The sequence below is a fragment of the Mycobacterium sp. NTMscope_Eco_3 genome (assembly GCF_976985685.1).
Genome location: NZ_CDRJYZ010000002.1, coordinates 1 through 57,671, shown reverse-complemented (window position 1 = coordinate 57,671; position 57,671 = coordinate 1). Strand labels below are relative to the sequence as shown.

The window sequence follows — 57,671 nt, the reverse complement described above, 5'->3', positions numbered from 1 at the left end:
TGATGCGAACACCCACTCCGCCGCGCGAATCATCGCCGGCCAGCACCATAGGGCCGTTGTCGCGCAGCACCTGCACCACGGCCTGCCTGTCGGCTTTCCCGTCGGTGTGGTCGGCTAGGGCCTGCTTGAGCCGCTCGTTGTTGCCGTTGCGCAACGCGAAATCAATCTCGGGGGCTGACAGGGCACATGTGGGCCCGGCCGGATCAATGTAGAGCCATGCGTTGCCCTGGCTTCGGGCCAGCTCCAGCGCCCCGATGGCCGGCTGAACCAGTGACGCGGTGGTCGCACCGGGCGGGTGCAGGCGGGCGATTTCCTCGTTGCGGGTGTAGCAGAACAGCGCCGAACCGCCATTGGGGCCAGTGCCGCCCCGGAATTGCAAGTGCGAGCCCGTGGCGAACGGTTCACCGGTCAATGCGTCAGAGCCGGTGATGTCCAACAGCACCTCCCCGTACATGCACAACCGCAGCACCTCAACCGCGCCGCGTTGGTTGGGCTGGGCGGCGAACGCTGCCACGGCTCGCCGCAGCACCACGTTGTCCACCAGTCTGGCGCGATCGGGGTAGCCTGCAGGTGTCATGTCGTGTGAAAGCCCCTGACCTATCTCGGATAACGACCAGCGATGGTTCCCCCGCCTCAGACGATATCGCCCCGCCGCCCGGCTTTCGGAGTTTTACCGCGCCGCCTCGAGGTAGTGACGAGCGCGGCGGTCTACACGTACGCCAGAAGCCGCAGTGAGCGGACTGGCGATGTGCAGATCGTTTACCTGACCGTGCTGGGGCGAGTGCCCAGCCCGCTCAGGTGTGTCACCAACCCATATCGCGGACCACTTCGGCCTGGGCTGCCGCGATCTCTTCGGCAGTTGCCGCGGTCACGTCCTCGTCGGCAGCCCATTCAAATCGGCTCAAAAGATCTGCCAGCGCCTGCTTTTGCGCCGGATGGGTGACCGGTACCGTGTTCAGATCAGTATGGGCCAGCCAGTCGGCCAAGACGATCGCGTCGGCACGCCACAACCGCACGCTGACAGTGGGCACCTTCTCATCCATGACTGTTATCGTGCCACCGCCACGTCAGCGGTTGTGGCCAGCCGATGGGGACCGCGGAATCCGGAACAGTCTCAGCGCAGTTCGCGTATTCGGTCTGCGTCGCATGACTCAGGACGACTGGCCGTTTCGCCATCGAGCCAGCACGGGGCAGTCAGTGTCTATCGAAGGCATCCTCGCGACTAGCTGGTCAGAAAGGTCCGCGGCGGAGCTGCGCCACAGTAGCCGTCCACACGGTGTCTGCGGCTTCCTGTAGCCGTTTCTTTGATCCCCCGAACAGACCGGCTTCTAGGGGTGGCCATTGGTCGCCCGCGCTTCGCGCGTCCATCAACATGTGCGCCACCTCGGTCTCCTCGAAGGGGTAGCTCTCGGCCGCGTGCTTGACGAACAGCCCCAGCCAGGGTTGGTCGAGGAGGCCTGGGTTACGTTGAGCCGCCAGATCGCTGACAACAAGGGCGAAAAGGAGCTCGGCGGCATCGAACAGCCGGATGTACTGGGAATCGGTGCGGTCGGGAAAGTACGACCGCAGCGCATCGAACAAGAAATCCGAGACTGGGTAGACCGGTCGGCGCGGAAGTCGACCCGCTGCGAGGTCCTCCAGCAGCTGTTTGGTGAGTGCGCCTGTCTGGGCGGCACGTAGGGCAAGTCCGAGATGCCGCTCGTGGCCGACAATCTCCCAGGGGCCAGCCTTATCGAGGACCGCCACCTTGCGGTTCGTGAAAAGGGACCAATCGACGGTGGCATCGACGGTCAGAGTGCGGACGGCGCGATAGTTCTCGTGTTCAACTGCCGCGATCGTGCCGGCGTACATCGTGAGCGTGGCTGGCAGCATTGCCAACGCTTCCAGCTGTTGGTTTCGGACACTCGTGATGAGCGAACCGCTCTGTTGGGCAAGCGGTCTCGGCTCGGCGAGCGCCGTGATGAGCTGTCGATATTCGACTTCAAGGAAAGCGCTTTCGACGCGACAGCCTTCGATGACGAGAGGAAGCAAAGGCGCTGCGGCCGTGCGGTAGCCATCAGCGATCTCGACGTATTGGATGATCTGCTCCGTCGGCACACGACTAGCGAAGCCGGGTGGGAATCGTTCAGGGTCGCTGCATGCGTCGATCACACCACGGGCGGCGCTGCGGAGCAGCCGGCCGGTCAAACGGTAGTTGCCGCTGCTGATTGCCTCGTCGAACGCGTCGCTGTCAGAGACCGGGGGGTCTTGCAGGAGCCGGTTCTGCAGTTCGTTGAGCTCTCGATGGGTTGCCGGCTCGGAGCCGGAAATGCCGCGGCGGAACACAGTTCCGGACTTGTAGCTCTCGTAGTCCTTGACCAGGGAGTGGATCCGGTCGCCGGGCTGCGGTGGTGCGACCGTGATGATCAGGACGTGTTGCCCGCGGAACTCGACGTAGTCGACGTCCCAGTGTGGTCCGTCGACGTAGGTTCGCAGCATCGCGGCGAGGTCGGCCGCGTCGTGTACCGCGACGCCGTCGAGCACGCCGACAGGTGAAACGCCCACGACGAGGTACGCTTCGCCCCCGCACTCGCGGGCCGCGTTCACCGGGTCGCGATTGGCGAAAGCGATGATCGCTTTGGCGGCGCTGACCTTGTCCTTGGCCTTGGAGAAATCCAGGGTGCTTTTCCACTCGACCCAATGGGTCTCGGGTGTGGTGGTCGAGGAGGCGTGAAAAATCGCCTCGACGAGTTTGTCCAAGCGGTGGCTGCGTCGAAACGACGCCCTCGTATCTAGGTTGAGACCCATAGCGGTCGAGCATATTCCCGCCACCACGGTGCGTCGCGCAGTTGCGGTCGGTCGAAAAGTCAAACCAGATCTCTGGAACCGAACATCGCCCAGCGATACGGTCGCGCCGCGCGAGAGATGCCCGCATGTGTGATCGATTCTCAGGCGCCGGCGCCGACCGTTGTTCAACAATGAGCATCGAGATACCGACGAACGTCGAGTCCCATATTGTTCCACTAGCGCTTAGTGCACCGTCGCCAGCGATCTGCGCCCGGCCTAGTTGCCGTTGAGCAGGTTGATCACCATTCCGCTGTTCTTCAGGATGTGGTCGCTCAGCGGCAGTGTCGGCGCGCCATAGCTGAGGAGGTACAGCTGCAAAGACGCCATGCCGTATTTCGAAGCTGCGGTGCGCCATTTCGCGATCAGATCCATCATGTTGGGGTTCTTGCCGCCCTTCGCCCCGATGTTTGCCATACCCTCCAGCAGTTGGAGGTCTGAGAGCGGAACGATGCCGGGTGCGTACACCTGCGGCTGAAGATGCTTGAACGCCCTCACGCTTCGGATATTGATGTCGAACTGAGCCAACAGTCCGTTGGTAACGCCGGCGTCGGGCACGATGACCAGCGGGGCGTACATCGTTTTGTTGTCGACCTTGTGGCCTTCCCAGCCGCGGTGCTTCTGGACGAGGTCGATGGTGGATAGCAGCTGACTGTACTTGCCGTGGTCGGTATCCATGAATATCTTCTCGACGTCGGCGCTGTAGGCTTCCCACGTCGCTAGCCCTTGCGCCGCATCCTCTTTCACCGCGTGATTTGTCGCGTCGATCACCACGCAGTGATCCTTGCCGAGAATCAACCAGTCGCACACCGACGGCTCTACGCCCTTCTTCTGCGTCCATGCGGCCTGCATGTCGGGCTCGTCGGCAATCGCGAGTAGATGAGGGCACTTGTCGACGATGCGGTGGAGAATGCCCGCGACGAACTGTTCGAAGGCGTCGTTCATCGCGGTCTTGAACCGATGTCGGGCCGATCCGGGGAGGCTGGCCCACGCTTCGAAGTAGAGCTGGCCGCCGCAGAGGCGGTCGAGGGCCCACTGGTGGCGGATGGTGACGAATGCGTTGTCGTTGATGGCGAGGAACGGGTACCGCGTGAGGGTGTATCGCTGGTGGCCGATTTCCCCGGCGTTGCGATCCTCCTGCAGCTTCGTCTTGAAATCGTCCAGCTTCAGCGCCATGTTAGTGAAGAGGTAGTCGATCGCCGCCTCGGAGGCGCCGTCGGCGAGCAGTTCATCGCGGCTGAACCGAACCTGTTGATTCTTGGTGCTGCGCTTGATGATACGGAGCCCCAGCCGCATGATGTCGATCAGTTCGACCTCGGTGGCGATCTTGAAGGCCTCGGCGGGCGTCGCGCCCAATCCCGTGGTCTTAGATCTCGGTGCCCACTTGGTGAACCACAGATCGTAGGTGTTTGAAAGTACGATCTCGAGCCTCAGCGGTGCGTTGAAGAGTGCCGACGCGATTTCGCCCTGGATAAGGGGTTTCGCGTATTCATGCAGCTCTTCGAGGCCCATCTTCGGCAGCTTGTGCTGAAGCTTCGCGATTTCATCCGTGGTGGGCACGTCGCCCGCGAACTCAGAGTTGAGATTTTGCTCCGTCGTGATCGACAGCAGCAGCTGCGTCAGGGTATTGCGATCGATCGCCGGCGCGGCGTGATCCGTCGACGCGTATTCGATGATTTCGCGCTGCAGCTGTGCTGTCGCGCGGGGCGAGATGAGCATGTCGCCATAGATGATGATTCGTTTGAGGACCTTCTCGGACAGGCCACCCTCGCCCCCGCCGGCGAGGAAGTCGCCCTCAACGTCACGCACGCCCCGGGTGGTCGAGTAGGCCACGTCCCACTGCGCCTGCACGCAGGCGACGGTCTCGAGGGAGTGGTAAAGGCTGACCCCGCCAAGCAGTTCGCGACGTTCGTCGTATGTAATTGGGTCCAGCCCAAAGAGGCCGCACACGATCAGCTGCGGCTGTGAGCTCACGAACGACATGACCTTTGAGATCGGATCTTCGGACGGCCAGCCCCCAGCCAGCCCGAACGGCGGCATCTTTCCCGACGGCGGCCATGGCGGCGGCTGATTTCCCGTCGGCTTTGGGTTGGACTTCCCGCCCTTCAACTGCGCAGGTTCGTGGTCGCGCTTCTCGGCGCGCTCCTTTCGGATTCGGGCGCCTTTACCCATCGGCGGCAAATCCTCTCTCGTTCTAGCAGCTCTTCGATCTGGCGGGTCGACGGATCACCGCCCTGGTCGCGGATCGATCGGCGCACAGCGACGAGCCACGTCAGCGCGGCGTCGATGTCTGGCGAGTGCGCAAGCATCAAGGGTAGAAGTGCCGCCCGACAAGTCGTGGCGGAATCGAGCGGCGGCCGGCGGGGAGCGTGGTGACGACCGCCGACGACATATGTAGTTGATCAGCGGAGCTGACCACGGGGCATGGTCTTGGGCCGTGAAGCAGGATCAGGACTCAGCACTGACGGTGTGTTCTGAACCGTCAGTGGCTTTAGGACCGTTCGGGCCGCCCAATGGGTCGAGCCCGGCGATCCATTGGCGGCGAGACTGATGAAGAAGGCGGCTTCGACTAGGCCCACGGTCAAAGAGACAGCCATCGAAGACTGAACCAACCTGGTCTAGTTCATTTCAGGTACCGCAGCAGTTCGCGCACGGATGGCGTCACGCCTTAACGTGTTTGCCAGTTCGGGTTGATCGGTGAGGTCAGCCACCGTGGTGAAGATGCGTGCGATGCGGAGAAACATAGCCGGGGGAGCAGACACATCGCCCTGCGAGCTCTCGGACTGCATAAGCCCAGCAACGGACAGCAGCTCGGTGATCTCGAGTCGGCGAGCCGCGCGTTCGTCGTCTTCAAGCGCCGCGGTGCGCTCACACGCGAGCAGACTTTCGGCCAGACCGGCAATAAGCCGGCCGAGCCCGGAAACGCTGATCTGTGCGGTGCGGGGAAGGGAAAACAGGTCACCGCCAGGTTCCTCAGTAGCGAACGTTGCCACTAACCGGTCGGCAAAAGCGTCTAGGGCGGATACGTCGAAACTGCGCTGCGCCTGGTGCCAGCTGATGCCAAGACGGTCCGCGATGCGCGAAAGCCTCTCTCGTAAAAGGGATTCCGCAGCGGCGACAGAGATCGTCATCCCGCGATCGTCCGCGAGCGCCGCCAACCTGGTCGCAGCCTGCCGAAGCCACCCGCCGGGCTCACCTTCGCCTCGATCGCGGGCCTTACCCACCGCGTCGTGCACCGGTTGGGTAGATGTGCGCGGCCAGATCCGGATCACTCACCACCGTGATCCATTCCCTCACGCCGACGTAACGCTTCCGCTCGGAGTGCGATGCCGACATTGTTAAGTCGGAACTCGTACTCACCGGAGGCCACGAGAAACCAGTCACCAGTGCCGAAGTCACCCCGGTCCATCACCAAGCGCATGGCGCTTCTGATGGCGTCAGTGCTATCACCTCTGAAGCTCGCCAGATGCCCGGCATGGTCGTCGTACATGTGCCATTCGGGCTGCCCACTCAGCCGCTGCCGCAATGGGCCATCCTCGAAACTGGCTCTGAACCCTTGCAGCAGCCGGTACGTCGTGGGGCAACTGCTGCCTGTAGGGCTATGGTCACTCATGAGATGCCTCTCGCACACGTTGTGCCCATCTCTCATGAGCGGATTGCGCCGACATGCCAGCTGCTGCACCAATTCTCGCCCACGACATCTGTCGACCGCGTGCGTGCAGGACGGCCCGATCCAATTGTCGTTCGCCAGAACGAATCACCGCGAGTGCGGCTGCGATCTCAGCTTCGGCGTCGATGTCGCTGATGTGCTCGTTCCACCACACGGCGTGGCCCGCCTCATCCGCATCACCGCCACTGACTACATCCAGGACGTCGTCGTCTGCTGCGAAAATACGAAAGGCAGCGGGATCGTGTCGCACCGGGGAGGGAACGCGCGTCCAAAGCTCTTGACTGACCCAGCGTTTCCTGGGCATTACGTCACCAGGCGCGTAGCAGTTGCAGATAACGCGCCAGCCAACGACGTCGCCGGCGGGCCTGGTCACAAACGCGGCGTCACCGCCGTGTCGGCGCACCGCCTCCTGGCCCCATGTACCGTCGCCATACTGGTCGACGGCAAGGTGTCCTGGTGGGATTCCGGTGCCGAGAATTCCCAGCGCGCCGCGGCCATCGTCGAACTCGGCGGCCATGAACCCCTCGTGCCATTCGCTGCCACGGTCGCCAAGCGAATGCTCCCATCCCATGGATGGGAGTCTAGTCGGTGCGTCAAGATATCCTGATGCAACTGAGCTGGTTCATCAGGACTACCTGACGTAACGTAGAATCTTGCAGAAAGACTGGGGAGCTTTATGGTTCCCGAGCGGTTTCGATCAGCCCATACAGCGGGTTTTGCGCAGCGGCTGCACGGTTCTCCACGCCGGCTCCGTCAACGTAGCGTTGCGAGGTCACCATCGAGTCGTGTCCAAGAAGCTTCATCAGCGCGTACACGCTGACGTTCCCGTTGGCGAGTTCGGTGGCGAAGGTGTGGCGGAAACCGTGTACCAAGACTCCGGCGGCGCGTTGACTGTTCAGCCCCGCTTTCTTGAACGCGCGTAGTACCCGGTACTGGAGCGTGCCCCGTGTCATCCGCTTACCGTCGCTGCCGACGAATAGTGGAGCGGTGGCCGCCCAGGCGGCAAGCCCGGTTTCGGCGGACCGCCGCTTTGTCGTGCCTGGAAAGCGAGCTGCTCGGGATCCCAGATACGCCTCGAGTTCGCGAATGAGGGCGTGTTCTATCGGTATTCGGCGATCTTTGTTTCCCTTGCCGTGGACGTGGATGACGCCTCCCCCATCGGTGGGTCGAATATCGCCGACGTCGGCACGCACCAGTTCGTCTGCCCGCAGTCCGGCGAGCACAGCCGTCAGGACGATAGCCCGGTCCCGCTCGGACCAGTCGGAACGGCGCCTTGAACCTTGGTCCAGATCGATCGCCGCCAGCAGCCCGGAAACCGTCTCGGCGCCAAGGCCTTTCGGGAGCGTCTTAGCGACTTTGGGTCGGCCGATCAGTGACATCGGATTAGCTGCGATAACGTCGCGGCTATAGAGGTAGTCGCACAACGTGTTCCAGTTCGACCAGCATCGCCGAATCGATGCGGCCGAGTGGGTCTGCGCGTAAGTGGCGAAGGCGGTCCGCAGCGCGTCCTTGATCAGGACATCGGGCCTCAAATCAACGACCTGCTCGGGGATGTCGGCAAGCAGAGTGGCGATGGCGTCGAAATCTTGGCGGTATGCCCTCATCGTATGGGGTGACGGCTTGCGTATCGCACGATCGGCGAGGAATTCCAAAAACCATGGCGGGTAACTGGATTCCCTATTATTGTGGCCGGGACGCGGCGGTGTCATGAAGCAATGGTCGCACGATTTGATGGATAACGGCAATTATCCATGATTGACGCGTGTTGCCCGATACCAGCGGGGATTGCGCATAGGCAACGCCGCCATGGAGTTCTTCTGTGCCCGGATACGGGTCGAGCTGCTCAACACCCGGGCTGGGAGACCAGCATGGAATTGGCCGGTGCGATAGCCGACTACTTCGACAACTTCTATAACGTTGAACGCCGCCACAGCTATCTTGGCAACATCAGTCCGGCAGCCGTATGAGACGCTCTGGGTATCCACCAATTGTGCACCCAACGCGCATGACCACGGCTCCAACCGATGGGGACAGTCACTGGGAAACAAAACCTGCGACGGTTCTATCGTGGGCACTGTGTCCCAGATCGCCGATCGTCCCGCGGACTCCTCACAGTGGTCGCCGCGGGAGGCCGAGGTGCTTGCGGTGACGTTAAGCCTGCTGCAGCAACACGGGTATGACCGGTTGACGGTGGACGCGGTGGCGGCCGCCGCCCGCGCCAGCAAGGCGACGGTGTACCGGCGATGGCCGTCGAAAGCCGAATTGGTGCTGACCGCGTTCATCGAGGGGATCCGCCAGGTCGTGGTCCCGCCCGATACCGGCACACTGCGGGGAGATTTGCTGGAACTTGGGGAGTTGGTGAGCCAACAGGCCCGCCAGCACGCCAGCACCATCCGCGCGGTGCTTGTCGAGGTGTCGCGTAACGCCGCGCTCAACGAAGCGATACGGCATCAGTTCCTCGAGCAGTGGAAAGCCTCGGTCCAGCACATCCTGAGGCAGGCCGTCGACCGCGGTGATATCGCCGGCGCCGCCATTAACGACGAACTTTGGGACCTACTGCCCGGCTACCTAATATTCCGGTCCATCATCCCTAGCCGACCCCCCACCGGTCGCACCGTGCAAGCGCTCGTCGTTGAGTTCATCATTCCCAGCCTCACCCGACCCACTGGGCAAGGCGGTTCAGCCCCCTGATTGCCTTCGGCGACGCCTCGCAGGCGTGAAAATGTGGTCGGGTTGCCCACCGACGCCATTTCACTCTGGTTTGTGAGCCTGTGGTTTAGCCTGGCGCCGGGCCCGACCTGGGAGGGTCACGCACTGGCGCTTCGAGCAGGCTGGTCAACGTCCGCGACGTGAAGCACGACAAGTTGGACGCGGTGTGGCTGGCAAGTTCACCGAGAACGGCATGCTGCGGCCATCGTTCGTGCCGCCGGCACCGGGGCGGCGGCTGCACGATTACACACGGCTGCGGGTCGACCTGACCGGCGGACGCGCCCGCTACTGGCGGCAGCTGGAGAAGCTGCTCGAGGACGCGTTGATTAAGCTGCTCGAGGACGCGTTGATTAAAGTGCCGGCGGTGGCGCGTTGAAACTAGTCACCGTCTCGGTTCGCGACATGCTTGAGGCGTTGATCGCTGGCGAGCGCGACGCCGGACAACTCGCTGACCTGGCCCGCGGCCGGATGCGGGTCAAACACGGCGCCTTGTCGAGGCCTTGACCGGCCGATTTCGACGACCACCACGCGGAGCGAAGCCGGATGCTTGCTCACCTGATTGACACCCTAAGCGCGCGGATCGAACCCTAACCATTCGCATCGACGAGCAACTGAGCGCCCTGACCGACGTGGCAGCCACAGCGGCGACACCAACGCGAGCGCGGCCGGCGGCGGGCCAGGCCAGATCATCGTCGACGACACCATGGCCGCCCGACAGACGCTTCCGGAGATCGAGCGTCTCGACGAGATCGCCGGCGCCGGAACGGCTCGGCGTACAGCTGATCCTGGCCGAGATCGCGCCGATATGACCCCAATTCCCGACCGCCGCGCACCTGGTGCAAACGGCAGTCGCTACCGGATTAGTTCGCGGTCAGCCCGCGTTCAGTACGCGTTTCCGCACAGCGGCGGGACGCAGGTGCGTGGCGGCCACCCGTCCAGGTCGCCTCCGGAACTATCTGTCGTTGCCGATCTCGTGGTCGGCAATTGGCCACACTCGGGTAGCCGGAGCGGCTGCTGCGGGAAGCTGGTTTGCGGAGGGGGCCTGCGTTGCGGGCTCATCGGCGTGGCGGCGGTGCGCGGCAAGGAAGTCATCGACGATGCGCTCACAGTCTTGACGATCGATGGCACGCATGCCGGTGAGTCGAGCGAACGCGAGTGGCCCCACAAGTTGACACAGGATCAGCTGCGGGTCGAATTCATCGAGGTCGGCGCGGGCTTTGGGGCTTTGCAAAAGGCGATCGAACGGCTGGCGATATTGGTCGACGATTCGTGTCCGCAGCGCGTGCCGATCGTAGGTTTCCTGGGCGCTGCTATTTGATGCTGGGCCAAGCGCGACCCAAGCCAGTGTGGTGACGTGTAGCGGTGCCTCCTGGAACAGCGTGGCTTGTCGGCTCAACAGTTCGATGAGTTGGTCGCGCAACGGACCCGTCCCCGGCGGTGGATGGACCTGCGGCAGCAGCCGTTCAAACGTGGCGGCCAGCAGCTGAGTGGAGCTGCTGAAGTGGCGATACAGGGTCGTGCGCGCGACTTTGGAGACTTTGGTGACCGCGTCAACGGTGACGGCTTCGATGCCGCCGGCGCTGAGGAGCGTGGTGGCAGCATCCAATAGCCGGGTCCTTGAGCGTAGCCGGCGTGGGTCGACGTCGTCATCGTCGTCAACGGGGAATTCAAGGGCGTCGCGCTCCATGTGTTTCTCCTATGTCAAGCCGCTGCCGTTTGGCAAGGCTGGGTCCGGTTGTGGTGATCGGTGTGGAGACGGCTGAACACGATGCGGGATAGGCGTCGTTTGATGCAGCGCAAGGCTTCGTGTTTGGAGTCGCCGGTGGCGACGCGTTTGCGGTAGTAGGCCTGCCCGCAGCCTTGGAGGCGGATCTGGGTGACCGCGATGCGGTGCACGGCCGCGTTGAGTTGCCGGTTTCCAGAGCGAGTCATGCGGACCCTGCCCGCGCTGTTACCTGACCACACCGGGATCGGCGCCACCCCGGCATGGCGAGCGAAGGCGGCCTCGCTCTTGAAACGAGTCACTCCGGCGGTTTCCCCAACGAGTTTGGCCGCGGTCAAGTCCCCACAGCCCGGTATTGCCAGCAGGGTAGGCGCCACGGCGCGAACGCGTTCGCCGATGCGCTTGGCCAACGCATCGATCTGCTCGGTGAGCCGGGTGATGTCGGCCAACTCCTCACAAGCCAGTTCGGCAACCAGGCCCGGGACTGTGATCAGCCACGCGCCCAGGATCTGGCGGTGTTTGGCTCGGTCCAGCGATGCAGCCTTGGGGGCCCGTTCGGGATCGAGTTCATGGACTCGCCAACGCAGCCGGCTAATCGTCGCCGTGCGTTGTGCCACAAGGACTTCGCGGCGGTCAACTAACAACTTCAGCTCGCGCGATATCTCATCATGAGAAGCAATCGGCAGATCAGGTTCACGCAGAAACCCGCGCGCGACCGCCAGTGCATCGATGGGGTCAGACTTACCGCGCGTGCGTGCTGAGGCACGGGTCTGAGCCATCAGCTTCGGTGGGATGCGCACGACCTGCTGCCCTGCGGTGAGAAGGTCGCGTTCTAACCGGGCTGATAGGTGCCGGCAATCCTCGATCGCCCACACCAGCTGGGCACCGAAACATTCCCGGGCCCACATCACCGCTCCAGCATGCCCGGCGGTGGTCGCTTCGACGACCTTCTCCCCGAGCTTGCGCCCAACCTCGTCGACCGCGACAAAGGTGTGCGTGCGCTTGTGTACATCGGCTCCAACAACAACCATGGTGGTTGCCTCCATTCACTGTGAGGTGACGGTTGGGCCGGTCGGCGGACACATCTCAGTCGGGGGGGATGCCACGCTCCTATCAAGTCACGCCGGCCGGTCCTTCACACCTGATGCCGACAAAACGCATGCACGCCAACCCGAAGGCAGCACCGAGCCTATGAGCCAGACACCAGGTGATCAGGATCCAACCACCGCAACACGCGGCGACCTCACCCTGACACTGAAATCACCGTAAGCCCCGCGGGTACCTGGCACGCACCGAATCGTGCCTGCATCGGACGATTGACCCGTCCCAACGCAACTAACACTACTGGTAGTGGTGTAGCGCTACTAGTAGTAGTGTAGCGCTACTAGTAGTCCTTTATCCATATCCGCCTTTACGCCGGAGGAGGATTCATGTCAGGCAAACGGTCGAACGATCCCTGGCTCACAAGCTCCTCGATGCTGCCACTACATGCCATGTCGTCTGGCTGTCGAACGAGCTTTCCGAGTTGTGCGAGCGAAATCGCGCAGACGGAGAGCGATGGTCTGCAATGAATATGCTGCTTGCGCCAACCAAGCCTCACGTGTGGACACGTGCGGTTCGGGATTTCAGGCTCACCGGCCGCGCGATTACCAGTGGCATGCACCGACCGCCGCCGGCCGACCAAGGCCGCGTGCGTCCACGTCATTACCCGCCTCGCTGCTGCTCATACCTCGACGACGGCCTAATGACCCGGGAAATGCATGACCACTTGCGCGAGGAGCCGATCAGACTAACCTCCCGGCTGGCATTTCGCTTACGCCGCTCATGAAACTGACAAGGTTTCGGCGATGGTGCATCGCCATCGTCAAATCACCTGCGCGCCAAGGAGGGTACGTGCTGTCCTGCGCGAGGTACCGAAACGCTGACTGGACGTTGGTCAGGACTCAGACCAACGCCCCGCGGACCCCGCCGTATAAGTGGATCGCCGTGGCCGTGTTGCTCGTTTTCGCGCTGATTTTGGCCTTGGTGTACGGGCAGTTCCGGGGTGCCTTCACCGAAAAGACGCAGCTGACCATGATCGCCACCCGCGCCGGGTCACTGATGGATCCGGGTTCGAAGGTGACCTATAACGGGGTGCAGATCGGCCGGGTGGGCAAGATCGCGGAGACGGTGCGTGATGGGAAGCCGGCGGCGAAGTTCACCTTGGAGGTGTATCCGCGGTATTTGGCGTTGATTCCGTCGAATGTGAATGCCGATATCAAGGCGACGACGGTGTTCGGTGGTAAGTATGTGGCGTTGACGACCCCGGCTCATCCGTCGCCGCAGAAGATTTCGTCGCACACGGTGATCGATGCGCGGTCGGTGACCACCGAGATCAATACCTTGTTTCAGACGATCACCTCGATTGCGCAGAAGGTGGATCCGGTCAAGCTGAATTTGACGTTGAGCGCGGCGGCGCAGTCGTTGACGGGGTTGGGGGAGAAGTTCGGTCAGTCGGTGACCAACGCTAACGCCTTGCTTGATGACGTGAATCCGCAGCTGCCGCAGGCGCGCAAGGATATTGCGCGGTTGGCGGCGCTGGGGGACACGTATGCGGATGCGTCGCCGGATCTGTTCGACTTCTTGAACAACGCGGTGATCACCTCGCGCACCATCAATGCGCAGCAGAAGGATTTGGATCAGGCGTTGTTGGCGGCGGCCGGGTTCGGTAACACCGGTGCCGAGCTGTTCAACAAGGGCGGGCCGTATCTGGCGCGAGGCGCCGCCGACCTGGTGCCCACGGCCCAGCTACTGGACACCTACAGCCCCGAACTGTTCTGCGCCCTGCGCAACTACCACGACATCGTGCCCATCACGGGTGCCTCCGAAGGAGGCTTCAACGGCTACTCGTTAAACATGGACACCGAGGTGCTCTCCGGGCTGGGACTGATCGCGAACCCGGTGTCCGCGGCGCCCGTCATCGCTTCGCTGGTGGGCGGTGTCGCCGGGGTGGTCGGTGGGGCGCCCAACCCCTACATCTACCCCGAGAACCTGCCGCGGGTGAACGCCCGCGGTGGGCCCGGGGGAGCCCCGGGGTGCTGGCAGCCGATCACCCACGACTTGTGGCCCGCACCGGAGTTGGTGATGGACTCCGGCAACAGCCTTGCACCGTACAACCACCTGGACACTGGATCGCCGTATGCGATCGAATACGTCTGGGGCCGCCAGGTAGGGGATAACACAATCAACCCATAAATGGGCATTCCCGCATAGAGTGGGCGATGAGCTTTTGTGGTGGGAGGGTTTTCGCGTGCGAGCACAGTCAGCATCCGGGACAGCTCTCGACGCAATCCTGCGCCGACGCGGATCTGGTCATCAAGCAGATCCCGGTGATGCAGCATCACGTGGCGCAGATCCCAGTCAGGCTCATCCAGGGCGCAAGCAATATCGGCCAGTGGTGATTGCCTTCGCGGGGCGCAGCCGATTCGCGAGCCGGTATTCCACTGCGGCTTTTGTTGAACACCCGCGTGGAATCGATGAGCATTCGCATGGAATGATCGAGGCGACGACCCGCACTTGGCATCATGCCGCCAAAACCGCTAATGCCGCACCGCGGCAAATGACACACTGAAATGGCGCCGCAAAAGGGTAATCGCAGACCGGGCCGCCCGCCTGCCGCGACGGCCGGCGACGCGCGTCAGCGAATTGTCCAAGCTGCTCGTTTGGTGTTTAGCGAACGCGGCTACGACGGCGCGACGCTCCAAAACATCGCCGCGAGCGCCGAACTGAGCCGGCCGGCGATCAACCACTACTTCTCGAGCAAGCGAGCGTTGTATCAGGAAGTGCTGGTTGAGACCAACGAATGCGTCATCGGAGCCGGTGTTAAACATGCGGACATCGAGAATTCGCTGGTGGCTCGCCTGATGGCGTTCATCTCCGCGGCGATGAGAGCCGGTTCGGAAACTTCCGCCGGGTCTGCGTTTTTAGTCACTGGCGTAATCGAATCGCAGCGCCATCCCGAATTGGTTGGCACCGAAAACGATCCCCTTTGGATCATTCGGAAAGTATTGACACGCTTCGTCAACGATGCGATTGAGCGCGGCGAACTCGCTGCGGATATTGATGCATCGGCAATGGTCGAACCGCTGCTCGTCGTGGGTTGCGGCGTGGGGGTGTACGCGGGCTACGTCCGGAGTTACCCGGAGATGGTGGCCATGACCCGAATGCTGCGCCAACTCGTGGAAGGGGCGCTTTGCCCACCCGAGGATTAGCGGGACGGCCGTTATGATGGTGACCCGTTGGGCTCAGCTGTGCTGAAGCCGACCATCCCCCGTCGAAGATCGCCAAAAACTCACCCGACGCCACCACGGTGATGGACGGCACCGCCCCCAACGACGCCGTCCCGCTCATCCGCTTCCTGGTCAGCGATCCTGATTCGGTACATGCGGCCGCGCCTAGGCAGGCTGACCTGGCGTGTTCCCTGTGAATGAGTCCAACAGATCTGTACCCGTGTTGTTGGTCCAGGGTTGTGAGAGTCGAGGGCAGAGTGATCATCGGGAGGTCACATGCCCCGTCAGTATTCGTCTTCGGTGCGCCGGCAAATCGTTGCACGGCTGCGATCAGGGGAACCCGTTGCCGCCTTGGCTGCCGAGACCTGCATCTGTCAGGCCACACTGTTCCGATGGAAACGTCAGGCACTCATCGACGCCGGGCTCATCGAGGGCATTCCGAGCGTGGAAGCCGACGAGCTGGCGGCCGCCTACAAGCGCATCGCGCAGCTCGAGGCCGAGCTGGCCCTCACCCGCGATGCGTGCGAATTGTTCGACGAGCAGGCGGTGGTGCCCCCAAAACGCCGACGCGCGATCACTGAAGGACTGATCGCGCGAGGACATTCCGGCCGATCCGCCTGTCGGATAACAGGATTAACGCGGTCCTTGCTGCAGTACCACCGGCGACGACCCGTCCCGGATCGCGAAGTGCGACGACTGATCGTGGCCGACACGATCACCGAGATCCACCAACGATCACGCGGCACCTACGGCCGCCGACGGATCCGCGCCGCGCTGCTGGCCGACTACGAGATGAACGTCAACCACAAGCTGGTCAACTCGATCATGTCCGAATACGGCCTGCACGGGCTGCCGCGTCCGGGGCGACGAAAGCCCAACCTGATCGGTGTCGACACCCCAGTCGACCTGGTCAATCGGCGATTCACCGCCACAGGGCCCAACCAACTGTGGTGCACCGACATCACCGAACACCCCGCCCGCGACGGCAAGGTGTACTGCTGCGCGATCCTGGACTGCTTCTCACGGATGATCGTGGCCCGCACCTTCTCCACCACCGCCGACACCGCACTGGTCAACAACGCGGTCAACATGGCTGTCGACAACAGAACCCTAAGTAGCCCAACCATTCTGCACGCCGACCACGGCACGCAATTTACGTCCTGGAGCTTCGGGGAGAACATGAGACGTTGGGGCCTGCTCGGCTCATTCGGCACCGTGGGCGACTGCTTCGACAACGCCGCCATGGAGTCGTTCTGGGCCCGCATGCAAGTCGAGCTGCTCAACACCCGCAAATGGGCCACCACCATCGAATTGGCCGCCGCCATGGCCGATTACATCGACAACTTCTACAACGTCGAACGCCGTCACAGCTACCTCGGTAACATCAGCCCCACAGAGTTCGAAACACTCTGGACGTCCACCTATTCGATCCCTCAACTCGCATAACCACGGCCCGAAACGGCGGGAACAGATCAAACCAGTTTTAGAGTCCTGTGGCCCGATGTCGGGCTGGAAGGGACGATGAATAGATGGCTGGTCGGAAGCGGCATTCCGCTGAGGACATCGTGCGCAAACTGCGCCGCGCGGATGAGCTGTCCGCTGCCGGAAAGACCGGCGAGGAGATTGCCGCCGAACTGGATGTGTCGGCGGCGACGCTGTACAACTGGCGGCGCACTTACGGCGGGATGGACACCGATGCCGCCAAGGAGCTCAAGGAGCTGCGCGAGCAGAACGGCCGATTGAAGCGCTTGCTGGCCGACGCCGAGCTGGAGAAGGACGCGCTGCGTGAGGTGGCTAAGGGAAAATTCTGAGCCCGGCTGCCAAGCGCCGCGCCGTGGACATGCTCAAGGAGACGTTGAGCATGTCGGAGCGGTTGGCGTGCAAGGCCGTTGGGCTGGCCCGCTCCACCTACCGCCGCCTGCCGTTGGGGCAGACCCCTGCTGATCCTGACGCCGAAATGAGGGGCTGGCTGCGCGCCTACGCCGCCAAACACCCGTGCCATGGGTTCCGGCGTGCGTGGGCGGCGTTGCGCTTCGACGAGCGCCGTGAGGTCAACAAGAAGAAGATCCACCGGCTGTGGCGCGAGGAAGGGCTGCAGGTGAAGGTGAATTCGCCGCGTAAGCGGGCGGGGGTGTCCTCCATCCCGCCGGTCGACGCCGATGCGCCGAACGTGGTGTGGGCGATCGATTTCCAGTTCGACTCCACCATCGACGGCAAGGCCATCAAGATCGCCTCGATGATAGACGAGCACACCCGTGAATCGCTGTTGCATGTGGTGGAGCGATCGATCACCGCCGAACGGTTGGTGGTCGAGCTCGAGGATGCGTTCGCCGCCGCGGGTGGGCCGCCGAAGGTGCTGCGGATGGACAACGGCCCGGAGTTGGTTTCTCAAGCGCTGCAACGGTTCTGCGAGAACAAGGTCGGGCTGCTCTACATTCCACCGGGAATGCCGTGGAACAACGGATACATCGAATCGTTCAACAACCGACTGAGGAAGGAGTGCCTCAACCGTAACCACTGGAACACCCTGTTCGAGGCCCGCGTGGTCATCGGGGACTTCAAGCTCGAGCACAACCACCGACACCGTCACTCGGCCCTGGGCTACCAAACGCCGGCCCAGTACGCTGCGTCGTGCAGGTGCACCCACACCCCGGTGGCCTGCGTGATCAACTGAATCCGGAACGAAACAACCCGACTCTAGATCGGGGTGGACTCAGTAACGGGGACTCGCCACGCCGACCTGGACTGCCACGTCGTTCTCGACAACGCCTCCACGCATAAGACCCCAGCGGTAAAGCGTTGGCTGACAGCACATCCCCGCTTCGTGTTGCACTTCACTCCCACCAGCTCAAGCTGGCTCAACCTCGTGGAACGCTGGTTCGCCGAACTGACCACCAAAAAACTACGCCGCGGCACCCACACCTCGGTCCGTCAACTCAACGCCGACATCCGCGCCTGGATCCAAACCTGGAACAACAATCCACGCCCCTACGTCTGGACCAAGACCGCCGATCAAATCCTGGCCAGCATCGCAAACTACTGCACCCAAATTAATGACTCAGGACACTAGACCTCGCAGTCCTATGCCGGCGGGTCGCAACACTTAACCCTGTGACCCGGCAGGGCCAGATGATGCCCCGGGGCAATTGGATTGATCCCGCGGCGCCGCGGTAACCGTCTTGGCCACTGCGAGAAATTGTTTCGCGCAATAGTTGTGCGCTCGTCCTGCCTTCCACATCCTGCTGCCTCCCGACGCTTCGTCAAGGACGCCGGAGTGCTTGCATTTCCGTGAGCTCACGGCTGATCGCGTCGAGCGCCGCGTTGCGCCGCCCGCTGGTCATGAGTCGTTTAGTAGCTGCCACGGCATTCGGATCGTGCGTGCTAATTAATGTTGCCGCGGACGAAACCTGTTCGACGAGTTCGGCATCGGGAACCACTCGCCAGGCCAGACCAGTTCGGAAGGCGGCCGCTGCGTCGATCCATTCGCTGGAAAGCATCGCCCACATTGCATCCGCCCATCGCATTCTCGTGGACAGAAGTGCTGAACTGCCTGCCTCTGGCGCGATGCCCAACGCGGTGAACGGAAATCTCAGCCGGGCGGTTTCGGCGAGGAGCACCAGGTCGCAGTACAGCAGCAGCGTGCAGCCGAACCCCACCGCGACCCCGTTGACGGCGCCGAGCAAGGGTTTTTCGAATCCGCCGAGGACGTCGAGAAGTAGGAGGAATTCGTCACCGGCGTGCTGTCGCACGGTATCTGGCGCCGCGGCGTCGAGCAGTGATCGATCGGCGCCAGCAGAGAAAGCTCGTCCACGGCCGGTCAGCACCACGGCCCGTGCCGCGTCATCACGGGCGAGGCGCTGCAGCGTGACCCGCAGCTCCTGATAACCGGCGGCGGTGAACGCGTTAAGACGTTCTGGACGATCGAATGTCAGCCAGGCCACTGCGCCGTCGCGCCGCTCGTGAAGCATGTAAGCCACCCGGACGCCTAGGCGCCGGTCGGTGCGGCGAGCTTGCCTATTATTCGGCTCCGGTGTGCATGACCATCGGGAATGTCTGCGCGGCGCGAACGCCTGGGGTGAAGTCGAGTTCGACTCCGGGTTTGATGTGGTATTCGGGGATACGTTCGTGCCAGACGCGCAAGGCGGTTCGCAGCTCGACGCGAGCGAGGTGAGAGCCCAGGCAGCGGTGTACCCCGCCGCCGAAACCCAAGTGCCGGTTCAGTTTGCGGTCGAATCGCACGGATTCCGGGTCGATGATAGACGTTTCGTCGGTGTTGGCCGAACCGAGCATGACCAGCACCTGTTCGCCGGCGTGGATGGGGCATCCACCGAGTTCCGTGTCGTGCGTGGCCTCACGTGCGACGGCCATGACGGGTGTTTCCCACCGCAGAAGTTCCTCGACGATGAAGGGAATGTTTTTCGGGTCGTCGGCGATCGCCTGGCGAACCTCTGGATGCTGTGCGAGGTAGCTGAAAAAGCAGTCTAGCGACGCCGACACGGTGTCGAGCCCGGCGATGAGAAACAGGAAGCAGATGTCGAGGATTTCGTTACTGCTGAGTCGATCTCCGTCGATTTCTGCTTCAAGGAACCAGCTCAGCAGATCGTCGTGGTGCTCGCGCTTGCGCTGCTCCATCGTGGCGGCGAAGTAGGCGTAGATCGACTGCGCCGTGGCCGCCTGATAGGCGTCAGTATCGGGGTGGCCCAACGGCTTTCCGGCCAACTCGTGTGGCCTGATGATCCCATCTTTCATCAGAAGCAGCGTGGGCAGCTCGTCAAGCGGCAGGCCCAGCATGGTCAAAAAGACCTGGGTGGGGAAAGGGACGGAGAACTCCTCGACGAAGTCGATCTCGTCTCGGCCGATGAAGCCGTCGATGAGTTGGTTGACCAGTGCCGAGATCGACACCTCAAGTGCTTTCATCCGTTTTGGCGCGAACAGCGGGTCGAGGATCTTGCGAAACTTTCCGTGCTCTGGCGGATCGATCTGAAGGGGGATGAGCGGTCGGTCGTTTTTCAGCACGCCTGAAGTCAGCGCCGAGGAGTACAGGTGCGGGTTGTGCAACACCTCGTCCACGAGTTCCCAGGTGCTGACCAGCACTCCGATACCGTCCACGCGCATCACCGGAGCAGAGTCGCGCAACATCTTGTATGTCGGCTGAGGATGCCGGGTCAGCTCGGGAGCCGCGAGTAGGCCCAGCCCCGACACGTCGTCTTCCTGCGTCATCCAGCTCCCTTATCGTCCAGTGCCGCTGGGCAATACCTAACGGCAGTTGGTAGTTGCCTAAGGCGGCCTGCGTCAGCTCACAGTCCGTGTTTCCGCGCCGCCGACCGCACAAGCCTGGTCGACAGATTCGACGATCCAACCACCGCGTTGTTTACAAATGCTATTTTTATAGTCTCTCGAGCACAAGTGCACAGTCAACACCGACAGGATGGAGACCATGCTCCGACCACCCCGCGTGTTGCCTTCCATGGACGACCCCAGCGCGTTCTTTTGGAGATCCGGCGCCGACGGCCGTCTGCGCTTCCTGCGCTGTTCGGCGTGTTGGTATTTCATCCATCCGCCTGCGCCGTACTGCCCGCGGTGCGGCGGCCGAGATACCGCACCGGCCGCCGTCTCTGGGAGGGGAAAGCTGTACTCGTACACCGTGAACCATCAGCCGTGGGACAGCACTAGCGAGGTGTACATCATCGGTGTGGTCGCGATGGATGAGCAGCCCGACCTTCGGTTGCTGACCAATCTGGTCGACGTCGCCGCCGACGACGCCCGCGTCGGCATGCCGGTGGAGGTGGTCTTCGAGGATCACCCACCGGTGCATCTTCCGATGTTTCGCCCGGCGACATCATGACCGAAGCCGAACGCCGAGCGGTCATTTCGGGCATCGGGCAATCCCAGGTGGGCCGGCGGCTGGGGCGCGACGGTCTGGACCTGACCATCGATGCCGCCCTTGCAGCAATTGCGGACGCGCGGCTGACCGTCGACGATATTGACGGGCTGGCCACCTATCCGGGAGGCGTCCACGGATACCCCGGGTTCTCGGGTCCCGGTTCACCCCAGGTGCAGGATGCGCTGCGGTTGTCGCTCAACTGGCACAGCGGCGCCGCCGAGGGACCCGGGCAGTTGCAGGCGGTCATCAGCGCGGTGATGGCGGTGTCGATGGGCCTGGCCCGTCATATCCTGGTGTATCGCACCGTTACCGAATCGACCGCACAGGGCAGCGGGCATCGCCCGGGCATCGGCGTCGGCGGCAGCGAAGTGGGCGGCCCGCTGCAGTGGCTGATCCCTTTTCGAGCGTATTCGGCGGCGAATTGGCTCGCGCTCTACGCACAGCGGCACTTTCATGAGTTCGGAACGACTCACGAGCAGATGGCGCAGATCGCGTTGAATGGGCGCCGCAATGCCGCGCGTAATCCGAAGGCGGTGTTCCGCGATCCGTTGACGCTCGAGGACTATCTGGCATCGAGGATGGTGTCGTCCCCGTTTCGGCTCTATGACTGCGATGTTCCCGTCGACGGATCCACCGCGCTTGTGGTGTCTGTCGTCGAACACGCGTCGGCCGTCGACCACCCGGTTGCGCGCGTCGAAGCTGTGGGGACCGCGCTGCGGGGACGACCGTCGTGGGAGCAGTGGGAGGACTTGACCACCATGCCGGCGCGCACTTCCGCCGAACACATGTGGTCGCGCACCGATTTGCGACCCGCCGATGTCGACGTCGCGCAGCTCTACGACGGATTCAGTTGGTTGACGATGTCGTGGTTGGAGGCCCTCGGGTTCTGCGGTCACGGCGAAAGCGGCCCGTTCATCCAGGACGGCACGCGCATCGCGCTCGATGGCGAACTGCCGTTGAACACCAACGGCGGGCAGCTATCGGGAGGCCGCCTGCACGGCTACGGCTATCTACATGAGGCGGTGCTGCAGCTGCGCGGGGAAGCCGGGACACGGCAGGTCGCGGGCGGGCCTGAAGTAGCGGTGGTGTCTAACGGTGGGGGACCGATTTCAGGCTGTGTGCTGCTGACGCGGCTTGCGTGACCGCTGACTCCGATTACCGGTGCCCGCCGCAGCTTCGGTGATGCTCAATGCGGGCCAGATGAACCGTATCGCTTGTGCCCGTGCGGCTTTACGGTTGTGGGGGTGCCCGTGCGGGGAGGTCGCTGCGCTGCTGACGATGGCGAAAATGCTCACGGCGTCCGGTTCCGGCTTCGGTGAGCGCAGCACCCCGGCGCGGTGGCCGGCGCGCAGCACCCCGACAAGCGGCTGGGAAAGCAACCAGCGCATCTCCATGATCTCGGCCACCTGAGTGGCGCTGTGAACCTCCGACGTGGTGAAAAGCGCTGTGCGCGAGGCTTTCCTGGGTTCGAAGAATTGGCCCAGCAGCCCGTCGAGCCAGGCCTCGAGCGCCGCCACAGGATCAGGGGCCGCTGCGATCGCGCGCTCCAACGCCCGCCGCGCCGACTCGCCGTCCCGCTGGATGATCGCGGCCAGCAATGCGTGCTTGGACTGAAAGTGGCGGTAGAAACTGGTGGTCGACAGTTCGGCCTCGGCCAAGACATCAGCGACGGACATGCCGGCGAAGCCGTTGCGCGCCATCACCCGCACTGCGGCGTCCATCAGCAAGCGACACTCGGTGTCGTCGTCGAAGTGGCGTGGACGCCCAAGCTTCTCGGACTCTCGTGCCGGTGACTTGCTCACCGCACTTCCTCCCTCGATCTGTTCTCGCGCCGTCCATCGTGCTGGTCTCGGTCTATCGTCCCTCAACCACTGACGTGTGGTTAGGACGCTACCGGACCATAGATTCAGAAGCGTTGAGATCAGGCCCTGCCAGGTTTTGCGCACCGCCGGTGCAACGAGATCCGACTGCCGATACACGTAGCCGTCCGCGGATCCTGCGTGGCGGTGCTCGCCATCCGCGGGGTACTGCGCTCGGTCAAGCCCTGGGGACGGATGCTGGGGCCGGTCGCCGTGCAACGGAAGAAGTCGTCACCGTGGACCTGCGGGTGCCGGCTTGCTGTGACCAACCAGAGGCGCGGTCACGGCGACGTGAAGGTGACGTGCAGAGCATCCGGTCCGCGCAGCGTGGTGCCGACTTGGCTGGTGACGGTTGACGAACGGGCGTTCGCGGGATCCAATGCGAGATGGGGCAAACGCCGCGTCAGCAACGTCACTGCGGCAACGAGTTCGGCGTTGGCCAGCCAATTGCCGATACAGCTGTGCGGGCCCTGCCCGAATGACACCGTCGGCATGACGTTTCGGGTGATATCGAATTCGTCGGGCCGGTCGTAGACAGCCGGGTCTCGATGCGCCGCATTGATCGCGAAGATCATCGGCGTTAACGCTGGGATCTCGATCCCGTGCCACGTGGTCGCCTCGGGACATGCCCGGGGGAGCATTCCGACCGCGGGCTCCCAGCGCAATCCTTCCCAGACCGCCGGTTGGGTGTGCCTTTCGAGATCGGATCGCAGTAGGTCGAGCTGCTCGGGGTGGTTGAGCAGCGCGGACAAGATATTGCCCAGGGCGAGCATGGTGGTATCGGCTCCCAGGGGGAACAACATCCGCAAGAACGTAAGAATCTCTTCGTCGGTCAGGGTTTGGCCGTCGTCGGTGCTGGCCGTGACCAGCATCGAGATCATGTCATCGCTCGGCTCGCGCCGGCGCTCGGCGATCAACGGGGCCACATATTCGGTGAACTCCCGGGCCGACCGGGTGGCCCAGTCGGGATCGAACGGATAGTGGATCATCGCTTGCGCCCAGCGATGAATTTTGGCTTCGTCGTCTACGGGAATGCCGAGCAGGCGGCTGATGATCAGCAGTGAATATCGGTGGGTGAAGTCAGCGACCAGGTCGACCCTTCCTCGGTCGATGAATCGGTCGATCAACTCATTGATGACCGGTTCGATCACCGGCTGTATGTACCCCTGGACACGATTACGCCGCAACGGCGCGGAGACCATCATCCGGTTGGCGCGGTGTTCTGCGCCGGACATGCTTAAGACCGTTCTGCCGAATACCGGTTCGGTGGTCATTGCATAGACAGGTGCAGCGGGAAACGCGGCCTCGTCCCTGAAGGCAGCCCGGACCAGCTCGTCGGTCAACAGCAAAACCGCCGGCACTCCGGCAAACCGGACGATCGCGTAGGGCTTGCGTTCCCGCAGCCGCGCGAGCACGGCGTGCAGGTCGGGCTGATCATCGAATGCGAAATCGATGTTATCGATGTCTAACGTTTGCGCCGACGGCATGAGTCCACCATAAGCTATGCAACATCCAACGCACAATGTCGTACGTTGCCCACTGCGTCTTGCTCCGATGCCCGACCGTCCGTCAGCGCCGCCCGACCGGCGAGGAAAGAGGCGCCTGTCGTCTGGTGCTTATCCGGCCGAAATCATCAAATAAGCCGCGGCGCAGCTTGATTTACGTTGCCTCAACGGGTTTCATCGAGCTATGACATCATCAGCCGACGACCTGGTCACTGAATTCTGCAACCTCTGGGCAACGCCCGACGCGGAGCAGTTGGCCGGCTATTTCACCGAAGACGCGGTATACCACAACATTCCGATGCAGCCGCTACACGGGCGCACTGCGATCAAGGAGTTCATCGAGGGGTTCACCGCCGCAGTCGACGGCATCGACTTCCGAATTCATCGGCAGCTCAGCAACGGCGAGCTAGTGATGAACGAACGTACGGATGTGCTGCGACGCAAGGACGGCGGTGAAATACATCTTCCGGTCGCGGGAGTCTTCGAGATCCGGGACGGACGGATCGCGGCATGGCGGGATTACTTCGACATGGCCGCGATCACCAGCGGCTTCAGCTGATACTCAGGCGAAGTTTCTTCCCGCCGGGCGAAAGCGGCGCAATCCCAACCGGATAGCTTTCCATCGACCGGTTGCCCTTCGCCGCGACGTCTGCGGGCCGTACCCAGGCCACCAGCTCGCCTCGCGGAGCAACGTGGCGATGGCGGGCACCATGAGAGTCCGGACGACGAACGTATCCAAGAGCAATCCGCATCCGATGATGAAACCCATCTGAACCATCGTCGCAATGGAGCCGACCATCAACCCGAACATGCTCGCCGAAAAGATCAAGCCTGCGGAGGTTATCACCGAGCCGGTGCTGGCCACAGTCCGCAGCACTCCGACCCGAATGTTGTTGGCCGACTCTTCGCGGAGCCGCGAGATGAGCAGCATGTTGTAGTCGGCGCCCACTGCGACGAGGATGATGAACGACAACAGCGGCACCGGCCAGGTGATGTCATGGTGCAGGCCGTACCGGAATATCGCAACGCCCAGGCCCATTGCGGCGGCGTAATTGAGCACAACGGTGACGAGCAGATACAGCGGCGCCAGGATCGCCCGAAGAAGCACAACCAGTATCAATCCCACGATGATCAAGGTGGCGATCGCGAGCCGGACGAAGTCGTCGATGAGTAAGTGCTGGATGTCGGCATTGACCGCGGGAAAACCGACCATCGAAACCTTGGCACCGGCCAGCGACGTGTTCGGCGTCGCCGCGGCCGCGACGTCAGCAACCTTATGAACGAGCGCCATCGCCTCAGCGGAGTAGGGATCATACTGCGACTTGATTTCGAACCGAACGGTCTCGCCGTCCCTTGATACAAACTGGCGAGCAACGTCACCAAATCGCTTGTCCAACAGCGTATTCGGCGGCATATAAAAGCCGGCGGATGAATTCGCTCCCTCGGAGCCGCGGGCCGATTCCTGCAGCTGTGCCGCTATCTGACTCATACCGGTGACTAGCTGGATGTTGCTGTCGGCCAGCGTGTGAACCCCGACAGCCAACGCCCGCGCACCCGAGGCGAGTCGTCCGATGCCGCTTTGCAGCAGCCGGATCTGGCCCGCAAGACCGGCATTTGGGCCCCCGGCGCCTTTCATGCTGCGGCCAAGGGTCTCCGTCGCAGCTTGTATCTGCGCTATCGTCGGCTCGACGGGCATGTCGCCCGTCTGGGTGCTCAGCTGATCACCCAGGTCGGCGATCTGATCGAAGAAGCCACCGTTGCGCAGCGAAACGAGCGTCTGAACGTGTGCACGTAACGTGACGCACTGCGGAGTCTCGGCGCACCATGGTGCGCTGTCCAGCGTCGCGGCCAAAGGTTCGATCGCCGCGATGGTTTCGGCTGCCCGCAACGCCAACGGCCGTAAACTCGCGCGGTCCTGAACAAGGCGATCAATGTTGGGCCCCATCGCGTTCAGCTGGGTGAGCAGAGCGCGATAGCTCTCGATCTGACCACCGGCCCGTTGCACCTGGTCGAGCAGACCCGTCATCGGGCCGAGAGCTGATTGGATGCTGGTATCGAGCTGGGTCAGTCCGTCGGCCAACCGGTCCGCCCCGTCGGTGAGTTGCTTCAGCTGACCTTTGCGGCCCTCAGCGTCGACCGCGGCATCGGTGAGCTTCTCGCCAATTTGGCCATTCTGCCAAGCTAATTCCGCTTGCTCGAGACGTCTGCCGGTTGGCCGGGTAACGCCGACTACCTCCGTGACGCCCGAGATCTGCGAGACACGCGAGGCCATCTCTTCCAGATCGGCGAGACCAGTGCCGGTACGCATATCTTTCGGGGACTCCACAAGTAAAAACTCGGTCATCGTTGTGTCCCTGGGGAAATGCCTGTCCAGCAACCGATAACCTTTGTTGCTGGCGGTGTCGGCCGGTTGCGCCTTGCGGTCGTCATAACTGATCCGCATGGTGAGACAAATCGAGCCCAGCGCCACCAAAATCAGCAAACTGATCGCTAACAATGGCACCGGTCTGCGTACCACAGTCACGGCGATGCGGTTCCAGTAAGCTCGCGTCCGATCCGCGCGGGGTTCGCCAACGCCGCGTTTAGCGGCCAATACCAGCACCGGCGGCAGCAACGTCACCGAGGCGACAAAGCCGACCAGCACGGCAATGGCGCACGCAGGCCCCGATGTGGCGAAGATGTTCAATTTTGCGAATGCCATGGCCACCATGGCCAACGCGACCGTCGCGGCCGAGGCGAGGATCACCCGGCCGATCGTTGCGGTGGCGAGCACGACTGCGAGGTCCACCGCGACGCTTTGTCGTCGTTGCTCGTGATACCGGCTGATCAGAAAGACCGAGTAATCGGTACCGGCACCCAAAAGGATGACGGTCATGAATGCGATCGTGAACTGCGACACCGGCATTCCGATTTCACCGAGGCCCGCCAGAATGCCTCGTCCGACCGCCAAACTCAGACCAATGACAAGTAGCGGAAGCAGTGCGGTGAACACCGAGCGATAAACCAGTAACAGGATCGCGGCGATCAGACCGGCGGTGGCCAGCGAGATAATCAACAGATCGCTGTTGGCGGCGACGATCTGATCGCTCATCGTGGCGGGTGGACCGGTAACTTCGGCGACGGTTCCGGTGCCACGGAAGGCTTCAGTCGCGATATCGCGAACCGACTGCACCGATTCGGCCGCCCGGGGGCTGCCCAGAGTGCCTGCGACCCCGACCGGCAGGTACCAGGCTTTACCGTCATCGCTTGTCGCCTGCCGCGCAGTCGCTGGATCGGCCAGCAGGTCCCGGACCAGTTCCACTTGGCCGGAGTCCGCACGCAACCTCTCAACCATCGCCGAATAGCGCTGTCGCACTGGCGGAGTCAGGCCACCGGAGTTTTCCATCGCGACGACCACCGTCGTCGTCGAGCCAACCTCGCCGAAAGCTCTCCCCATCCGGTCCAGCGACTGAAACGAGGCGACATCCCGAGGAACCGGATCCACCGATTGCTGCCTGACGACGGACTCCAACTGCGGAAACGCCAACGCCAACACAATCGCAAGACCCAGCCACGCGCCGATCACCACGGCCTTATGCGTCAGTGCGAACCGAGCAACCCCAGCCAGGACCGCACTGTGGTGCTCGGCGTCAGTGGATCGCGTCATGGTCGTTCACCATGTCCGGCACGAGCGCCGGATAAAGCCTCTGGCCGGGCCGGCCCGAAATCTTTGGCAGCCACCCAGCCCCTGAAGCAGCGTCGACGGTCCCGCTGCGCGGCGGTCAGCATCACGTACGCAACATACAACATAATTCGCTGTGTGTCGCATACCGGCGATGTCCACGCGGCGGCGCTGCGCGCAATCCTCGCCGGATTAAGCGATCAAACCCGTCGACGACGCGGTGTTCGCTACCGTTAATGCGGGGACACCGGTCCGACTGAGGAGATCCGAAGCCAGATGCCAAACGATGCCCAGCGCCGGCGCTGGAAATACTTGCGCGGCACACCATACGTCCAGGCCGAATTGTGACGCCGAGCCGACTCCGAGTCGTTAAAGGCGGCACGCGCGCCGGCACTTGGGGCGATCGCCCGCCGACTGACGACGACGAGGCTCGCAGCCGCCTGCTCGATGCGGCCGAGGCCTGCTATGAGCGTCACGGCGTCAGCCGCACCACGGTCGACGACATCGCCAGGGAAGCGTCAGTGCATCGTACGACCGTGTACCGCTACTTCGGCTCACGTGACGACGTGCTGGCGTTCGTGATACTGCGCGATTCGGCCGGCGTGATCCAGGGCGCCGAGCGGTCGATGAACGGCAATGGCCCATTCGGCAAGCGGCTACTTGATGCGCTCGACGGTGCGATCGCAGCGGTGGAGAAATCACGCTGGCTGCGTGTGTTGTTTTCGCCGGAAAGCCTCACCATGACAGTGGCCGCCGCGGCATCCACCGCCTTCCGTGACCGCATCCGCGAGGCGCTGCGACCATACGTCGACGCGGCGAAGGCAAACGGCGAACTGCGAGAGCAACTCGACCCCGACGCAGTCGCCGACTGGCTGGTGCGGGTTGCGCAGATGTTGCTGATGGATCATCTCGCCGGAAGCCAGCACCATACCCGCATGGACAGGCGCGCGACGCTGCGCAACTTCGTCATCCCGGGCATCCTCAGCCCCACCGCCGCCGACGCCGCGACAGTACCGACACCAACGAAGAGCGCGAAGCGATAGTTGACCATTCGACACGGACGCCGTAGGCCCCAAGCGATCGCTCCAGCGGGATTCCCAAGCGTCCCGGGACAACCGTCGGTTCTAGGATCCGCAACGAAGATCAGAAAACCCGTCCGCCACCCGTTGGCGGCCGTTGCTCACGACGGTGGTGTCAGGCTGATATGCGCGGGTTGGGTACCGCAGGACGATGATTTGGATGTGAACGGTACTGCTGTCTACAGGCGGCCGTCATAGGCAGTCGTCATTCGAATCGCCTTGTGGCTCATAGGTTCTTTGCAGGTTTGCTCACGCACCGCGCCAACGCCGGGCTACCAGGGCCAGTCAAGTATTTGATGTGGCGACTTATCGCATGGTGGCCAGCGACCAGCACCAGTCGGCAAATTCGCGGTCGATCGCGACGTTGGCCACTAGTGGGTTCATGCCGCGTTCGGTGAACTGCGCCACCGCGTGTTGAGGCGTCGGTTACCGGCGTGGCCGCGAGCCCGCAGGGCCGGATCGACCTTGGCGCCCAGCTGGCCCGCAGGGTGGGCCCGGAGGTGCTGCAGGACTTGCGGTGATGCCAGGCCGATTCGATCAGTAGCCGTCGGACATGCGTGCTGCCCGCTTTGGTGATGACCCCTGGGCACGCGAGCTGCCCGATGACTACTCGCAGGGCACCAGTAGGACGTAGGCGCCGATCGAGGACCCGGTGAACCGCGACCAGTCACCGATCTCAACTGTCAACATCTTTAACGACCCGTACAGTGACTCGGACTTACGCCAGCCGTGCTGGTGGGGCTCGTAATAGCCAGCCAGGATCTCGATGATCGTGGCATCCCACAGGGCTTGTTTCGAAGGCGCTCGCGTGGCCCAAGCGTGAAACGTTCGCGGAGCGATCGGCACGCTGTGCTCAGAGAGCACGAGACAGATCGGAGCAACCCCGAACCGGTCCCGATGGACGGCGATGAACTCGCAGACCGAACCGGTCAGCGGCGGTTGCGCGGGTCGCTCTCCCGCACGAAGAAAGATGTGCAGCCTTGAATATTTCGGCGGTCTGCTCGAGCTCGACGTTACGACGTCGCAAGGCCCGGATCTCTCTCGCTGCCTCGGTGGTCACCCCGGCACGATCACCGCGGCCGACCTAATGCTGAGCGATCCAACTGCGCAACGTCTCAGCGGTCATCCCCAACCGCTTGGATACCGCGGTGATCGCCGCCCACTCACTCGGATAGTCATCACGATGCTCCAGCGCCAGACGGACGGCCTTGGCCCGCGTCTCCGGGTCGTATTTGCTCGCTATGAAATGCACCTTCCCAAGAAGGAGATTGCGCAGCAAACAAGGGGTCACTCCTTCCATCAGCAGCCCAGACTGTCAACAACCTCATTCAGGTTTAGAACTAGAAGGTACGGTACTGGACTGTACTACTACGACGGTTCTATCGTGGGCGCTGTGTCCCGGATCGCCGATGGTCCCGCGGACTCCTCACGGTGGTCGCCGCGGGAGGCCGAGTTGCTTGCGGCGACGATGGGCCTGCTACAGCAGCACGGGTATGACCGGTTGACGGTGGACGCGGTGGCGGCCACCGCCCGCGCCAGCAAAGCGACGGTGTACCGGCGATGGCCGTCGAAAGCCGAATTGGTGCTGACCGCATTCACCGAGGAGACCCGCCAGGTGGTGGTCCCGCCCGATACCGGCACACTGCGGGGAGATTTGCTGGCACTTGGGGAGTTGGTGAGCCAACACACCCGCCAGCACGCCAGCACCATCCGCGCGGTGCTTGTCGAGGTGTCGCGTAACGCCGCGTTCAACGAGGCGATACGGCATCAGTTCCTCGAACAGTGGAAAGCCTTGATCCAGCACATCCTGAAGCAGGCCGTCGACCGCGGTGATATGGCCGGCGCGGCCATTAACGACGAACTTTGGGACCTACTGCCCGGCTACCTAATGTTCCGGTCCATCATCCCTAGCCGACCCCCCACCGGTCGCACCGTGCAACTCCTCGTTGACTTCATCATTCCCAGCCTCACCCGACCCACTGGGTAAGGCGGTTCAGCCCCCTGATTGCCTTCGGCGACGCCTCGCAGGCGTGAAAATGTGGTCGGGGTGCCCACCCGACGCCGTTTCACTCTGGTTTGTGAGCCTGTGGTTTAGCCTGGCGCCGGGCCCGGCCTCGCGCGTCACGTCCTGTTGCTTCGAGCAGCCGGTCAGAATTTTGGTTCCTCGACCGAGGTCCCAGGAAACCTCCAATGAAATATCGGTGGGGAGAGGACCAGCGAAGTGAAATTCGAGCAGGCTGGTCAACATCCGCGACGTGAAGAACGACAAGTTGGACGCGGTGTGGCTGGCCACGTTCAGCGAGAAGGCCACGCTGCGGCCATCGTTCGTGCCGCCCGCGCCGGTGCGGCGGCTGCACGATTACACCCAGCTGCGGGCCGACTTGACCGGTGTTCAGAGGCGGTTGATTCTTGACGTTTCTGTGTCGTTCGATCCTTGACACTCTGTTTGTTGGTTAGGCTGGTGCACTGGTGCGCAGGGTCCGCTTGTATCGTATCTCGCCGTGGCTGATACGCGCCGCGGTTTTGACCAGATCCTTGCCAATCCAAAACCGCAGCAGATCACCATCAACGTGGACATCGCAGCGGGCTCGAGCATAGTGGCGTCCGACGCTAACTTGTTGCCAGGACACGCACACGATGTCGTTGGCGCACACCGGCCGGCTGACCAACCGTCCCCGGTGCTCTCGTCGCCACCCCGTGGCGCTGACACCGTTGCCGGCGAGGTTGGGGCTGCTGGAGTGAACCGTAGCGCCGGTGTGGCCATGTCCAGTGACTGATGCGGCCGGGGCCGTCGCAGCCGTCCGTGAGCAAACTTGAGGTCAGCGAACATGCGGCCAAAACGCCGGTCAAGGCGGTGTCAGGCAAAGACAGCCACGGCTACGTAGCGAGAGCGATGTAGGTTATCAACGAATCCATGACTGCTCAGCTCAGGGAATGGCTGCCAAGTCCTCGGTGCCGGCCGGCAGACACGAGGCCACTGTTGAGGAAGGCAGTTCTCGCGCCTCTCCTGTGGGAGGAGGTTCAGTCGCCAAAACGCAAATTCGTGCGGACATAGAACAACGAATAGGCGCCGTACACCGAGACGAAATATCAGGTGTGCTCGCCGAATCGCTGTCCGAGGGCGTGGTTCTGCAGTCGGCACTGGGACCTGCCTCGGATCGGGGTTATGGATTTGAAACATGTTGTCCACCAAACTGATCGACGTTCCCAGTTCACGTCTATCCTGTTCAGCGAGCGGCTTGCCGAGGCAGGCATCCAGCCATCGTTCAACATTTTGTGCAGGCCGGTTTGCACCGCGTTGCGGACGCCAGTCCAATCGCGATCGGATAGATACGGGCGAAGGCTATGTTGCAGAACCCGCGAGCACGAACGGCCAGGCGATGGCGGCGAACAGCAAAAGCCAAGCGATCGCGGCGAACACAATGCCACCGGTGGTGGTGGGAGATTCCGAGACCTCCAGCAACATGCCTCTGCTCGGCGAGCAACAGGAGTTGCTTCGATAGATTTGCTGCTTGTTGGCCTCGACACGGGCCAGCCGTTCGATGTCCTCCTCGAGTAGCACCGGATTGGGGGCTGGCGCCCAGTTGTTGATGGTTGTCGGCGACCCGAACTCCGGTGGAGTGCACTTCGCCGGGGCTACCACGGCGGGTCGGTCATCGAGCAGGGTCATGGGACTACTCCTTCGCGGCGCCTTCACGTTTCTGGGCCAGTCAAGGAGCTTCCCCTGGGGATTGGAACCAAACCTGGTTGCCCGTTATAAGTTTTCGGCGCAGGCTAGGGCCGGGTCGTTGCTGTCTTCGACGGTGACCTACTGCTGCGCCTATTTCGATGAGAACCCAGACGGGCAGCATTTGACCCAGGCGCTGGAACAAGCCCAATAAGCCAAGCGCAAGCTCTCGTCGGCAGGCTCTTTTCCGGATGTTGGCGTCAGCGAAACGCTGAGGTCTTCGCTGTAGGCGTCGAGTGTGATCGCGTGTTAGTCGGATAAGACCCCAGGGGGTAAGGAGTAGGTCAGTCGCGGCCGAAATGCGTGTTTGAAGTGGGGATGGCGGGCATTTCCTAGGACCGTCAATTGTGGACGAACGGTGAAGGTGGCGAGACGATGAATCCGATCACGCGCGTCAAAGCTGCTGCAATTCTGGCCGCATCGGTGCTGTTGCCTCTGAACCCCGGGCGGTCCACCCGTGCTGCGAGTAAACACCACCTCGACATCAGCACACCCCGCTGCCGCGGCCGGGCCACCAATGATCACACCCGCCGGCACTGCAGCACGACAAACGTTGCGACACAACACTACCGGGCTATCCGACCTGCATTCACGCGGCCAAAACCCCTTAAGCAATCACCTAAACACCGAAGTCACCCAAACGCGCGCCCGCGGTGGTGCCACCATCTCCAAAGGCCCGCGCCCTCGGCTCACTTGCCGTGTCGCCTCCACGGCTATCTGGGGAACATTTTCTGTTCCGAATTAGTGCCGTCGCCATGATGACACGACGGCACTAGTTCTGCTCTAATGGTCAGATCAGGTCTGTCTTCAGACTGCAGGGCGGCCCGTCATTCATCACGGCGCTGGGGGGCACCGCGCGAGGAAAAGAGCGCGCTATGAGCCCTGTCTTTCACATGTCGCATCCGTCAGTCGCGCAGGACGCCGAGCCGCATCGGAGGCTGGCGCATGAGCGCGCGCCACTACGGATCACCAGCGAGCGCAACGGCTCGGCGGTCATCATTCAGTGGGCGGCGAGGTCGACGCCGGCACCGAGGACATCTGGGACAATCTGATGAACAAGATCGGTCCGACCGCCATCGCGCCGGGACCGTTCGTGGTCGACGTTTGCAACCTGCGTTTCCTATCGTGTGGCGCACTTTCCTTGCTAGGCCAACAGGCACGACGTTGTCGACGCCGCGGGATCACCACCTGTCTGGTCAGCAACCAGCCGATCGTGGCGCGAATCGTGGCGGCCGGCGGTCTGCGTCCGCTGCTATCGAACTATCCGACCGTTGAATCGGCACTATCGGCTGCGGCCGCTTGAGCCATCTGACCGGTGCGAAAGGCTGACGGGCCAAACGCCCGCCCGACGAAAGGGTAACCATGGGTACCGACCTACAGCGTGGATGGCGACCAACGAGCGTGGCGACCGCAGCTGCTGTGCTGGCGGCAGTGATCGGGTCCATCGGCACTGCGCTGCCGGCTCGGGCGGCTGGACCCGAATTCCTGCAGGTGCCCTCGCCATCGATGGGCCACAACATCACCGTGGAATTTCAAAGCGGTGGAGCGCCGGCGGTGTATTTGCTCGACGGTTTGCGTGCCCGTGACGACCGCAGCGGCTGGGACATCGAAACCAACGCATTCAACGACTACGCCGGTTCGGGCATATCGGTGGTCGCGCCGGTCGGCGGGCGCTCGAGCTTCTACGCCGATTGGTACGGCTCGGCAAATGGCCAAACCTACAAGTGGGAAACGTTTTTGACCAGCGAGCTGCCTGCATACCTTTCAAGCAGAGGTGTTCGGTCCAGCCGCAATGCCGTGGTGGGGGTATCTATGTCGGGCTCCTCGGCGCTGATCTTGGCGGCCTATCACCCAGGGCAGTTCGCCTACGCCGGCGCGCTGTCGGCCTTGCTGAATCCCTCCCAGGGCAGCGGTCCGACCTACATCGGTTTCGCTATGAACGACGAGGGCGGCTTCAACCCCCAGGACATGTGGGGGCCGACCGGTGGCCCCGGCTGGCAGCGCAACGACCCCACCGTGCAGGCCGGGCGCCTGGCCGGCAACAACACCCGATCGTGGATCTACAGCGGCAACGGGACACCGTCGGAATCCATCGGCCAGGGAAGCCTGCCCGGCCAGGTGATCGAAGAGGTTATTTTGCAAAGCAACATCGCTTTCCAGAACGCCTACACCGGGGCCGGCGGTCATAACGCCACGTTCAACATCGACCACAACGGCGTACACAGCTGGGGTTACTGGGGTGCGCAGTTGTCGGCGATGAAACCCGACATGCAAGCCACCCTCGGCGCCCGTGCAGGATCAGCGACGTGATACCTCCACCAGCTCACGCCGGATACATCCAGGATGAAATATCCTGACGCACCCCATTATTGGGGTTCGCTCGAACCGTTACGGTCACGCATCGGCTGCATTTTCGCCTCGACGCTACGTGGCAGATGCACGTTCTGCCGCGTCGCGGCAAGAAAGCCATGACCAAGCTGATCGAATCGGTCCGCCGCGAGGTGCCCGCCGGTACCGGAAGAGGGCTAGATCACGTTAGTTCAGGTGAAAACAGTGATATTAACCGGTAACCGCGCATATTCATTTCCATCGTATTGCTAACCTTGACCGTCGTTAGTGGCCGCAGAATTAAATGATCGGGGCGGGAGTCGCTTTGCTCGGCGGCGCCACGCAGGTCGAGTTGCATCCATCGACGTCGTGCCAGCGGCTGCGTTTCTAGGCCGACATGCCGGTATAGGCCCATTGCGCAGGTCAGCCACCCGAGGCCAGCGCCTTGAGTTTGCGGCATGACTCGCGGATGTGTTTTGCAAGGTCGCGGCCATCGGTGCTGTCGATCCAGCCTTCCTTCGACGGCGACCTCGAAAACCGCGACTCCTGCCATTGCAGTCAGATTCGCGGTTAGGCCGCCCACGCCGCGTTAGCACAACGCATCGGCTATCCCTGCGGCGAGGCCGGAATACTTGCTTAGTCCCGCTCCTGAAGCCCCGTGTTGGCAGTAATAACAGCCTGGCATTGGCGCGCCGCCGACTGGGTGATGGGCTCAAAGTACGAGAGTCTGGCTTCGAGGCCGACAGGGCAGCGACGGCATCAATCGGCGATGCCGAGTCGGGAGCGTCTGCGACGGCGCGCACAATGTCGATGCCCACAACTGGCGGTGGAAGTGCACCACGACCCCTATGACTTGTCGAGGGTCTGGGTACGTAATCGCCACGACGACGCCTGGCTGGCAGCGACGTGGACGCACCTGCGGATCTCGCCCGTGCCGTGCGGCGTGGCGCTGTGGCGCCACACGTTTCTCCTATGTCAAGCCGCTGCCGGGTGGCAAGGCTGTTGACGGTTTTGTTCGTCGGTTCGCAGGTGATGAAAGACGACGCGGCTAATGCGGTGTTTGAGGCAACGTAAAGCTTCAGCGGTGGAATCACGCTCGGTGAGCCGCTTGCGGTAGTAGGCCTGTCCGAGGCCGTCGAGGCGGATCTGGGTGACGGCGATCCGGTGCAGGGCGGCGTTGAGTTGGCGGTTGCCCGATCGGGTCATCCGGACCCGGCCGGCAGTGTTTCCCGACCACACCGGGACAGGCGCCACTCCGGCATGACGTGCGAAGGCAGCCGCGCTTTTAAACCGGGTCACGCCGGCGGTCTCGCCGACTAGTTTGGCCGCGGTCAGCTCCCCGCAGCCCGGAAGAGAAAGCAGCACCGGGGCGACGTGGCGAACTCGCTGTCCGATCCGCTTGGCCAAGGCGTTGATCGTTTCGGTGAGCCGGCTGATATCAGCCAGCTCGTCACGAGCCAACTCGGCTACCAACCCGGGCACGGTGTCTAGCCAGTCACCCAGGATGCGGCGGTGCTTGGCCAGATCCAACGAACGCGACTTCGGGGCGCGTTCGGGATCAAGTTCGTGCACCCGCCACAACAACCGGTTAATCGTCGCCGTGCGTTGCGCCACAAGGACTTCCCGGCGATCCACTAATAACTTCAACTCACGTGACACCTCGTCATGCGAGGCGACCGGCAGATCGGGTTCACGCAAGAATCCCCGCGCAACGGCAAGCGCATCGATCGGGTCAGACTTGCCCCGCGTACGCGCGCTAGCCCGAGTTTGGGCCATCAGCTTCGGCGGCACCCGCACCACCGACTGACCAAAGCCCATCAGGTCACGCTCCAACCGGGCCGACAGATGCCGGCAATCCTCGATCGCCCACACCACATCGGCGCCGAAGCGCTCCCGAGCCCACATCACCGCCTCGCCATGGCCCGCGGTCACGGCTTTGACGACCTTCTCGCCGATCTTGCGCCCGACCTCGTCGACCGCGACAAACGTGTGGGTGCGCTTGTGTACATCGGCTCCAACAACAACCATGGTGGTTGCCTCCTTCACTGTGAGGTGACGGTTGGGCCGGTCGGCGGACAAACCTCAGTGGGGGCGGATGCCACGCTCCTATCAAGTCACGCCGGCCGGTCCTTCACACCTGATGCCGACAAAACGTATGCACGCCAACCCGAAGGCGGCACCGACGGTACGAGCCAAACATCAGGTGATCAGGATCCAACCACCGCAACAAGCGGCACCTCACCCTGACACTGACCGCACGGTAGCCACTGCATGGGCACTTAGAAGGCCCAGGAAGCCGAAATCGCGGTCATCGCCCGGGATCTGATGGACCGAGCCGCAGCGGGCTTAAAGGATCAGACGAAAGTCGAGCGCCGGGTGACCGGACGAACCCACGCCGCCAGTGCCGGTCGTGACTGGCCCGAATCTCGCGAGAATAACAGCGTCGGCAGCGGCGGTCAGCAGCGAGGCGTACAGTTTCGGTAGATCATTACGTTGGCTAAGTACCCAGATGTTCAGGAGTAGCGATGGCAGGCAGCGCGCGGTTCGACGGCGACACGTGGGACCTGGCGACCAGCGTCGGGGCCACAGCCACCGTTGCGGCTGCCGCACGAGCGGCGGCCGGCAGAGCTTCGACGCCGTGATCAACGATCCATTCGCCGAGCCGCTGGTCCGCCGGGTGGGGATTGATTTTTGCACCAAACTCGCCACCGGTGAGCTCCAAGGCCTCCGCGCCGACGCGGCAAAAGGCATGCGGGCGATGATCGACTGGATGGCGGTGCGCACCAAGTATTTCGACGACTTCTTTCTCAACGCCGCCCGGGACGGCATCCGGCAAGCCGTCATCGTGGCCTCAGGATTGGATGCCCGCGCCTACCGGTTGCCGTGGGCGCCCGGCACCATCGTGTTCGAAGTCGACCAGCCGCAGGTGATTGAATTCAAGACCGCGACGCTAGCCGAACTGGGCGCACAGCCAATGGCGGATCGGCGCACGGTGGCGATCGACTTGCGCGACGACTGGCCGGCGGCACTGCAACGGACCGGTTTCGATCCAGCGCTGCCGAGCGCCTGGATCGCCGAAGGGCTGCTCGGCTACCTGCCTGCCGACGCTCAGGACCGGCTGCTCGACCAGGTGGTAAAGCTCAGCGTGTCTGGCAGCCGCTTCGCCACCCACTGGCATCCCACCAACGCCGATGACCTCGATGAGGACGAATTCCGGCGGCGCACGGGGAACCAGTCCAATTGGTGGCGAGAACTCGGTTTCGATCTCGACTTTGCTGAACTGCTGTATTTCGGCGGTCGGTCGGACGTGGCTGCCTTTTTCGCCACCCGTGCGTGGGAGACCGCTGTCCGCAGCAACGCGGACATGCTAGCCGAGAGCGGGCTGCCACCGATCGATGCTGCAGATGCCTCGTTCGCCGAAGTGGTCTATCTCAGGGCCGACCTGAACTAGGAGCACCATGGCACGCAGCGACAGCGACAGTCGGGATCTAGCTTCCAGCGTGCGGGCGGCGGCGACGATAGTGGCTGCACCGCGCGTATTGGCCAGCATCGAACCCGAGCCGCTGATCAACGACCCGTTCGCCGACCCGCTGGTACGCGCCGCGGGCGTCGACTTTCGTCCGTCTGCGCGACGGCGAACTCGAAGCCCCCGACGGCTCGAGTTCGGGGAAGGCTTCGACGATGGCGGGTGACCGCTGTTGCGTGATCGGGTGTGGAGCGCGAATCGGTTGGTTGCGGATTCGGACCCAGACCCAACCTTCGTATTGTGCGTCGCTTACGTGCGCCGCGGTGAGCGAGGAGTGCTGCGAACGACGCCGGCCTGTCTCCGGAGGCACCAGTCATGCCTCAGCAAGTAATGAGCCGGCCCGCGGCCCTATTCATGGATAATGTAGATTATCCATGATAGCGCGTAAAACGCGTTGCTAGACAAGCATGATTGGTGCTGGACGCCGACACGGTGAGGTGCCCGCACCTACACCCGCCGCCGGGGGCAAGCCGCCGCAACACCAGGGTTCGCTCAGGAGAAGATCGACACCGGCTTCTAGAGATTCACCGCGAAGCGGGTCGCCGGTCGCTGCGCACCAGACCATCGTCGCCGCTGGCTGTCCGTTGTCGTTCTATCTGAGGCAGGTGCGGGCGTCTGACCTGCGGTGCCTCAGATCAAATGGCGATCCTGTTGCGGGTGGTTTGTCATCTGATCTGAGGTAAATAGGCCGGATCCTGGCCGCCTACGGGGAGGCGTGTTCGTCGGCGGCTCGCTGGCGTGGGGTATGGCCCTCGAGGGGTTCCGACCCGGCCGCTGGGACGTGCTTGGCGCCCCTGGTTTTCCTGGCCGGCGTTGCCGTGAACATGTACGCTCCTCGCGGCCACTAGCTTTCGGCCGCAATCGCCCGTCGCAGCGCGGTCAGTATGACGTCACGGCTGGGCAGATCCAACCGACAGACGTCACCCGTCGGCGGCCGATCGGGACGCATCACATCGGTGCCGTCAATCAGTATCGACGGTGACGGAAAGGGTCCGACCCGCTCAACGATCGCCGTGTTGATCCCGACCACGGCCAAACAGTCGACCAGCATTTCATGGGCCGTTGCCGCGTTCGGACAGCCCGGGCTGCTCAGAATCTCAATCCGCATCCCACGGTCTCCCAACACCCGTCATTAGCATCTCAGGTGGGATGCTCCTATAGATTGTCAAGGGCTGACCGCTGGGTCTTCGGGTGTGGGTGTGAATCGTGTTGGGCGCGTGAGTTCCTGGTAGATCTCGCGGGCGATGGCCCGTTTGAGGCAGCGCATGATGTCCTTCTTTGACAGTCCTTCGGCGGTTCGCCGGCGAGCATAGGCGCGGGTGCGTTCGTCATATTTCAGCCGCACGACAGCGACGGTGTGAAGTGCTTTGTTCGCTGCCCGGTCGCCACCCCGGTTGAGCCGGTGGCGGTTCGTGCGTCCCGAGGATGCCGGGATAGGAGCAACACCGGCGAGATGGGCGAAGGAGGCCTCGGAACGAAGCCGTTCGGGGTTGTCGCCGGCACTGACCAACAGTTGTCCGGCGACCTCGGTGCCGACGCCAGTCTTGGCCAGCAGACCTGGAGCAGCAGTGGTGGTCAGCTCATCCAAGACGATGTCGAGCTCTTTGATCTCGTCATTGAGCGCCAGGTGGCGGCGAGCCAGGGATCGAAGCGTAAGTCTGATCGCTGCCGCTGGCGCCGAGAGGTCTGTTCCGGGGCGCAGACGCGACAGCGCCTGGATCAATGCAACGGTTCCCAACGGTTTCATGTGCTCACGCAAGTCCATCGGGCCGGTGATCAGCAGTCCGCGAATCTGGTTGATGCACTGAGTCTTTGCCTTGACTGCCGATCGCCGAGCCACGCGAAGACAACGGATGGACTCCACGATGCCGTCTCGTGATTTCGGAACGCTGTCGGCTCGCCCGGAGGCTACCGCTTGGGCTGCTGCGTAGGCATCAACGGGATCAGACTTGCCATTGGCGCGCCGGGTCGCACGGTCGGGCCGGTTGACCTCGAGCACCGCCAGGCCCGCTGCCGTCAACACCCGGCCCAGTTGGGCTCCGTAGGTTCCGGTGCCTTCCACTCCCACACCGGCGACCGATCCGATCGAGGAGATCCAGTCCAGGAGGCTGCGGTAGCCGTCCGGATCGGCGGGGAATTCTCGGTCGCCGAGGTGGCGTCCGAGTTGGTCGATGACAGCAACGTGGTGCGTATCGGCGTGGGTGTCGACCCCGACAAAGACAGCGGTCGATGCGGCAGGCATTGGCCTCCTTCAGTGGTACTGATACGGACAGCACCCTGAGCGCGGGCCGATGGGACAAGACAGTGATGGGCCCCGTTGCTACGACAAGCTCCTATAAGGTCACCAAGCACGCCCTCAACGGGTGCATGGGCTCAGTGACGGACCGGCAGATCCCACTCAAAGGCAGCCATCCGGCGCCGGTCAATTTTCGGGCCAGGCCCGCCACCAAGCTCCGAAACAATGATCACTGTCAATTTTCGCGACCCGGTGACAGTTGCAGCCGGAGTTCGACGCGCCCGGTAGCTCGGCGATTTCGGGTACGCCGTGGCAGGCGCACTCCCTTGCGGCGAGTTCAAGCCGCGGCTCGCCGCTGCTGCGGTCGCAAAGTGTGCCGAGACGCGTCTATGCCGGCCATTTCTTGCGCCTGCTCGGCTGCGGTCTGCCCTAGCCGGACCAAATCCGCTCGCTCCTGGACCGAAAGCGGCTGTTCGCCAGCGACATCTGGCCGCTGGCCGTCACCGCTGCGGGCCTGGGACATCAGCCACCGCTCATCGCGCACCCATGTATGCAGCAGGCTCGTGTCCACGTTTAGCTGGCGGGCTACCTCAGCGACTCGCCGCTGCCCGTCGATCACCATGTGCGCGGCCGTGACTCGATACTGCGGGGTGAATGAGCGCCGATGTTGTGGCATACCTACTGGCTTCACGAATCCCACGTCGCGCTATCTGGGATGTCCACCATGTGGGCGGTCTGGGGCGATCCTTGTCGGGTGTGGCGGCCGAAGCGGCGTAGCCGCAGCGAGTTGGTGACCACGCTGACCGAGGAGAGCCCCATCGCCGCTCCCGCGATGATCGGGTTGAGCAGACCGAGTGCGGCTAGGGGGATCGCGGCGGTGTTGTAGCCGAAGGCCCAGCCAAGGTTCTGGTGGATCGTGCGCAGCGTCTGCCGCGAGAGCGCGATCGCCTCCACAACACCGTCGAGCCGGCCGGACATCAGCGTGATGTCGGAGGCCTCGATGGCCACGTCGGTGCCGGTGCCGATCGCAATGCCCAGATCGGCCTGCACCAGCGCGGGGGCGTCGTTGACGCCGTCGCCCACCATCGCGACCACCCGCCCCTGGTCTTGTAGCCGCTCGATCTCGGTGACCTTGTCCTGCGGCAGCACCTCAGCCAGGACGTGATCGATGCCGACCTGTGTGGCGATCGCGGCGGCGGTGCGCGCGTTGTCGCCGGTGATCATGGCGACCTGCAAGCCCATGGCGTGCAGTTGAGCGACCACGTCGGCGGCGTCGTCCTTGACCGTGTCAGCGACGGCGAGCACGCCCACAACGTGGTCGTCGCGGCCGACGAACACCGCGGTGCGGCCCTGCTCTTCGAGTTCGGCGGCCGCCGCCGCAAGGTGCTCAGGCAGCAGCAGCTCGTGGTCGTCGACAAGTGTGCGACGTCCGACCAGCACGGTGCGGCCGTCGATCTGGGCCTGCACCCCGTGGCCGGCGAGGCTGGCGAACGCCGTGGCGGCCGGAATCTGCAACCCCAGCTCGCGCGCGGCCGCGACGATCGCCGCGCCGATGGGGTGCTCGGAGCCCGACTCGACCGCGGCGGCGATCTGCAGCACCAGATTGGGCTGGCGCCGCTTGCCGGCAATCACATCGGTGACCCGCATCTGGGCGCGGGTCAGCGTGCCGGTTTTGTCGAACACCACGGTGTCGATCTTCTTCGACGCTTCCATCACCTCGCCGCCTTTGACCAGGATCCCCAGCTCCGCGCCGCGGCCGGTGCCGACCGTGATCGCCGTGGGAGTGGCCAGGCCCAGCGCACACGGGCACGCGATGATCAGCACCGCCACCGCGGCGGTCATACCGGCGACCGGGTTGGCGGCGATCAGCGTCCACCCGGCAAACGTCACCGCGGCAACCCCGACGACGGCCGGGACGAACACCGCCGAGACCCGGTCAGCCAGTCGCTGTACCGGCGCCTTGCCGCCCTGTGCCTGCTCGACCAGGCGCACAATCTGCGCCAGCGCGGTATCGGCGCCGACGGCGGTGGCGCGCACGGTCAGCAGCCCGTCGATGTTGACCGTCGCACCGGCAACACGGTCGCCCACCGATTTTTCGACCGGGACGGACTCGCCGGTCAGCATTGACTCATCGACGACGGCGCGCCCGTCGGTGATCTCGCCGTCGACCGGGATCTTCTCCCCAGGCCGTACCCGTACCAGGTCTCCGACTTGTACCTGATCAACCGGCACGAGAATTTCTTGCCCGCCGACGAGCAGGCAGGCTTCCTTGGCGCCCATCTCCAAAAGCTTGCCGATCGCCTCCGACGCCTTGCTCGTGGATCTGGCCTCGAAATAGCGACCCAGCACCACGAACGCAATGATCAGCGCCGCCGTCTCGAAGAACAGTGCGCCACCGGCGAACAACTCATACGTGGAGTAGCCGAATGCGGTCAATGTGCCCAGTGTGATCAGCGTGTCCATGTTGGCGCTTCCCGCCCGCGCCTGCTGCACCGCGCCGCGCAGGAACGGCCACCCGGCGACGAATTGCACCGGTACCGTCGCCGCGAACGCCAACCACCCCGCCCACGGATAGGCGCCGAACACCATCGTCGACACCGACGCCAGCAGCGCCAACGGCATGGCCAGCCACAACCGCCGCAACCAGTTCCGCTGCTCACGCCTGTTCAGTTCACCCGAGGACGCCGTGCCGCACGCACCGCCCTGTCCCTGCCCGCAGCCGCCACTACCCTCGGTGTCGCGCGGCGCGTCGCTATCGGGCCGGGCGCCCAGTAATCGGCGGAGTCCACCGATGGCCTTGCGCACCACCCCGGGGGTGCGCGCATCGCCGGAATGCGGGGCACGGGTGGGCACCAACTCTGCAGGGATGTGCTCGGCTACGCCGATCGCCGACAGCACCGCCGCGGTGTCGCAGCGCTGCGGCGAATACTGGATCACCACCGATGCCGTGCGCGGATAGGCCGTCACCGCCTGCACACCGGGCACCGTGGCCAGAGTCTCCTCGATCGCGACGGCCCGGACCGCATCGACATGAAATCCGGTGATGCGCAGCCGCATCCGCCCGGACGCGTCCGATACGACCGTCGCCGTGGCGTCGGCGGCCGGCAGGACCTCAGTCGTCATGGCCGTCGCCCGGGCTCGTCACGATCGCCGGTTCGGTGTCCTCTCCGGCGCGCTCTCGTGCCTCGGCAACCACGTCGGCGACCGTCAATCGGATCTGTTCCGTGTTCGTTTCGGCCGTGCGCTGCGCTTCGCGGGCGGCCCGGATGCCCCACGCGGTCACAGCAACGGTTGCCGTGCGCAACGGAACCTTCGCCACGGCCGTGCGCACTGCCTCATACGCCGCAACCCCCACCACCCCGGTTACCACCGTGGGCGCCGCCTTCATCAAGAACCCATGCCACGCCATACCAAGCACTCCCTTCCCGTCGTTGCACCGCCAAACGGTGACCAGTCGGCCACGGTCGCTGCGGAGCGACACGAACCCATCCTTGACCTTCCAGTACAGTGGAAGGTCAAGGATGGGTTCCATGCAGATCGGCGAACTAGCGAAACTCAGCAATACCAGCGCGAAAACCATTCGCTTCTACGAGAACGCGGGGCTGCTCCCGCCACCGGCACGCACGGCGTCGGGGTACCGCGACTACGGGCCCGAGGTCGTGGATCGGCTGCGGTTCATCCATCGGGGCCAAGCCGCCGGGCTGACCTTGCAGAAGGTGCGCCAAATCCTGGCGATCCACGACCGCGGTGAGGTGCCGTGCGGGCACGTGCAACAGGTCCTGCACACCCGTCTGGACCAAGTCCGCGCGCAGATCGCCGAACTGGTCGCCCTCGAAGGCCACCTGCAGACCCTTCTCGACCACGCGGCGCACGCCGCGCCCACCGAACATGACCAGTCCACGGTGTGCTGGATTCTGGAAAGCGACCTGGATGCCGACGCCACCGTCGGTCCCGGCCACTAGACCATGAACAGCACCGAAATGCGTGAGTGGTCATGGACTGATGCGTGGTTGCCGGCCGCCCTGCTGGGTGTGGCGGGGGTGGGCTGGTGGTGGTCAGTGGTCAGCATGACCGGCGACGCCATGTCTATGGACACCGAGCCAGGAATGCCCATGGAGACCGCGCCAATGATGTCGTTCGCCGGTTTCCTCATCGCGTGGGTGGCCATGATGGCCGCGATGATGCTTCCTGCGGTCCTGCCCGTCGTTCGCGCCTACGCCCGCGCCGCCACCGGCAGCGCCGCTCCAGCGATCGTCTTCGTCGCCGGATACCTGGCCCTGTGGAGCGCCACCGGGATCCCCGCCTTCTGGGCGTGGAGCCACCTCAACGGGCCACTGGCACACGGATCACCGTGGGTCGGCCGCCTGGCCGGCGCCATAGCGCTGGCCGCCGGGATCTATCAGCTCACGCCGCTGAAAGCAGCGTGCCTGCGGCACTGCTACTGGCCATTGTCGGTTTCCCCGCCGTGCGGCAAGTACCACGACAGCCCGGCCCGGGCGCTTCGTGCCGGTGGGCGCTACGGCGTCTTTTGTCTGGGCAGCTGCTGGATGCTGTTCGTAGTCATGATCGCCTTCGGCACCATGCAATTGGCGTGGATGCTGGCGCTCTCGGTGGTGATCTGGCTGGAGCGAGTCGCCTCCTTCGGCGATTGGCTCACGCGCGTCACGGGGGCGGTGCTCGTAATCCTTGGCGTTGTGCTGCTGGTGCACCCCGCGTTGGTCATCAACCTTGTCTAGCGAGGAGTTAAGTCATGACGACGACGACACAACCACGCACCCGCCCCTGCGCTTTAGCGGCGACATTTTGATCTGGCTGTCCGCTGTCGTTTGATCTGAGGCGCTGCTGGCCGTTTGACCTGCGGCGCCTCAGATCCGTGCGCTTGAGCACAGTATTGCGGGGTTGATCGAGGATGCCGGTGCTGCCTGCGTGAGCGGGTCCAGTGCCGAGTGCCCAGTTCTCGAAGAACTGACTGAACCGGCAGTGCGGCATTCGATTTGAACGCCAACGCATTGCCGTGTTCACGTCGGTTCCCGTGGGTTGGCTCTCTGAGTATGGTGTGCGGGGCAGGTGTCTGTCACGGGTACGCGCACGGGTCGACGATCGGGTTGTGGGGCTGCCGCGTCCGGAAGCCGGGGACGCCCCGATGCCCCGGCACGGTCTCCTAAGATCAGCAATCATGGTGGCGCGTTCAATCCTGTTATTCGTCCTGGCTGCGGTCGCCGAAATCGGCGGTGCCTGGCTTGTCTGGCAAGGCGTCCGCGAGCAACGTGGTTGGCTCTGGGCGGGACTCGGCGTCATCGCGCTAGGAATGTACGGGTTCGTCGCCACCCTGCAGCCCGATGCCCATTTCGGCCGGATCTTGGCCGCCTACGGCGGCGTATTCGTCGCCGGCTCGCTGGCGTGGGGCATGGCCCTCGACGGGTTCCGACCCGACCGTTGGGATGTGATCGGCGCCCTGGCCTGCCTGGTAGGCGTTGCCGTGATCATGTACGCCCCTCGCGGCCACTAGCTCAGCATCACGTGGCGGCCGGGCAGGCCCAAACCGACCCATCGGGGGCGGATCGGGACGCATCACCTCGGCCCCGCCGATCAGTATCGACGGTGACGGAGACGGGCCGGCACGCTCAGCGATCGCCGTATCGATCCCGGGTACGGCCAGACAGTCGACCAGCATTTCATGGGCCGTTGCCGCGTTGGATAACCCGGGGGGATCTCAGTGGCGCAACAGGTTTCGGTGACTGTGGGTTTGGGTTATGTAGTGGTGCCAGGTAGCAGTTCGGCGATCAGGGTCTGGACGCGGTTGGCGATGTCGTCGCGGATGGAGCGGACGACCTCAAGGGCTTGGCCGGCGGGGTCGGGCAGTTTCCAGTCCCGGTAGGTGACTCCCGGGAAGTATGGGCAGGTGTCTCCGCAGCCCATGGTGATCACGACGTCGCTGGCTTGCACCGTGTCGGCGGTGAGCACCGCGGGGCTGTTGGCTGTGATGTCGATGCCCAGTTCGGCCATCGCGGCAACGGCCGCCGGGTTGACTTGGTCGGCGGGTTCGGTGCCCGCGGAACGGACCTCGATGCGGCCACCGGACTGGTGGATCAGCAGTGCGGCCGCCATCTGGGAGCGACCGGCGTTGTGCACGCAGACGAACAGGACGCTGGGTTTGTCGGCCATCAGCGGGCACTGCGTGATTGGGACTCGGGTCCGAAGAGGCGGGTACGCAGCGCCAGGGACACGTAGACGAGTCCGACCAGCACCGGTACTTCGATGAGCGGGCCCACGACCCCGGCCAGGGCCTGCCCGGAGGTGGCGCCGTAGGTGGCGATCGCGACGGCAATCGCGAGTTCGAAGTTATTGCCGGCAGCGGTGAACGCCAACGTGGTGGTGCGCTCGTACCCGACGTTGAGGAGGGCGCCGAGCAGGTAGCCGCCGGCCCACATGATCGCGAAGTAGGCCAGCAGCGGCACCGCGATGCGGGCGACATCGAAAGGCCGGGAGGTGATCTGATCACCTTGAAGGGCAAACAGGATGACGATGGTGAACAGCAGTCCATAGAGTGCCCAGGGGCCGATGCGGGGCAGGAATTGCGACTCGTACCAGGTGCGGCCTTTGGCGCGTTCGCCTAGGCGGCGGGACAGGTACCCGGCCAACAGTGGGACGCCGAGGAAGATCAACACCGATTTGGCGATCTGCCACGGGGAGACCTCGATCCCGGTCTGGGACAGGCCCAGCCAGCCCGGCAGCACCGACAGGTAAAACCAGCCCAGCGCGGCGAACATGAGAACCTGAAAGATCGAGTTCAACGCGACCAGCACTGCGGCGGCCTCGCGGTCCCCGCAGGCCAGGTCGTTCCAGATGATGACCATGGCGATGCAGCGGGCCAGCCCGACGATGATCAACCCGGTGCGGTATTCGGGCAGATCGGGAAGTAGCAGCCACGCCAGGGCAAACATCACCGCCGGCCCGATCAGCCAGTTCAACACCAGCGAGGACGCCAGCAGTTTGCGGTCGGCGGTGACCTCGCCGAGCTGGTCGTAGCGGACTTTGGCCAGCACCGGATACATCATCACCAACAGCCCAAGGGCGATGGGCAGCGAGACTCCGTCGACCTCAATGGCACTTAGGCCCGCGCCCAGGCCGGGCACCAGCCGCCCCAGCAGCAGGCCGGCGGCCATCGCTACCCCGATCCATACCGGCAAGAGCCGGTCCAGGGTGGACAGCTTGGCGGCCACTGCGGGTGCAGCAGTCGATATGGCGGTGTCACTCATGAGGTTTCTCTCCCGTGGCGCGAGCGGCGTACCGCTTCACTGGCAGCTGTCAACGTGAGGTGGGTCGGGGCGCGGTGGCGCGGTCGTTCGCTGCGGCTGTCTCAATCAGACGATGCGGCGGGTTTGGTGGCGTGGATGATCGCGCCGTGCATCCCTTCGGCCACCTGGTGGGTGAACGTGACCGTGGCATCGGTGAACCCGGCCGCGGCCAGTCCGTCGAGGTACTCCTGGCGGGACAGCGCTCCGGCGATGCAGCCGACGTAGGAGCCGCGTTCGGCGCGCTCGGCCGAACTGAGGTGGTCTTCGGCGACGACGTCGGAGATCCCGATCCGCCCGCCGGGGACCAGCACCCGGAACATCTCGGCGATCACGGCCGGTTTGTCGGCGGACAGGTTGATCACGCAGTTGGAGATCACCACATCGACGGCGGCATCGGGCAGCGGGATGTCTTCGATGGTGCCCTTGCGGAACTCGACGTTGGTGACACCGGCCTTGGCTCGGAATTCTTCGGCGTTCCGCCTCGCCAAGGCCAGCATCTCGTCGGTCATGTCGACGCCGTAAGCAAACCCGTCCGGGCCGACCCGGCGCGCCGACAACAAAACGTCGATCCCGCCGCCAGAACCCAGGTCAAGCACCCGCTCTCCGGGGTGCAAGTCAGCGACCGCGGTCGGGTTACCGCAACCCAGGCTGGCCGCAACCGCTTCAGCGGGAATCTCGGAGTGCTCGTCGTCGCCGTAGAGACCGGCGCCGAAGATGGTCCCGATATCGGCTGAGTCGCTGGACCCGCAGCAGCTCGCGGCGGTCAGCACATCGCTGTTGGTAGCGCCCCCGCTGATCGCGGTGGCGGCGGCGCCGTAGCTGGCCCGGACCTGATCACGCAGCTCATTGTGTTCGGCGGTCATCGCACCTACTCTTTCCATCGACAGACATCTATGTGAGCAGTGTGCGGGAAACATCGATGACTGTCAATGCGTGTGTCATACTGGGGCCATGCCCGCCGCGATCGCCTCCCCGACCGAACGCGATGACTCGTTGCTGGTCGCTGACGTTGCGGCGTGCTGCAGCCCGATCACCGACGGCGTACTCGACGCGGCCGCCGCCGAGCGGCTGGCCGGCGTGCTCAAGGCGCTGGCCGAACCGACCCGGCTACGGCTTGTGTCAATGATCGCGGGCCATGAGGGCGCCGAGGCGTGTGTATGCGACCTGACCGCTACTGTGGGGCTATCCCAGCCGACGGTGTCGCATCACCTCAAGATCCTGGTCGAGGCCGGCCTGCTCGACCGAACCCAGCGCGGCAAGTGGGCGTACTACCGGCTGGTGCCCGCGGCCCTGGATGCGCTCGGCGGGGTGTTTGTTGTCCGTTGTCGTTGTGGCTGAGGCAGCGCTTGAGGGCCTGACCTGCGATGCCTCGGATTCAGTGACGGCCGCCGCTACCTTGAGTTGTCCTGCCGCCGGGTGTCTCGTGCTGGCCCCGCAAGAGGCGTTATGCGTCCGGCGCGTACGCCGTTGGCGATGACGACGACTTCGGCAAGCTCGTGCACCAGTACGACCGTGGCCAGGCCGAGGGTTCCGAACATCGCCAGCGGCATGAGCACGGTGATGATGCCCAGGGAGAGTCCGACGTTTTGCACCATGATCTGCCGGGAGCGTCGAGCATGTGCTAGTGCGTGGGGCAGGTGCCGCAGGTCTTGGCCCATCAGGGCGACGTCGGCGGTTTCGATCGCGACATCGGTTCCCATGGCGCCCATCGCGATTCCCAGGTCGGCGGCGGCCAGGGCCGGAGCATCGTTGACGCCGTCGCCGACCATCGCGGTGGGCCGGTGAGCGCCCAGTTCTGCGATCAGGTGAGCCTTGTCCTCGGGGCGCAGTTCGGCATAGACGTGCTCGATGCCGGCTTGGGCGGCGAGCGCCGCCGCGGTGGCGTGATTGTCGCCGGTGAGCATCGTCACCTGGTAGCCGCCGGCACGTAGCGCGGTGATGACCTCGGGAGCTTCTGGGCGTAGTTCGTCGCGCACGGCGATGGCACCGAGCAGCCGGTCATCGCGTTCTACGAGCACCGCTGTGGCCCCGGCTTGTTGCATGTGCGCTACGTGATCGGCGAGGTCGGCGGGGTCGATCCAGCCGGGCCGGCCCAGCCGGATGGCTTGCCCGTCGAGGTGGCCGGTCAGCCCAGCTCCGGCAACGGCGTGCACGTCACTCGCGGCGGCCACCGGCGCTTGGGTAGCGGCCAGGACGGCCGCGGCCAGCGGGTGTTCACTGCGGGTTTCCAGCGCGGCCGCGACCGCCAGCACCTCTTCGCGGGTGGCGTCGTTGGTGGTGGCGATGTCGATGACGGTGGGCCGGTTGGCGGTCAAAGTTCCGGTTTTGTCCAGCGCGATCCCACTGATGGTGCCCAGGGCTTCCAGCGCGGCACCGCCCTTGATCAGTACCCCGATCTTCGAGGCGGCACCGACTGCCGCCACGACGGTCACCGGCACGGCGATGGCGAGCGCGCACGGGGACGCGGCGACGAGCACCACCAGAGCGCGTTCGATCCACACCAGCGGGTTACCGAAGATGCTGCCCGTCCCGGCGATCAGCGCCCCGGCGATCATGATGCCCGGCACCAACGGCTGCGCGATCCGATCGGCCAGGCGCTGGCTGGCGCCCTTGCGGGCCTGTTCGGCTTCCACGATCTGCACGATTCGCGCCAACGAGTTGTCCTCAACGGTCGCGGTGACCTCCACCTGCAGCACTCCGGACCCGTTGATCGACCCGGCGAACACCTCATCACCGGGTCCGGCCTCTACCGGCACCGATTCGCCGGTAATCGCCGAGACGTCCAGGGCGGTGCGCCCGGCAACAATGATGCCGTCGGTGGCCAGGCGTTCCCCGGGTTTGACAATCATCTGATCACCGACGCGCAGTTCGGCTGCGGCCACCACGGTTTCGACACCTGCGCGCAAGACCGTGGCCTGATCCGGCACCAGCGCCAGCAGAGCACGCAGGCCGCGGCGGGTACGGGCCACCGCGTATTCCTCCAAACCCTCGCTGATGGAGAACAAAAACGCCAGCATCGCGGCCTCGCCGACCTGACCGAGTCCAACAGCGCCGAGCGCGGCGATCGTCATCAACGTGCCGACACCGACACGGCCCTCGGTCAGTCGCCTAACGGTTGAGGGCACGAACGTCGAAGCGCCCACCGCGAGCGCCACGACTTTCAATCCCAACGCCACCGGCCCGAATGGAGTCAGCCACGCCGTCACCAGTGAGGCTGTCAGCACCACCCCGGAGAACGCGGCCCGCCGCAGCTTGACAACGCCCCACAGCCGCTCCGACTCAGGGTGGCTGTCGTCGTGGTCGCAGCAGCCATCGCTTCGTTGCACTGGTCGTTGTGAAACCCTGTCAGCTTGCTCGCCGGATAGCGTCCGCTCGCTCCAGTCGAGGATTCTCTGCACCACACCGGGGTTGCCTCCCTCGACCGAGTGCGGCGCCCGGGCGGGCACCGACTCGGCAGGGATGTGCTCGGCGGCGGCGATCGCCGACAAAATGGCAGCGGTGTCGCAGCGCTCGGGTGAATACCAGACCACCACGGAAGCCGTGCGCGGATACGCGCGGACCGCATCCACACCAGCCACCGTGGCGACCGAGTCCTCGATCGCGACAGCCCGCACCGCGTCGAACCGAAACCAGTTAGCACGCACCCGTATTCGTCGCGCACCCGCAGACACGACAACCAGCGCGGCCCCGTGATCGGAGGAAACCTCAGCAGTAGGCACAATCGACCTTTCCCCGTGAAAACGGCTAACCCATCACTTGGCAGCAGTCGTCATCGTCAGCCTTGGCGGCGGGCGGCCGAGGGGCATCGTCGCCGATGCGTCCGCGGGCTTCGGCGACCACGTCGGCGACTTTCAGCCGGGCCGACTCCGCTGCTACCTCTGCGCTCCGAGTTCCGCGCAGTCCCCACTCCGTCACGGTCACCGCTGCCCGGTGAACCGGCGCCGTGCCCACCGCCTTGCGCAGCACCTCGTAGGCGCTCACCCCGACCAGCCCGGTGAACACTGTCCCGGCTGCTTTGGCCACGAACCCATGTATAGCCACTGCTTATCCCTTCTGTTCTGCCAACTCACTACGATTGAGCGACCGCGATCTTCAAGGTCACCGGATCGCTGCCACTGATGGTCATCGACCAACGGTGGCCTCGGCTGCGCCCGATGCGGCGTCCTCGCCGACACAGGGCTGGTCGGTATCCACCGCCAAAACAACCTGGACCAGCTCGCCCAGAGCACGGGCGAGGTGAGGGTCGGCCAGCGCGTAGCGAACCTGCCGGCCCTCATAGGTCGCGATGACCAGCCCGCAGCCCCGCAAACACGACAAATGATTGGACACATTCGACCGTGTCAACCCCAGCTGCGCAGCCAACTGGCCCGGGTAGCACACCCCATCGAGCAGTGCCACCAGAATCCGACACCGCGTCGGATCCGCCAGCGCTCGGCCCAGCCGAGCCAGCGCCGATTCCCGCGTCTCACACGTCAGCATGCACCAAACAGTACAGCCGATACTGATATGTCAGCAAGGGCTGAATTGTGCCATGGCTCCACACGCCGCCGTCAGCCCTGACGCCGCCCAGCTGGCCCAGCCGGGCACGGTGATCGCGGGGATTGACCTGGTCGTGGTTTCCACGCGTCGAAGTGGTGTGCGCGGCGGGTGGCGCTGAGTTGTTGATCGTGGATCCACTGTTCGATGGGGCGGGTTTGGTCGCGGTGCTGGGGAAACCGGGCGCTGACGTTGACGTAGACCGCATCGACGGCGCGGGCACGGGCGGGTGTGGCTGGCGCGGTGCCCCAGATCCGGCGATGAGCGCCGGCCAGGATGGCGGCCAAGGCGATCAGGTCCGGGTAGGCGCCGATGTGCGTGTCGGCGTCGGCGCGGGCAGGCGGCAGCGTAAACGGGCTGGTGCTGCGTGCCCAGCAGCGGTGAATCCGCGCGGCATCCCTGACCGCGAAGCGCGCAGCGTCGCCGTGACACCGATCCAGTCGGGCATGGCGCTGCGCTGCGGCGATCACCGCGGGGGCGCAGCGCAGATCGCGTTGATCGTCGAGGGTGGAGGTGCCTGCACCGATCCATCGGCGGTGGCGGCAGCAGACGGTCGCGTAGTCGGGCAACCAGCAGTAGACCGGCTCATAGACACCGCGGCGTGCCATGCACAGGCGGCATGCGGGCCGGGCGTGGCGGCGTTGGCGGGTGGTGTCGCGGTCGGGGGCGGCCAGCCCGATGAGCCGGGCGTGAAGGATGCCCACGGGCTGGCCGCTGGCGGTTGCCAACCAGTCCGGCCGGGGACGGCAGATCGCTGGACCGTCGGCCAGGTAGCGCCGCAGACCTCGGGGTTCTAGGTGGTTGGCGTGCGCGAGCCGATCAAGATAGGACTGCACCGTTTCGCCACGAAACGGTGTGACGGTGCGCGGTAGTGGCGCGGCAGGCCCCTGCGGCCACGCCGGTGGGGTTGATACGTCAGCTGGCATGGCGTTGCGCCGATGTTTGGGCTGCGTAGTCGATGAGCACCGTGTCCATCAGATCCCTGGTGAGGTTCTCGGTTTCGTCGAGCATGCTGCGGATCGCAGCCGAGCGGATCAGGTGCGCCAGGCTGCCGATCATTCCGCCGGTGCGTCGATGCAGGTATTTGGCTTCGGCGACCAGCGTTCCCGCGGTGTGATGGTGCAACCGCAGGGTGCCTTCCATCGCGGCCACCAGCGACTTCCATTCCCCGGCGTACGGGAACGGGCTGGTGTTGATCACACCGCAGCGCCCGGCGAGCTGGCGTCCGCGGGTGCCGGTGAACACACCGGAGCGCTCGACGTCGATGCCGGCGTAGACGAACGTGGCGGGCAGGTGTTCGGTGAAGTACTTCAGGTGATCGGACAGTTCCTCGCCGGCCCGGGTATCGAGGTTGAGGTTGTGGATCTCGTCGACGATCACGATGTCGGTTCGGGCGTCGATGAGGACCTGGCAGACAGCGTCGGCGATATCGGTGACATTCATCCGCGGTTGCATCGGCGGAAGGCCCAGGAATCGCGCGAACTCCATCGCGAGTTTGCGCGCCGAGCCTTTCGGGGGCGCGGTCACGTATACGATCGGGATCCGGGACTTGTCGGCGAATCGTGTCCTGATACGCAGTTCGTGGAATCGGCCGAGTTGTTTGACCGCGGTGGTCTTGCCGGTCGCGGCCGCCCCGGAAATGATCAGCCCGCGCCGGGCGCCGATCTCGCGTTGGTTGAGCAGGGTCAGCAGCCGGCCTTCGTTGGTGATGCGCTGGATCGCCGACGTGGTGACCACGACCAGTTCACTGTGATGCGCTACCCGGGCTTCGTTGTAGTTGGTCCGTTCGGTCTCCGACAGGGTGCTCCACTGCTCATCGGGTAACAGGGTGAACTCGGGTGGATCGGCATCGACGAAACGGCGCCAACCCTCGAGCGTGGTGGTGGGTTGGCGCCGGTCCTCGAGTTGGCTCACCGGGGCAAAAGTGTTCACAGCCGCCACGATTCAGCCTCCTTGCGTGCATCGAACACCGGTAGTGGAATGACTTGGGCGATCTCGATGTCGTCGGCGTCCTCGTCACCGCCTGGCGGCGGCTCCTCATCGCAGGGTTCTGCGGTATCCGGCGGGCGGGGCCAGGCCGGTGTCGCGGTGGCTCGCGTTCGACCCGCCACCCTGCGATCCTTGGATTCCTGTCGGGTGGGGGCGGGGCCTTGCGCGGCCCGGTCGAGCAGGTCATCGGCCGCGCGGGCGATCTCGGCTTCGGTGGCCTGATCGCATCCGCGCTGGGCCAGCACGGACCGCGCATGCTGCCATACCAATTCGCCGAACGGTACCGGGTGGCTGCGCAAATGCGTCCAGGTCGCGGCCAGCCAGCCCTCGTCGTGATGGTTGCGCACCCAGATCCGCGACACGTCGTAGGGGTCGTAGTGCACCTCCCACTGGCCCTTCTTGGATTCCACCCCCGAGTGCTGGCGGCGGTAGGGGTTGAGTGCCTTAGCGTCGTAGCTGCGGTTGTTGACCCGGATCCCGTAGGAATTGATGCGCCGCCAGCACGACGGCAGTAACTCGATGTAGTCCTCGGCCGACAGCGGCACCGGAACATACCCGGCGACCTCGACCAAGGCGGCGTACTTTTCGTTGGGCGTCAACGCCTTGCCCGGGGTGACGGGGTCACGCAGGCCGTCGTGGGGCCGGTTTTGCCATACCGCGACGATCCACTCATCCAGCAGGGCTTGCAGCTCCACGATCGACCACACTGCGTCCTGTTCGGCGTTCTTGCCGCGCCGCTCGACGCTGGAGCCGACATACCCGGCGACATGCTGGGCGAACAAGGTGGCCACCGACTGCAGGGTCCGCTCGATCTTGGGTTTGTCGGTCGGCGTATCCGGGTGGGCGGGCTGCAGATTGATCCCCAACGTGCAACACGCCTGCCGGAAGGTTTGCGACAGATACGCCTTCCCGTGGTCGCACACTACGGTCTCCGGGGCGATCACCGGCCGGGCGGCCGCATCGGCCAACCGTTGATCCACGCCGGTCAAACAGCGATACGGCAGCACCGACCGCGACATCCGCAGCGCATCGGACCACTCCGGCCGCATCGGTTCTGGCGTCAACGCTCGGGCCAGCAGCAGCGCCGCGTCGACCGCTTTGGTCGTGGGCCGCAACACCGCGGCCGGAATCGAGCAGGTCGCGTCGTCAACCATGCCGGTCAGCTCGACCCGGTCCACCGTGCCGTCATCGAGGACCACCCGCACATCCAGGGGGGTCGAATCGATCTCGACCACCTCGCCGGGGCGCGCCACCGTCAGCGCACCGAACGGGCCGTCGGGCTGTTTGGACAACGAACGCCGGGTGCGCGCGGACCCGAACGTGTGCCGGCCCTCCGACAGCCTCTTCACCAGACGATAGAACGTCCGCTGAGACGGCATCGCCGGTGCGTCCTGGGCACCGTATTGAGCCACCAGCGATTTGGTCACCCGTCGCTGCAGGCGGCTCACCGTCCCGGTCGACACGTCGGTCTCGTCATCGATGGCCTGCCGCACTGCGGCCACCAGCCGCTCGTCGACGCGGCCGAACATCGCCCGCCGGGGAATGTGCCGGCGATCCACAACCCCCAGCAGGCCGTCTCGTTCGTAGGCATAGCGTTGCCGCTGCAACGTGTACAAGCTGATCTCGTGGCCAGCCGAGCGCAGCTCGGCGAGCTTGGCCAATTCGCGCTGCCGCAACGAACGCGACGCCGGATCGAACTCCGGCCGCGGCCGGCTACCCGCCTCGGAATCAACCCGTCGACCCGTCAACACCTCGATCAAGTGCCGTTCCCACCAGCGGGCCCGCTCGGCGGCAGCCTCGGGCACCCCGGCCAACGCTTCTTCGGAACACAAAGCCGGTCGCGATCCTGACACCAACTCCAACGCCGGGTCGCCCAGCAGCCGAGACAGCGGTACCACCGACTGCCCGCCGACCGCATCGGTCAGCCTGGCTGAACTGCCCGAAAGTGTGACAACCGTGAATACGCCGTCGGATAACCGGATTTCATCGCCCTCGCGGATGACACCCGACCGCATACCCGTCATCGTGACAACGCGGGCCCGACGATCGACTCCTCGGTCAAGACAGCCGCGGAAAGATCCACGCCCAGTCGCCGGTGCCACAACAGGTGAAACAGCACCGGCAACACCATGATCGCTTCACCGACCGGTCTCACCCCGGTCATCAGCGGCCGCGCCGAGTCGAACACCGCCTCCAACGCTGCGGCGACCGCCGGGCGGTACACCCGTGGATGCCGATACCCAGACAACCAGCGCAAATTCGCCGTCACGACCGGATCCGCAACGCCCGCTCGCCGATAGGCCCATCCCAGGGAACGGCACGCCTGCTCGGACCGGTCGAACAACTCAGCATCAGCATCCGATATTCGGTCATCGGCCCGCACGTCAAGAACCGTCGCCGTTCCGTCGGACAACCGCACGAAGTAATCAGGCACGTGGTGCCTGCCGTCACCCCAATGGAGCCGGAACGGCTGCGACGCAACACCAACCACCGCGGGATCGGCGTCCAGCGCGATCAAATGGTCACGCTCCGACCACGACTCGTACCCAACGTGCTCACGAGTCGTCGAAAACCACCACAGGCCTGGATAATTGCCCTGCCCGCGAAACGCTGGGAAACCACGCACGGGTGAGCAGTCCAACTCAAAGGCCACTGCGGCACACTCCGCCAGCGGCAAGCGCGAAGAACCCCCGGAGGAGTTGAATTCCACCTCAACGCCACCGTTGACCTGCGGCCATAGCGCCGCCGGCGCCACACTCACCTAAACAACGCTACCGGCGGTACCTCGGATAGATTGGCAAAGACACGCCGATACCGCAGATACGGTGGCAATACATCACATCGGATGTC

49 protein-coding genes and 9 pseudogenes (1 of these 58 running past the window's edge) are annotated in these 57,671 nt (G+C 64.1%); 24 read left to right on the top strand and 34 right to left on the bottom strand.

The features are described 5' to 3' along the window. The 7 genes from AC0KTM_RS28680 to AC0KTM_RS28650 all read right to left on the bottom strand — a co-directional run. A protein-coding gene (locus AC0KTM_RS28680; protein WP_047323895.1) for an SseB family protein crosses the window boundary here: on the bottom strand, positions 1 to 577 show its 5' portion. It extends 203 nt beyond the left edge of the window; the window shows 577 of its 780 coding nt (coding positions 1-577); the start codon lies at positions 575 to 577; the stop codon falls past the left edge of the window. A 226-nt stretch (positions 578 to 803) separates the two neighbouring features. After that, a complete protein-coding gene (locus AC0KTM_RS28675) occupies positions 804 to 1,043 on the bottom strand; it encodes a hypothetical protein (protein WP_047323896.1) in 240 nt (79 codons plus the stop codon). Between the two features lie 187 nt (positions 1,044 to 1,230). After that, positions 1,231 to 2,739, bottom strand: a complete 1,509-nt coding sequence (locus AC0KTM_RS28670) for an AlbA family DNA-binding domain-containing protein (protein ID WP_232512930.1) — start codon at positions 2,737 to 2,739, stop codon at positions 1,231 to 1,233. Positions 2,740 to 3,042: 303 nt separating this feature from the next. Further along, positions 3,043 to 4,995, bottom strand: coding sequence for a hypothetical protein (locus AC0KTM_RS28665; RefSeq protein WP_047323898.1), 1,953 nt, complete (start codon positions 4,993 to 4,995; stop codon positions 3,043 to 3,045). A gap of 446 nt (positions 4,996 to 5,441) precedes the next feature. Then, the gene (locus AC0KTM_RS28660; RefSeq protein ID WP_047323914.1) at positions 5,442 to 5,954 is read right to left on the bottom strand and encodes a hypothetical protein; all 513 of its coding nucleotides are present in this window, start codon (positions 5,952 to 5,954) and stop codon (positions 5,442 to 5,444) included. A 474-nt stretch (positions 5,955 to 6,428) separates the two neighbouring features. Then, complete coding sequence (locus AC0KTM_RS28655; protein ID WP_136246050.1) at positions 6,429 to 7,064, bottom strand: hypothetical protein; 636 nt, start codon at positions 7,062 to 7,064, stop codon at positions 6,429 to 6,431. 103 nt (positions 7,065 to 7,167) lie between these two features. After that, positions 7,168 to 8,202 (bottom strand): tyrosine-type recombinase/integrase, encoded by a 1,035-nt coding sequence (locus tag AC0KTM_RS28650; RefSeq protein WP_074021058.1) that lies wholly within the window; start codon positions 8,200 to 8,202, stop codon positions 7,168 to 7,170. 355 nt (positions 8,203 to 8,557) lie between these two features. Between AC0KTM_RS28650 and AC0KTM_RS28645 the strand changes: the two genes are divergently transcribed. Beyond that, entirely contained in the window at positions 8,558 to 9,184 is a 627-nt protein-coding gene (locus tag AC0KTM_RS28645; RefSeq protein ID WP_089150880.1) for a TetR/AcrR family transcriptional regulator, read from the top strand. Between the two features lie 184 nt (positions 9,185 to 9,368). Then, a complete protein-coding gene (locus AC0KTM_RS28640) occupies positions 9,369 to 9,578 on the top strand; it encodes a hypothetical protein (protein ID WP_047323903.1) in 210 nt (69 codons plus the stop codon). A gap of 2 nt (positions 9,579 to 9,580) precedes the next feature. Here AC0KTM_RS28640 and AC0KTM_RS28635 read toward each other — a convergent pair whose 3' ends face one another. From AC0KTM_RS28635 to AC0KTM_RS28625, 3 genes are all read right to left on the bottom strand, one after another. After that, the gene (locus AC0KTM_RS28635) at positions 9,581 to 9,757 is read right to left on the bottom strand and encodes a hypothetical protein (protein WP_156181225.1); all 177 of its coding nucleotides are present in this window, start codon (positions 9,755 to 9,757) and stop codon (positions 9,581 to 9,583) included. Positions 9,758 to 10,154: 397 nt separating this feature from the next. Then, complete coding sequence (locus AC0KTM_RS28630; protein ID WP_047323904.1) at positions 10,155 to 10,889, bottom strand: TetR/AcrR family transcriptional regulator; 735 nt, start codon at positions 10,887 to 10,889, stop codon at positions 10,155 to 10,157. Between the two features lie 14 nt (positions 10,890 to 10,903). Next, positions 10,904 to 11,971, bottom strand: a complete 1,068-nt coding sequence (locus AC0KTM_RS28625) for an IS110 family RNA-guided transposase (RefSeq protein WP_192579516.1) — start codon at positions 11,969 to 11,971, stop codon at positions 10,904 to 10,906. An 886-nt stretch (positions 11,972 to 12,857) separates the two neighbouring features. Between AC0KTM_RS28625 and AC0KTM_RS28620 the strand changes: the two genes are divergently transcribed. From AC0KTM_RS28620 to AC0KTM_RS28595, 6 genes and pseudogenes are all read left to right on the top strand, one after another. After that, positions 12,858 to 14,159: an MCE family protein gene (locus AC0KTM_RS28620; protein WP_047323916.1), complete on the top strand. Its 1,302-nt coding sequence runs from the start codon at positions 12,858 to 12,860 to the stop codon at positions 14,157 to 14,159. A 26-nt stretch (positions 14,160 to 14,185) separates the two neighbouring features. Continuing rightward, positions 14,186 to 14,365, top strand: a complete 180-nt coding sequence (locus tag AC0KTM_RS28615) for a hypothetical protein (RefSeq protein ID WP_047323905.1) — start codon at positions 14,186 to 14,188, stop codon at positions 14,363 to 14,365. A gap of 171 nt (positions 14,366 to 14,536) precedes the next feature. Then, a complete protein-coding gene (locus AC0KTM_RS28610) occupies positions 14,537 to 15,175 on the top strand; it encodes a TetR/AcrR family transcriptional regulator (RefSeq protein ID WP_047323906.1) in 639 nt (212 codons plus the stop codon). 294 nt (positions 15,176 to 15,469) lie between these two features. Beyond that, on the top strand, positions 15,470 to 16,639 hold the full coding sequence (locus tag AC0KTM_RS28605) for an IS3 family transposase (RefSeq protein ID WP_082147712.1): 1,170 nt from the start codon (positions 15,470 to 15,472) through the stop codon (positions 16,637 to 16,639). 83 nt (positions 16,640 to 16,722) lie between these two features. Then, a protein-coding gene (locus AC0KTM_RS28600) for an IS3 family transposase (RefSeq protein ID WP_089152512.1) occupies positions 16,723 to 17,867 on the top strand; the annotation gives its coding sequence in 2 pieces (ribosomal slippage) (positions 16,723 to 16,990 and positions 16,990 to 17,867; 1,146 coding nt in all). Positions 17,868 to 17,930: 63 nt separating this feature from the next. Then, a pseudogene (locus tag AC0KTM_RS28595) lies at positions 17,931 to 18,263 on the top strand (transposase); the annotation flags it as partial. Positions 18,264 to 18,453: 190 nt separating this feature from the next. On the opposite strand, the gene AC0KTM_RS28590 reads toward AC0KTM_RS28595, so the two are convergent. Both AC0KTM_RS28590 and AC0KTM_RS28585 read right to left on the bottom strand, forming a co-directional pair. After that, entirely contained in the window at positions 18,454 to 19,161 is a 708-nt protein-coding gene (locus AC0KTM_RS28590; protein WP_047324124.1) for an enoyl-CoA hydratase/isomerase family protein, read from the bottom strand. Between the two features lie 49 nt (positions 19,162 to 19,210). Further along, positions 19,211 to 20,413 (bottom strand): cytochrome P450, encoded by a 1,203-nt coding sequence (locus AC0KTM_RS28585; protein ID WP_082147678.1) that lies wholly within the window; start codon positions 20,411 to 20,413, stop codon positions 19,211 to 19,213. A gap of 208 nt (positions 20,414 to 20,621) precedes the next feature. Between AC0KTM_RS28585 and AC0KTM_RS28580 the strand changes: the two are divergent. The 3 genes and pseudogenes from AC0KTM_RS28580 to AC0KTM_RS28570 all read left to right on the top strand — a co-directional run. Next, positions 20,622 to 20,741, top strand: a pseudogene (locus tag AC0KTM_RS28580) (DNA-binding protein); the annotation flags it as partial. 96 nt (positions 20,742 to 20,837) lie between these two features. Further along, the gene (locus tag AC0KTM_RS28575) at positions 20,838 to 21,038 is read left to right on the top strand and encodes a Zn-ribbon domain-containing OB-fold protein (protein WP_232527343.1); all 201 of its coding nucleotides are present in this window, start codon (positions 20,838 to 20,840) and stop codon (positions 21,036 to 21,038) included. Next, complete coding sequence (locus AC0KTM_RS28570) at positions 21,035 to 22,219, top strand: thiolase family protein (protein ID WP_047324125.1); 1,185 nt, start codon at positions 21,035 to 21,037, stop codon at positions 22,217 to 22,219. Before AC0KTM_RS28575 ends, AC0KTM_RS28570 begins: the two co-directional genes overlap by 4 nt. Here AC0KTM_RS28570 and AC0KTM_RS28565 read toward each other — a convergent pair. Together AC0KTM_RS28565 and AC0KTM_RS28560 are read right to left on the bottom strand one after the other, a co-directional pair. After that, on the bottom strand, positions 22,187 to 22,879 hold the full coding sequence (locus AC0KTM_RS28565; protein WP_052955363.1) for a TetR/AcrR family transcriptional regulator: 693 nt from the start codon (positions 22,877 to 22,879) through the stop codon (positions 22,187 to 22,189). The genes AC0KTM_RS28570 and AC0KTM_RS28565 overlap by 33 nt on opposite strands. Positions 22,880 to 23,217: 338 nt before the next feature. Further along, positions 23,218 to 24,423, bottom strand: coding sequence for a cytochrome P450 (locus tag AC0KTM_RS28560; protein WP_047324126.1), 1,206 nt, complete (start codon positions 24,421 to 24,423; stop codon positions 23,218 to 23,220). A 202-nt stretch (positions 24,424 to 24,625) separates the two neighbouring features. On the opposite strand from AC0KTM_RS28560, the gene AC0KTM_RS28555 reads away from it, so the two are divergent. Next, the gene (locus AC0KTM_RS28555) at positions 24,626 to 25,000 is read left to right on the top strand and encodes a limonene-1,2-epoxide hydrolase family protein (RefSeq protein WP_047324127.1); all 375 of its coding nucleotides are present in this window, start codon (positions 24,626 to 24,628) and stop codon (positions 24,998 to 25,000) included. Positions 25,001 to 25,003: 3 nt separating this feature from the next. Here the strand turns inward: AC0KTM_RS28555 and AC0KTM_RS28550 are convergent, their stop codons facing one another. Continuing rightward, positions 25,004 to 28,087, bottom strand: coding sequence for an MMPL/RND family transporter (locus tag AC0KTM_RS28550; RefSeq protein WP_082147679.1), 3,084 nt, complete (start codon positions 28,085 to 28,087; stop codon positions 25,004 to 25,006). A gap of 359 nt (positions 28,088 to 28,446) precedes the next feature. Here AC0KTM_RS28550 and AC0KTM_RS28545 point away from each other — a divergent pair, with 359 nt between their 5' ends. Further along, positions 28,447 to 29,145 (top strand): TetR/AcrR family transcriptional regulator, encoded by a 699-nt coding sequence (locus tag AC0KTM_RS28545; RefSeq protein WP_052955364.1) that lies wholly within the window; start codon positions 28,447 to 28,449, stop codon positions 29,143 to 29,145. A gap of 342 nt (positions 29,146 to 29,487) precedes the next feature. On the opposite strand, the pseudogene AC0KTM_RS28540 reads toward AC0KTM_RS28545, so the two are convergent. Next, a pseudogene (locus AC0KTM_RS28540) lies at positions 29,488 to 29,868 on the bottom strand (transposase); the annotation flags it as partial. Then, positions 29,869 to 30,424: pseudogene (locus tag AC0KTM_RS28535) on the bottom strand (transposase); the annotation flags it as partial. It lies immediately after the preceding pseudogene. A gap of 138 nt (positions 30,425 to 30,562) precedes the next feature. On the opposite strand from AC0KTM_RS28535, the gene AC0KTM_RS28530 reads away from it, so the two are divergent. Further along, positions 30,563 to 31,168, top strand: coding sequence for a TetR/AcrR family transcriptional regulator (locus tag AC0KTM_RS28530; protein ID WP_082147681.1), 606 nt, complete (start codon positions 30,563 to 30,565; stop codon positions 31,166 to 31,168). A gap of 268 nt (positions 31,169 to 31,436) precedes the next feature. Next, entirely contained in the window at positions 31,437 to 31,619 is a 183-nt protein-coding gene (locus AC0KTM_RS28525; RefSeq protein WP_047324130.1) for a hypothetical protein, read from the top strand. A 15-nt stretch (positions 31,620 to 31,634) separates the two neighbouring features. On the opposite strand, the pseudogene AC0KTM_RS28520 reads toward AC0KTM_RS28525, so the two are convergent. Both AC0KTM_RS28520 and AC0KTM_RS28515 read right to left on the bottom strand, forming a co-directional pair. Continuing rightward, a pseudogene (locus tag AC0KTM_RS28520) lies at positions 31,635 to 31,966 on the bottom strand (IS481 family transposase); the annotation flags it as partial. 558 nt (positions 31,967 to 32,524) lie between these two features. Then, positions 32,525 to 32,851 (bottom strand): hypothetical protein, encoded by a 327-nt coding sequence (locus AC0KTM_RS28515; RefSeq protein ID WP_047324131.1) that lies wholly within the window; start codon positions 32,849 to 32,851, stop codon positions 32,525 to 32,527. A gap of 1,060 nt (positions 32,852 to 33,911) precedes the next feature. Here AC0KTM_RS28515 and AC0KTM_RS28510 point away from each other — a divergent pair. Together AC0KTM_RS28510 and AC0KTM_RS28505 are read left to right on the top strand one after the other, a co-directional pair. Further along, positions 33,912 to 34,211: an anti-sigma factor antagonist gene (locus AC0KTM_RS28510; RefSeq protein ID WP_231614276.1), complete on the top strand. Its 300-nt coding sequence runs from the start codon at positions 33,912 to 33,914 to the stop codon at positions 34,209 to 34,211. 59 nt (positions 34,212 to 34,270) lie between these two features. After that, a complete protein-coding gene (locus tag AC0KTM_RS28505) occupies positions 34,271 to 35,218 on the top strand; it encodes an esterase family protein (RefSeq protein WP_047324133.1) in 948 nt (315 codons plus the stop codon). A 993-nt stretch (positions 35,219 to 36,211) separates the two neighbouring features. Here the strand turns inward: AC0KTM_RS28505 and AC0KTM_RS28500 are convergent. Then, the gene (locus AC0KTM_RS28500; RefSeq protein ID WP_192579510.1) at positions 36,212 to 37,282 is read right to left on the bottom strand and encodes an IS110 family RNA-guided transposase; all 1,071 of its coding nucleotides are present in this window, start codon (positions 37,280 to 37,282) and stop codon (positions 36,212 to 36,214) included. Between the two features lie 479 nt (positions 37,283 to 37,761). On the opposite strand from AC0KTM_RS28500, the pseudogene AC0KTM_RS28495 reads away from it, so the two are divergent. The 3 pseudogenes from AC0KTM_RS28495 to AC0KTM_RS28485 all read left to right on the top strand — a co-directional run. Continuing rightward, positions 37,762 to 38,687: pseudogene (locus AC0KTM_RS28495) on the top strand (SAM-dependent methyltransferase). Between the two features lie 7 nt (positions 38,688 to 38,694). Further along, a pseudogene (locus AC0KTM_RS28490) lies at positions 38,695 to 38,853 on the top strand (SAM-dependent methyltransferase); the annotation flags it as partial. A 595-nt stretch (positions 38,854 to 39,448) separates the two neighbouring features. Next, a pseudogene (locus AC0KTM_RS28485) lies at positions 39,449 to 39,610 on the top strand (YnfA family protein); the annotation flags it as partial. Here AC0KTM_RS28485 and AC0KTM_RS28480 read toward each other — a convergent pair. From AC0KTM_RS28480 to AC0KTM_RS28460, 5 genes are all read right to left on the bottom strand, one after another. Then, on the bottom strand, positions 39,607 to 39,870 hold the full coding sequence (locus AC0KTM_RS28480; RefSeq protein WP_007172605.1) for a hypothetical protein: 264 nt from the start codon (positions 39,868 to 39,870) through the stop codon (positions 39,607 to 39,609). The pseudogene AC0KTM_RS28485 and the gene AC0KTM_RS28480 sit on opposite strands and share 4 nt — an antisense overlap. 57 nt (positions 39,871 to 39,927) lie before the next feature. Further along, entirely contained in the window at positions 39,928 to 41,004 is a 1,077-nt protein-coding gene (locus AC0KTM_RS28475) for an IS110 family RNA-guided transposase (RefSeq protein ID WP_238955752.1), read from the bottom strand. A gap of 331 nt (positions 41,005 to 41,335) precedes the next feature. Then, positions 41,336 to 41,674 carry a transposase gene (locus AC0KTM_RS28470; RefSeq protein WP_033718757.1) on the bottom strand — a complete coding sequence of 113 codons (339 nt, stop codon included), beginning with the start codon at positions 41,672 to 41,674 and terminating at the stop codon, positions 41,336 to 41,338. Between the two features lie 11 nt (positions 41,675 to 41,685). Further along, on the bottom strand, positions 41,686 to 44,055 hold the full coding sequence (locus AC0KTM_RS28465) for a copper-translocating P-type ATPase (RefSeq protein WP_089150873.1): 2,370 nt from the start codon (positions 44,053 to 44,055) through the stop codon (positions 41,686 to 41,688). A 55-nt stretch (positions 44,056 to 44,110) separates the two neighbouring features. Continuing rightward, entirely contained in the window at positions 44,111 to 44,407 is a 297-nt protein-coding gene (locus tag AC0KTM_RS28460) for a DUF1490 family protein (protein ID WP_033718771.1), read from the bottom strand. A gap of 121 nt (positions 44,408 to 44,528) precedes the next feature. On the opposite strand from AC0KTM_RS28460, the gene AC0KTM_RS28455 reads away from it, so the two are divergent. The 3 genes from AC0KTM_RS28455 (at position 44,529) to AC0KTM_RS28445 (ending at position 46,507) form a co-directional block, all read left to right on the top strand. Then, positions 44,529 to 44,960 (top strand): heavy metal-responsive transcriptional regulator, encoded by a 432-nt coding sequence (locus tag AC0KTM_RS28455; protein WP_007170246.1) that lies wholly within the window; start codon positions 44,529 to 44,531, stop codon positions 44,958 to 44,960. Positions 44,961 to 44,963: 3 nt separating this feature from the next. Next, positions 44,964 to 45,734 carry a DUF2182 domain-containing protein gene (locus AC0KTM_RS28450; RefSeq protein WP_007170247.1) on the top strand — a complete coding sequence of 257 codons (771 nt, stop codon included), beginning with the start codon at positions 44,964 to 44,966 and terminating at the stop codon, positions 45,732 to 45,734. Positions 45,735 to 46,174: 440 nt separating this feature from the next. Then, a complete protein-coding gene (locus AC0KTM_RS28445) occupies positions 46,175 to 46,507 on the top strand; it encodes a YnfA family protein (RefSeq protein WP_007170248.1) in 333 nt (110 codons plus the stop codon). Between the two features lie 242 nt (positions 46,508 to 46,749). Here AC0KTM_RS28445 and arsB read toward each other — a convergent pair. Then, positions 46,750 to 48,257: pseudogene (gene arsB, locus AC0KTM_RS28440) on the bottom strand (ACR3 family arsenite efflux transporter). A gap of 101 nt (positions 48,258 to 48,358) precedes the next feature. Continuing rightward, the gene (gene arsM, locus AC0KTM_RS28435) at positions 48,359 to 49,159 is read right to left on the bottom strand and encodes an arsenite methyltransferase (protein ID WP_007170251.1); all 801 of its coding nucleotides are present in this window, start codon (positions 49,157 to 49,159) and stop codon (positions 48,359 to 48,361) included. 88 nt (positions 49,160 to 49,247) lie between these two features. Between arsM and AC0KTM_RS28430 the strand changes: the two genes are divergently transcribed. Next, complete coding sequence (locus tag AC0KTM_RS28430; protein WP_007170252.1) at positions 49,248 to 49,634, top strand: ArsR/SmtB family transcription factor; 387 nt, start codon at positions 49,248 to 49,250, stop codon at positions 49,632 to 49,634. A gap of 53 nt (positions 49,635 to 49,687) precedes the next feature. On the opposite strand, the gene AC0KTM_RS28425 is transcribed toward AC0KTM_RS28430, so the two are convergent. From AC0KTM_RS28425 to AC0KTM_RS28395, 7 genes are all read right to left on the bottom strand, one after another. After that, entirely contained in the window at positions 49,688 to 51,976 is a 2,289-nt protein-coding gene (locus AC0KTM_RS28425) for a heavy metal translocating P-type ATPase (RefSeq protein WP_033718775.1), read from the bottom strand. Positions 51,977 to 52,040: 64 nt separating this feature from the next. Beyond that, positions 52,041 to 52,337 carry a DUF1490 family protein gene (locus tag AC0KTM_RS28420; protein ID WP_033718759.1) on the bottom strand — a complete coding sequence of 99 codons (297 nt, stop codon included), beginning with the start codon at positions 52,335 to 52,337 and terminating at the stop codon, positions 52,041 to 52,043. An 81-nt stretch (positions 52,338 to 52,418) separates the two neighbouring features. Further along, on the bottom strand, positions 52,419 to 52,775 hold the full coding sequence (cmtR, locus tag AC0KTM_RS28415; RefSeq protein ID WP_007170255.1) for a Cd(II)/Pb(II)-sensing metalloregulatory transcriptional regulator CmtR: 357 nt from the start codon (positions 52,773 to 52,775) through the stop codon (positions 52,419 to 52,421). Between the two features lie 71 nt (positions 52,776 to 52,846). After that, positions 52,847 to 53,668, bottom strand: a complete 822-nt coding sequence (locus AC0KTM_RS28410; RefSeq protein ID WP_065018912.1) for a hypothetical protein — start codon at positions 53,666 to 53,668, stop codon at positions 52,847 to 52,849. Positions 53,669 to 53,747: 79 nt separating this feature from the next. Continuing rightward, entirely contained in the window at positions 53,748 to 54,773 is a 1,026-nt protein-coding gene (locus AC0KTM_RS28405; RefSeq protein WP_007172501.1) for a TniB family NTP-binding protein, read from the bottom strand. Further along, complete coding sequence (locus AC0KTM_RS28400; protein ID WP_224860251.1) at positions 54,761 to 56,836, bottom strand: Mu transposase C-terminal domain-containing protein; 2,076 nt, start codon at positions 56,834 to 56,836, stop codon at positions 54,761 to 54,763. Before AC0KTM_RS28400 ends, AC0KTM_RS28405 begins: the two co-directional genes overlap by 13 nt. Before the next feature lie 5 nt (positions 56,837 to 56,841). Next, positions 56,842 to 57,582 carry a TnsA-like heteromeric transposase endonuclease subunit gene (locus tag AC0KTM_RS28395; protein WP_099459185.1) on the bottom strand — a complete coding sequence of 247 codons (741 nt, stop codon included), beginning with the start codon at positions 57,580 to 57,582 and terminating at the stop codon, positions 56,842 to 56,844. Positions 57,583 to 57,671 lie beyond the last annotated feature (89 nt).

Coding starts and splice junctions, on each gene's coding strand:
- AC0KTM_RS28400 (WP_224860251.1), bottom strand. CDS start 56,836: ATGCGGTCGGGTGTCATCCGCGAGGGCGATGAAATCCGGTTATCCGAC.
- AC0KTM_RS28590 (WP_047324124.1), bottom strand. CDS start 19,161: ATGCTTCACGAGCGGCGCGACGGCGCAGTGGCCTGGCTGACATTCGAT.
- AC0KTM_RS28570 (WP_047324125.1), top strand. CDS start 21,035: ATGACCGAAGCCGAACGCCGAGCGGTCATTTCGGGCATCGGGCAATCC.
- AC0KTM_RS28550 (WP_082147679.1), bottom strand. CDS start 28,087: ATGACGCGATCCACTGACGCCGAGCACCACAGTGCGGTCCTGGCTGGG.
- cmtR (WP_007170255.1), bottom strand. CDS start 52,775: ATGCTGACGTGTGAGACGCGGGAATCGGCGCTGGCTCGGCTGGGCCGA.
- AC0KTM_RS28470 (WP_033718757.1), bottom strand. CDS start 41,674: ATGCCACAACATCGGCGCTCATTCACCCCGCAGTATCGAGTCACGGCC.
- AC0KTM_RS28630 (WP_047323904.1), bottom strand. CDS start 10,889: ATGGAGCGCGACGCCCTTGAATTCCCCGTTGACGACGATGACGACGTC.
- AC0KTM_RS28555 (WP_047324127.1), top strand. CDS start 24,626: ATGACATCATCAGCCGACGACCTGGTCACTGAATTCTGCAACCTCTGG.
- arsM (WP_007170251.1), bottom strand. CDS start 49,159: ATGACCGCCGAACACAATGAGCTGCGTGATCAGGTCCGGGCCAGCTAC.
- AC0KTM_RS28660 (WP_047323914.1), bottom strand. CDS start 5,954: ATGACGATCTCTGTCGCCGCTGCGGAATCCCTTTTACGAGAGAGGCTT.
- AC0KTM_RS28430 (WP_007170252.1), top strand. CDS start 49,248: ATGCCCGCCGCGATCGCCTCCCCGACCGAACGCGATGACTCGTTGCTG.
- AC0KTM_RS28515 (WP_047324131.1), bottom strand. CDS start 32,851: ATGACCCTGCTCGATGACCGACCCGCCGTGGTAGCCCCGGCGAAGTGC.
- AC0KTM_RS28455 (WP_007170246.1), top strand. CDS start 44,529: ATGCAGATCGGCGAACTAGCGAAACTCAGCAATACCAGCGCGAAAACC.
- AC0KTM_RS28560 (WP_047324126.1), bottom strand. CDS start 24,423: ATGCCGTCGGCGCAAACGTTAGACATCGATAACATCGATTTCGCATTC.
- AC0KTM_RS28465 (WP_089150873.1), bottom strand. CDS start 44,055: ATGCGGCTGCGCATCACCGGATTTCATGTCGATGCGGTCCGGGCCGTC.
- AC0KTM_RS28610 (WP_047323906.1), top strand. CDS start 14,537: ATGGCGCCGCAAAAGGGTAATCGCAGACCGGGCCGCCCGCCTGCCGCG.
- AC0KTM_RS28615 (WP_047323905.1), top strand. CDS start 14,186: ATGAGCTTTTGTGGTGGGAGGGTTTTCGCGTGCGAGCACAGTCAGCAT.
- AC0KTM_RS28460 (WP_033718771.1), bottom strand. CDS start 44,407: ATGGCGTGGCATGGGTTCTTGATGAAGGCGGCGCCCACGGTGGTAACC.
- AC0KTM_RS28480 (WP_007172605.1), bottom strand. CDS start 39,870: ATGCGGATTGAGATTCTGAGCAGCCCGGGCTGTCCGAACGCGGCAACG.
- AC0KTM_RS28650 (WP_074021058.1), bottom strand. CDS start 8,202: ATGACACCGCCGCGTCCCGGCCACAATAATAGGGAATCCAGTTACCCG.
- AC0KTM_RS28675 (WP_047323896.1), bottom strand. CDS start 1,043: ATGGATGAGAAGGTGCCCACTGTCAGCGTGCGGTTGTGGCGTGCCGAC.
- AC0KTM_RS28625 (WP_192579516.1), bottom strand. CDS start 11,971: ATGGAGGCAACCACCATGGTTGTTGTTGGAGCCGATGTACACAAGCGC.
- AC0KTM_RS28450 (WP_007170247.1), top strand. CDS start 44,964: ATGAACAGCACCGAAATGCGTGAGTGGTCATGGACTGATGCGTGGTTG.
- AC0KTM_RS28505 (WP_047324133.1), top strand. CDS start 34,271: ATGGGTACCGACCTACAGCGTGGATGGCGACCAACGAGCGTGGCGACC.
- AC0KTM_RS28605 (WP_082147712.1), top strand. CDS start 15,470: ATGCCCCGTCAGTATTCGTCTTCGGTGCGCCGGCAAATCGTTGCACGG.
- AC0KTM_RS28585 (WP_082147678.1), bottom strand. CDS start 20,413: ATGACGCAGGAAGACGACGTGTCGGGGCTGGGCCTACTCGCGGCTCCC.
- AC0KTM_RS28665 (WP_047323898.1), bottom strand. CDS start 4,995: ATGGGTAAAGGCGCCCGAATCCGAAAGGAGCGCGCCGAGAAGCGCGAC.
- AC0KTM_RS28655 (WP_136246050.1), bottom strand. CDS start 7,064: ATGGGATGGGAGCATTCGCTTGGCGACCGTGGCAGCGAATGGCACGAG.
- AC0KTM_RS28445 (WP_007170248.1), top strand. CDS start 46,175: ATGGTGGCGCGTTCAATCCTGTTATTCGTCCTGGCTGCGGTCGCCGAA.
- AC0KTM_RS28475 (WP_238955752.1), bottom strand. CDS start 41,004: ATGCCTGCCGCATCGACCGCTGTCTTTGTCGGGGTCGACACCCACGCC.